Below are 57671 nucleotides of genomic sequence, written 5' to 3' on the forward strand. Positions count from 1 at the left end.
ATATCTATAACACGATGAGGCCGCACTTGAGCCTGGGGATGAGAACCCCCGAAGAGGTGCACAAAAAAGCGGCTGCCTAAGGCAGCCGCTACAATCAAAAACCGTCAACGTATTTTAGGACGGGACAGCGCTATCGCTGGAAAGAGCCACTGTTCGAAAATTTGTGCTCACAGCACAAATTTCTACGAGCCGCATAGCGGCGAAGCCCGTAGGGTCAAAACAGCCTTCAGCTGTTTTGATTAATCCACTCCCCTAACCAAAGCCCACACTCTGAACAAGGTAGATATTTTTTGTCTGGCATGATCGCTGGAGAGAGCCACTGTTCGACCAATTTTGCCTACGGCAAAATTGGGACGCCTGCTTTCAAAAGGCGCCCGCAGGGCTGAAATAGCCTAAAGCTATTTCAGTCAATCCACTCCCCCAACCAAAGCCACAGCCTTAAATAGCTGAGCCTTTTTTATTTCAACAATACCGCCTCGGAGAGCACTTACTTAAACCATATATCTTCAATACTTTGTCATACCCACAGCACTCACTACGCTCATGGAGCAGCCCCTAACGTCAAAAGCCGATATCCATATTTATCAGCTGGATTCCGGCTCAGTGACCCACTAGTGTCCGGTTAAATTACTATTCCGGTCATGCCGGGCTCCGGCCCGGCATCCACGAAAACTGAAATATCCTAGCAATCCTCAGCATGTGATTAGAATGCTCTATCAAAATAGTTATTTTTTAAAAGCCTGCGTTAGATACATGCTCCGAATTTCGTAAGCCTATGGGTACCGGCTCAAGGCCGGCAGAGCCTACCCCGCGAGCATCGCGAGTGCTTTGGGCACGACAGCCTGAAAGTGAGTCATAAATCTAAGCGGCGTGCATTCTATTTCCTATTTATAACGTCAAATACATACCAATACGATTTTAACCGGACACTAGTGGGCTCAGTGACCAGAATGACTCATTAAGTAAACACCATTCAACTCCCCACCCTTTGAAAATATTGACAAAGCGCCACACTACGCGTAAATTTCGCGCCTCTACACAGAGCTAATATGTTCTGACTATCTGCCCAGATGGTGAAATTGGTAGACACGCCAGCTTCAGGTGCTGGTGCTCGCAAGGGCGTGGAGGTTCAAGTCCTCTTCTGGGCACCATATATTAAAAAAGCCGATCATTGTGATCGGCTTTTTTGCTTTTGCTAGCTTATTTTTGTTTAACAGCAATACGGTCGACACTAATCAAATACGTACGCCGCCACTGCCCCACACACCGTCATCACAAATAAAAACCACTTCAAAGTAGAAGGCTTAGCGCTAATCGCAAACTTAACGGCCACATGCGCACCTATCATGGTGCCCAGCGCCAACACTAAGCCTGGCGCCCACCAAATTAAGCCTTGGAAAATAAACACCAATAAAGCCATACCCGTAAACACGGCAACACATACCACTTTCAAAGCATTGGTACGCACCAAGTCATAGCGCAGGCTACCCGCCAAAGCAGTAATTAAAATAAAACCAACACCGGCTTGTACAAAGCCGCCATAAAAGCCTGCCACGGTTAGCCACCACCAAGATGAAGGCGTCGCTTTGACTTTATTAGGGATTGTGCCTACAGGCGGTGAGATTACACTGGGCCTAAACAGCATGATCAAAGTCATGCTAATCATGGCGGTAAATAATAACGGTTTGAGAATTTCAGAGGGCGCATAGGCGGCAGCAATAGCACCTAAGCAACCACCCAGTATGGTGGGTACTAAGATAGGCCCTATGTCGTCGGTGGGCAGCTTTTTATGTTTTTTAAAACCCAGTAGAGCAACAATGTTTTGTAGAAAAACTCCCACCCTGTTGGTGGCATTCGCCACCTCGGGAGGCATACCCATAATCATTAGCGCTGGCAAAGTTAGGTTGGTACCGCCACCGGCCAGGGTATTTATCACCCCTGCTACTATGCCAGTGGCTATAAGAATAAGTGCATGTAGTAAACTAAAGTCCACCTTACCCCCAGCTCAAAATTTTGCTGTTACAATTTAACGCCTAGGTTTTTTGTTATCAGGCTTTTTCGCTTCAGTTCTTTTTACGGCTTGGCGCTTGATACGTTTTTTCCTATCGAATTTTTTCTGGCTAAGATCGCCCTGTTTTTCAGCATAGGGGTTTTCGCTAGATTTGAACTCTATGCGTATAGGGGTGCCCACTAAATCCAGCTGCCGGCGAAAGGTTTTTTCTAAATAACGCTGGTAGCTGGCAGGCACCTTGGCAGTTTGATTACCGTGAATAACAATAATCGGCGGATTAAAACCACCGGCATGGGCATAACGTAGTTTTATACGACGGCCATTGACCATAGGTGGCGCATGGTCGTAAACCGCTGCTTCTAATATTTGCGTGAGCTTATTGGTTTGTAACTTATTCGTAGAAGATCTATAGGCATTATCTATAGACTCATACAAATGCCCTACACCGGTGCCATGTAAGGCCGAAATAAAGTGTATTTCGGCAAAGTCTATAAACTGTAAGCGCCTGTCCAGCTCTGACTTAATACGATTTTTTTGGTCAGCATCAAGGCCATCCCATTTATTAATCGCCACAACCAAAGCTCGGCCTGCATCTATGCTGTGGCCTAGCAGGTGTAAATCCTGGTCAACTATGCCTTCGTGAGCATCTAATACCAGTATCACCACATTGGTGTCATCTATGGCTTTTAAAGCCTTAACAATAGAGAATTTTTCTACGGTTTCTTTAACATTTTTACGACGGCGCACACCGGCAGTATCGATTAAAGTGTAGTTAACCCCTTCGCGCTCATAGTCTATGTAAATGCTATCGCGGGTGGTGCCGGGGTGATCGTATACCACTACCCTCTCTTCGCCCAACATACGGTTAACCAAAGTAGACTTACCGACATTGGGGCGGCCCACTACGGCGATTTTTACACCGCGATCTTCATCTTCAGGCTCGGCCTCTTCTTCAGTTTGTGGAAAAAGCTCAAACACATCTTCCAAAAGCTGACGCACGCCCTTGCCATGGGTGGCGGTGGTAGGGTGAATTTTTTTAACCCCTAGGCTATAGAAATCAGCCATGGCCACATCGGGGTTCACACCATCAATTTTATTAGCCACATAAAAAACCGGCTTAGATATTTGCCGTAAATGATTAGCTAACAATTGATCGGAAGCGGTTAAGCCTGCGCGCGAATCCAGCATAAATAAAACCGCATCGGCCTCATCTATAGCCTGCATGGACTGGCCAGCCATCTCGGCATCTAAGCCCTCTTCATCGCCGGTAATACCGCCGGTATCTATAACTATAAAATGGCGGCTATCAAATTTAGCCTCACCATATTTTCTATCGCGAGTTAAACCGGGGAAGTTTGCTACCAAGGCATCACGCGTTTTAGTTAAACGATTAAATAATGTGGACTTACCCACATTTGGACGCCCAACTAAAGCGATTACAGGAACCATCTATTTTATTCCAACTAAGAGGAGAAAAAGCCTTTAGACTTTTTAACCAGACGATAGGCCGCAAGGGTACCGTCATTACTATAAACATAAAGCACATCGTTATGCACAATTAAGCGTGAGCGCAGGCCGTCGGAATCGACCTTTTCTCTAGCCACTAGGTGACCATCTAATTGTGAAAAGGCATGCAAATAACCTTCAAAATCACCCACTATAACGAAGTTACTTAGGGTTGCTGGCCCTGTTAACTGACGCCTAGCGAGCACGCTTTGCTCCCAACGTACGCCTTGGCCATTATTGGCAAAAGCGATAATGCTACCTTCTTGGTTAGCCACGTACACATTATTAAAGCCATAACCCATGCTGACATAGCTGGAGGCCTCACGTGACCATTTACGGCTGCCACTGGCTGGGTCTATGGCGGTAATCGCTCCCTGATAACTAACAGCGTATAAAGTACCGTCCTCCAGCAACAAGTCGCCATCAATATCAACGATGCGCTCTATCTCAGAGTTACCTGTACTGGCCGCTATACGTGCATCCCACAATACCGAACCGTTTTCAGCATTAAAGGCCACGACTTTGCCGTTGGCAAAACCCGCTGCTACTACGCCGCGCATATACAAAGGTGTACTAGTGCCGCGCAAAGTTAATACCGGCATAGTATTACGATAAGACCATACCCGCGCGCCAGTTTGTGCATTAAGCGCTAGCAGTTGATCATCCAAAGTTTGCACAAATACCAGTTGGCCATCGCCCGCTGGCGCGGCTAACACTTCGGCCTGCACATTTACTTTCCAAAGTTGCTTGCCATTTTTTTTGTTTAAGGCGATTACATCACCGGTTAAGGTACCGATAAAAACCGCATCGCCTACTATGCTAATAGCGCCGCTGACCTCTGCATCTACATCCACATCCCACAGCGAGTCGCCGTCTTTTAAATTAAAAGCTTCGACTTCACCATCAGCAGAGGCAACCACTATCATTTTGCCATCATGGGCAGGTCTTAGGCGATTATATAACTTGCCTTGGCCATCACCCACCGATTGGCTCCACAGCCGATCAAATTCCATTTCCTCTTTAAAATCGATTAACTCGGCAGGGCCTAACTCGTCTTCATCATCAAAAGAGCTACAGGCCGAAACCACTAATACACTAAATAGTAAAAGGAATTTTAATACTGCTTGCTGCATCATTTAGCTATACCCCTTCAGCAACTTTCAACTGCTGAATTTTTAGCTCTAGTAAATTGTTAGCACTGGCATTGGCTGTTGCAGTGGCTAAGGTTTTAGCTTGTAGGTAGGCATCTCTGGCAGCGGAGACATCACCTTGCGCCAGATAAATATCACCTTTTAGCTCTGTATATAAAGGTTTATAAGCTGATGCAGGTTGCGCCAACTCAGCCAAGGCCAAATCATATTTTTCGCTAGCTAACAACACTTTGGCTAAACGCAAATGCGCCTGCGCTTTAACTTCTTCTACCGGCGACTGGCTAAGCACCCAGCGCAACTCGGCTTCAGCATCGGTTAACTTACCGGCTTTAACGGCCAATTGTGCCTTATAAAGCGCTGCAAATTGCGCATAGGCAGTAGCTGAGTAATCATTCTTTAATATATCAGCCAAGTAATTAGCGCTAGCTATTTGCTCGTCATTTAATGGCGCTTGGTCTTTGGCCACTACATTTAATAAATTTTGGTAGGCAGCCGATGCGGCATAGTTAGTTTCTTGCTGCTGTTTTTGCCAACCCTGCCAGCCAAATACCGCGGCTAAGGCTAAGGCTATACCGGTAACGGTTGACTTGCCGTTTTCTTTCCACCATTTTTTTATGGCTTCAATTTGTTCTTCATCGCTTTGATAATCTGTGCTCATGGTTCTATACGTCCAATTTTATTCACAATTAAATTTTTAAGATAATTCAGCTGCCAGCTCGCTTGACAATAAAGCCGAAACCGCAGACTGCGCCAGTGTTTGTTGCTCTTTTTCAGCACGCAACCATTTAATATTCACTAGCCCCTGCTCGGCCTCGTCATCACCTAATACTAAGGCTATAGCCGCTCCGCTTTTATCGGCTTTTTTAAACTGGCTTTTAAAACTGCCACCACCACAATGGGTAATCAGTTTTAAATTGGGTAACTCGCTACGTAATTGTTCAGCCAGGGCTACTGCAGCCAATTTAGCTTTATCGCCGGCCACTACCACATATACATCGGGTCCAGCAGTTATGCTAGTGGGGATATTATCAGTCGCTTCTGATAGCAAACATAAGCGCTCTACCCCCATGGCAAATCCTATACCGGGCACAGGCTTACCACCTAATTGCTCAACCAAACCATCATAACGACCACCCGCACAAACCGTACCTTGGGCCCCTAGCTTATCGGTTACCCATTCAAACACAGTTTTATTGTAATAATCTAAACCCCGTACTAAACGCGGGTTGATGCGATAAGAGATGCCCGCCGCATCCAATAGGCCCGTTAACTCAGCAAAGTCTTGTTTGGACTGCTCGTCCAAATAGTCAGTTAATGAAGGCGCATCATTCAACAAGGCCTGAGTGCTTGCAGACTTACTATCTAAAATACGCAGTGGATTAGTGCCTAAACGCTTTACGCTATCTTCATCTAACTGGTCAACGCGAGCACTTAGGTAAGCCACTAAGGCCTCTTTGTAAGCAGCCCTGGCCTCTAGACTACCTATGCTGTTGAGCTCTAAAGTTAGCGCATCGCTAACACCTAATTGCTGCCATAAGCGCGCGGTTAAAATAATCATTTCAGCGTCTATATCGGCGCTGGCCATGCCAAAGCTCTCTACCCCAATTTGGTGGAACTGGCGCAGGCGACCTTTTTGGGGTTTTTCATAGCGAAACATAGGGCCGGCATACCACAGGCGCTGCACTTGTTGATTATCTAACAAGCCGTGCTGCAAACAGGCGCGCACACAGCAAGCAGTGCCCTCTGGGCGCAAGGTGATGCTTTCATCATTGCGGTCAGCAAAGGTATACATTTCTTTTTCGACTATATCCGTCACTTCACCAATAGAGCGTTTAAATAGCTCTGTTTGCTCGACGATAGGAAAACGTATTTCTTGATAACCATAACGGCCCAGCACATTGGCTACCGTTTGCTCTAAGTATTGCCACAGCGCCGATTCACTGGGTAGTAAATCGTTCATGCCGCGTATCGATTGAATTTTTTTTGCCAACTGTCTGTAACCTGTAAGAATTTGCGAAATTATTGCTTTGCGATTAAGTCTTTTTCGGCCTGCTCTTTTTTAGCGACCTTTGCACGTATCATGTCTTCTAAGTGATCGACTAGATTATCTTTTTCAATCTTGTGATCTTTTTTACCATCCACATAAATCAAATGCTTAGGTGTACCACCAGTTAAACCTATCTCGGCTTCTTTAGCTTCACCGGGGCCATTCACTATGCAACCTATCACCGCCACATCTAAAGGCGTGGTGACATCTTCTAGGCGGCTTTCCAATTCATTCATGGTAGCCACCACATCAAAGTTTTGCCGCGAACAGCTGGGGCAGGCAATAAAGTTAATGCCTTTGGTACGCAGTTTTAAACTTTTTAAAATTTCATAGCCCACTTTAATTTCTTCTACCGGATCGGCCGCTAAAGAAATACGAATGGTATCGCCTATGCCGTCCATTAACAGCATACCCAGGCCCACTGCAGATTTCACCGTGCCGCCGCGTAAGCCACCGGCTTCGGTAATACCTAGATGTAAGGGCTGCTCTATTTGCGCAGCAATTTTTCTATAGGCCGCAACCGCCATAAAGACATCGGAGGCTTTTACGCTGAGTTTAAAATCTTGAAAATCTAATTTATCGAGTATGTCTATATGGCGCATGGCCGACTCTACCAATGCGTCGGGGGTGGGCTCACCATATTTGCGCTGCAGCTCTTTTTCTAAAGAGCCCGCGTTAACGCCTATACGTATTGGGATATTTTTATCGCGGGCCGCATCTACTACTGCACGCACCTTGGCATCATTACCAATATTACCGGGGTTTATCCGTAGGCAATCAACACCATATTCAGCCACTTTTAGGGCGATTTTATAATCAAAGTGTATATCGGCCACTAAGGGTACGTTAACCTGCTCGCGTATTTTCTTAAACGCTTCGGCGGCTTCCATGCTAGGTACAGATACCCGCACGATATCGGCACAGGCATCTTCCAAGGCTTTAATCTGCCCTACCGTAGCAGCCACATCACAGGTATCTGTGTTGGTCATGCTTTGCACTGATATAGGCGCATCGCCACCTACGGCCACGTCACCTACGTAAATTTTTCTAGACTTGCGCCTAACTATGGGCGATTCAAATTTCATCGCTATGACCTACCTACCACTAAACGCGCAGCTTGCGTGCGCGTATTTGTATTAATTTCTACCGCCTCACCGTTGTAGCGCAAGGCTACGGCGGGTGCATAACCCAGTATGATATTAAACGGCGCGGCACCTTCAACAAGCACTTGATCACCCTTGCGCTTTAAGTCAGCGACTAGGGTTTTACCCTCGGCGTCTTTAATTTCTACCCAGCACTCAGCGCTAAAATTTAGCTCTAGCTGATGCTCTGGTAGCACACTAACTGCTTCGGCAATAATAGAGTCTACATCCAGCTCGGCGGCTATAGCTGGTTCGGCCTCGGCCGTTAATAAAGGTTCAACGGCTACAACCGGGTTTTCTGCAGCGCTGTTCACAGGCGCCAATGCTGCATCGCTAGCCTCGTTCGGTTGCACCTGGGCATTGGCGTTTAAGCCGGCATCTTCTATTTCGGCTAGTGGTGTTGCTGCTGGCGCATTATCGCTAGCGGCTTGCTCGCGATTGTCTAGCCACAAACCCACAATTACCACTAGCACCGCCACAATACCCAAGTAACGTTTTTTACAGGGCAGGTGTACCGGTTTGGGACGATTAATAATAGGTGCTGCACGCTCTACAAAATGCTCTTGCTGATACTGGGCTAACAAGGCTTGAGTATCCACCCCCAACAACTGAGCATAGTTACGCAGATAAGAGCGTATAAAAACATCGGCTTTAAAGCAGGAAAAATTCTCTTGCTCTAAGGCTTCTATTTGATAAGCCATGATGCGTAGGCTATCGGCCGCAGCACTGGTGCTTAAGCCTTTCTTCTCGCGCGCCTTGCGCAACTGCTCACCTATAGATTCACGCACTAACTCGTCAATCATACCGCTCACTTCTTGATTAACTTCCATGTAAAAACTCTTGTTTATAATCTAAATATTGTTGTGAGCGCGGGTATAAGTTTTTTAAAGCCAAACCATAACTGGATATGGCATGCTTATCGTCAAACTGCTTGGCTAAACGCGCGCCTAGTAACAACGCAGTAGCCGATTTCGATTTAACCTTGCTGCCATAGCTGTCGTAATAACGCTGCGATAGCGCAAACTGCCCTAGGCGATAATAAACATCAGCCATTTGTAAAATAAGTGCAGGGTGATGTCTGTCGCTCATTAAATAAGCGGTGCGAAAACTTTGCTCGGCATCTTCGTAGCGCATCATGGAGTAGTAACAGCGCCCCAAATTAATAAAGGCCGTTTGACGGCGCTCATACAAAGTATCCTTTACTACCACTTCTAACTGCTCAGCGGCTTCGCTATAACGCTGTAAGGTGTATAAAAACGAAGCGTAGTTCAACCTGGCCCGTGATAGTGATCGATCCAAGTCTATGGCTTCTTTAAAATGTTTTTCAGCGCGTTCGAATTCACCGGTATTTTGGAATACCAGAGCCAGTGCCTCATGCACTTCCGCCGAGTCTTCGTCCAGCTCTAGGGCATTTTTTAAATGTCTCTTCGCCAGCTCCCATTTGCGCTCTGAGATATAACGCTTGGCGAGTTGAATACTGTACTCCAGTGCTTTTTTATCATCCGTTTTTTCGGTAAACATGCCGGTTTCGGTGGTAACACAACCCACTAGCAACAATGCCAAAAGCGTATGCGTGATAACACTGCGAATAATGACTAAGGTTTTATTATTATCTGTATTCATAGTATTTTTTGCTTAATTAATAATTCTGACCGGCGCTTCTTCATTGGCTAAACTCGCCTTGTAGCGTTCGCTACGTTTGGTGCGATCGGCCACCTGCCCCACTAGTTGCCCACAGGCGGCGTCTATATCATCGCCGCGGGTAGTTCTAACTGTAGTCACAAAACCGGCATCAGTCATTACTTGCCAAAAACGCTGTATGGCGTTTTTGCTAGGACGCTGATAATCCGACTGCGGAAACGGGTTAAAGGGAATTAAATTCACCTTACAGGGGAAATCTTTTAATACTATGGCCAGTTCTTTGGCCTGTTCCACGCTGTCGTTAATGCCAGCCATTAGAGTGTACTCTATAGTCACCACCCTATGGGTATCAGTTTGCTTGGCTATATATCGACGGCAGGCGTCCAATAAAGTTTCAATATTGTATTTGCGATTAATGGGCACTAGCTCATTGCGCAATTCATCATTGGGGGCGTGCAATGAAATGGCCAGTGAAGCGGTACAAACATCACCCAGCTTATCCAGCGCAGGCACTACCCCTGAGGTACTTAGGGTCACGCGGCGCTTAGAAATGCCGTAACCCAAGTCATCCATCATTAAATTAACAGCAGCCACTACATTATCGAAGTTAAGCAGCGGCTCGCCCATGCCCATCATCACCACATTGGTGACTACGCGTTTTTCGGTAGAGGGAAAGGCATCGTAAGATTTTATTGCCAACCAGACCTGGCCTATGATTTCAGCGGCGGTTAAATCGCGCTGAAAGCCCTGTTTGCCGGTGGAGCAAAAGCTGCAATCCAGGCTGCAACCTACCTGTGATGAAACGCAGAGGGTAGCTCTGTCGCCATCGGGAATTAATACAGTCTCAACTAAACCGCCACCCTCAACGCGTATGGCCCATTTACGGGTACCGTCTTTAGAGTCGGCTTGCGTGACTATTTCGGGGGGGCGTACTTCCGCGCAGGCTTTTAAGCGTTCGCGGAAGACTTTGCTGATATCGGTCATGGCATCAAAATCATTGATGCCACGGTGGTGTATCCACTTCATCATTTGCTGGGCGCGAAAAGGCTTTTCGCCCATGGATAACAAAAACTCTGTCATCTGCGCACGGGATAAGCCCAGCAAATTAATCTTGGCCTGCTCAGGCTCAGCACCCGCTTTGGCACTAGCATCGACAACTACAGGCGTTACAGATTCAGACATGGTTACACCACTCAATATTAGCTAAACCGGCTTAAGCGCGGTCGCAAATGTCGCTAGCTGCGAAGAAGTAAGCAATTTCGCGTGCTGCTGATTCAGGCGCATCAGAACCGTGTACGGCGTTAGCGTCTATAGATTCAGCGAAGTCAGCGCGTATAGTGCCCGCTTCTGCTTCTTGAGGGTTAGTAGCACCCATCAACTCACGGTTTTTTAATACTGCATTTTCGCCTTCTAACACTTGCACCATTACGGGGCCAGAAGTCATAAATTCGATTAAAGCGGGGAAGAAAGGACGACCTTTATGCTCGGCGTAAAAGCCTTCTGCTTGCTCGCGGCTTAAACGCAACATTTTTGATGCAACCACTTTTAAGCCATTCTTTTCAAAACGGCTGTATATTTCACCAATGACGTTTTTAGCTACGGCGTCTGGTTTTACGATAGAGAAAGTACGTTCTAGTGCCATTAAGGCCTCCCAAATATTCAATAAGAACAATCAATAATAAAGCTGTGGGCCAGCATCCGGCCGGGCCCAATAATAAAGCCCGCAGATTATACGCGGATTTGCCAGTGATTAGTATGCAAAGCCCGCTATAAATAGGGCTTAAATAGGAAAAAGCAGCCACCAGAGCGACTGCCATCAAGACCAACGCCTATGCGGCTACTGTCGCCTTGGCTATCGCTTGAATTTTGGCCACGATAGCTCTTAAACCGTTGCCTCTAGTGGGGCTTAAGTGGCGCTCTAAATCCAACTTTTGGAAATAGCTATCCACGTCAAAAGCTACTATGTCTTCGGGGCTTTTACCCGAATAGGCCGCCATCACCACTGCCAGCAGGCCACGCACAATATGGGCGTCGCTATCGACCACAAAATGCAGTACATCGTCCTGCAAATCCACATCTATCCACACGCTGCTTTGGCAACCCTTGACCAGACGCTCGGGGGTACGCAGGCTCTCATCCATAGCCGGCAGGGCCTTGCCTAAATCGATGATGTACTTGTAGCGCTCTTCCCAATCATCGAAGAATTCCAAGTCCTCTAAAATTTCATCTGTACTGGGCAAAGCCATAACTACACTCTTACATTGACATTTAGCGCCTAGCATAAGCGCTTGTTATTACAGGGGTTTTCAGGTTACTAGAAAAACATACCGGTTTCTAGCTGGGCCTCTTCCGACATCATTTCTTTGGACCAGGGCGGATCAAACACCAGCTCCACATTGACGGTTTTCACATTAGGCACGATGGCGACGCGATATTCCACATCCCCCACCAATACCGGCCCCATGCCACAACCGGGGGCGGTTAGGGTCATTTGTATATCGACTCGGCCTGCCTCTTGATCAATGCTCACGCCGTAGACCAAGCCCAATGACAGCAGGCTCACGGGTATCTCAGGGTCAAAAATACTGTCCAACGCCTGCCACACATAATCTTCGTTAATCAGGCCAGAGCCATCGTCTTCAAAGTGCAACTGCTCGGGCTCATAGCCTATGGCTGAGGCATCAGTGCCATCTATGCGCAGCATATTGCCCTGCCAGGTTACTGTGTAATTACCACCTAGGGTTTGGTTAATGGTAACAAACTGGCCGCCGGGGATAATCACCTTGTCACCAGAAGGCACACGTCGCGCGGGGCAATCGTGCTTGGTGACTGTCATGTTTTGTTGCATAGGGCTATAACCTGAACTTGAACCTGAAAACGCTTACTCGCTAACGCTAAAGCTTTCGCCGCAGCCACACTCGGCAACAACATTGGGATTGTTAAACTTAACCACCTGATTGACCCCCTCGGTTACTAGGTCTATCTCAGTGCCACGCAATAAGGCTAGTGCCTTGCCATCTACCGCCAAGGTAATCGCATCCGCAGGGGTTAATATCTCATCCCCTTCTTGTGGTCCGTCCACCAAGTCCAATACATAGGCGTAACCGGTACAACCACTGGTTTTGGTGCTTAAACGGATAATCTTGTCGCCAGCTTGGGCTATTTTTTGGCCAAAGTGCTGGGCCGCAGCGGCTGTCATCGTCACCGCCTGCGCATTGGGATCAAAACTCGCTACTGTCATTTCATCTCTCCACTCACCTTTTTTTATTAGGCGAGCATCATTTTAACCTTGCTTAAACCGGCGAACAGGGCGTCCACTTCAGCCAAGGTGTTGTATATAGAAAACGAAGCCCTAGCTGTACCCGGCACACCTAAGCGCCCCATTAAAGGCTCGGCGCAGTGATGGCCGGTGCGTATGGCTATGCCCTGCCTATCCAGTAAAAACCCTATGTCTGCCGGGTGCCCGGCATCCATTACAAAGCTGAGCACACCCATTTTCTGCTGAGCGCTACCCACTATGCGTAAACCTTCAAAAGCTTCGGCCTGCTCGGTGGCACTGGCTAGCAGGGCCGCCTCGTGTGCGGCCAGTGCGGCCATATCTAAAGCCATAAACCAGCGTATTGCCTCACCGGTAGCAATCACCCCGGCTATATGGGGTGTGCCAGCCTCTAGGCGATAGGGCAATACATTCCACTGCGCGTCCTGGTAGCTGACCGAGCTAATCATCTCGCCGCCCACCTGCCATACTGGCCAGCTCGCTAATAGCTCCTGCCTGCCCCACAACACGCCCACCCCAGTGGGGCCAAAAAGCTTATGAGCGGAGAAAGCGTAAAAATCGCAGCCTAACTCCTGCACATTAACCGGGCCGTGCGCTATACCCTGGGCACCATCTACCAACACCAAGGCATTAACTGCCTTGGCCTTAGCGATTAGACTTTTAATCGGGTTTAAGGTGCCCAAAGCATTAGACACCTGCGGAAAGGCGACAAACTTGGTATTGCTATTAAGCAACTGCTCGTAGGCATCCAGCATTAACTCACCGGCGTCATTAATGGGCGCGATTTTTAAGCTCGCCCCTGCCCGCTTACAAGCCTGCTGCCAAGTAATTAGATTGGCGTGGTGCTCCATCTCGGTCACCAACACTTCATCACCGGGCTTAAGCATTTGCCCTAAACCATTGGCGACGATATTGATGGCTTCGGTGGTGCCCCCCGTCCAGATAACTTCTTCCCGCGCGTTGGCCTGTAAAAACTCGGCCACGGTATCGCGTGCGCCCTCGTATAAACGGGTAGCCTCATCGGCCAAGCGGTGAGCGCCACGGTGCACATTAGAGTTACAAGTGCTGTAGTAATTAACTATGGCGTCTATGACACACTGCGGCTTTTGCGTGGTGGCGGCATTATCTAAATAAACCAGCGGCTGACCATCAATTTGTCGCGACAAAATAGGAAACTGCTCACGTATGGCATTTACATCAAAACTCATCATCGCGGCCTGTTTAGTTTACTTCCATTTTGGCAAAGCGCTGGCGCAATTGCGGGCGCAACCATTCTGCCAATGCAGCATTGGGCATTTGATCAACCAATTCATTAATAAAACCAAAGTTGAGCATCACCTGCGCCTGCGCGCGATCAACACCGCGCGACTGCATATAGTACAGGGCTTTTTTATCTATCTCGGCAATGGTGGCACCGTGAGCACAGCGCACATCATCGGCGTAAATTTCTAGCTCGGGCTTGGTGTTAATCACAGCTTTGTTAGACATTAACAAATTGCGATTATTTAATTCTGCCAAGGTTTTTTGCGCATCGCGGTGTATATGTATACGGCCATTAAACACGGCTGTTGCACTATCACCCACTATGCCACGCACGTTTTCTTCGGTAGTGCCGTGGGGCTGAGCGTGTTCTATGGTGCTGTGCAAATCAAATAACTCTTCGCCATCCAATAAGTAAATAGCATTGAGTTTGGCAAAGGCGTGCTCGCCACCGTGAGTTACATCTACATCCAACCGCGACAGGCTGCTACCAAAACCAACCAAAGTGCTGTTGAGCTGTGAACGGTTAGCCAACTGAAAATGGCTACCCCCTACACTCATGGCCTTATCGGTTTGCAGGGCAAATCGGTAGTGCTCTAGGCTGGCGTCGTCGGCTATATCATATTCAGCAAAGGCGGTGTTAAAACTATAGGCATCGCCTATGGTTTGCTCTACCACGGTTAGCGAGGCTTGTTGCGCCACACGCACCAGCACCCGGTTATGCGCTTCGGCATTTTCGCTAAGTTGATTAACAATGCGCACCGGCGCCGTAATCTTCGCACTCGCTGCTACATCTATAATCACACCCTCGGTGGCTAAGGCATCGTTAACCAAACCAAATAAATGGCGGCTGGGCTTGATGGCCGCAAAGGCCTGCAAAGCCCAAGTTTTATCAGCCTCACTCACGTCTGCTAGCTGGGTAATGTGTAAGCCTTGTGGCAAGTTCGCAGTGGATTGCTCGGCAGCAAAACGACCATTAATAAAAACCAAGTCTATAGATTCTAAGCCAGCAATTGCCGTTACCGCCGCCTCGACATCAGCCGGTGCTGCAAACTGGGCGTTTTCCACCGCTCTTAAAGGGGTGTACTTCCACGCCTCGGTTTTACGATTAGGCCATTTGGCATCACGCAACAAAGCCAGTGACTGTTCACGCTTGGGGCTAAGCCAGTCATCAACAGACTGGGCTCGGCTCAATACTGTATTTAACCACTCACTCATACTTGTAAACCTTCGGCATCATCTTCTGGCTGTTTGTTTAACCAAGCATAACCCTGCTCTTCCAGCTCTAAAGCTAAAGAAGCATCGCCACTTTTCACAATTTTGCCGTCGGATAATACGTGTACAAAATCAGGCTTAATATAATCCAGTAAGCGCTGATAGTGAGTTACTACTATAAAACCGCGGTCGGGTGAGCGTAAGCTGTTCACCCCTTTGGCTACCACTTGCAGGGCATCTATATCCAAGCCTGAGTCAGACTCATCCAAGATGCATAACTTGGGCTGTAGCAATAACATTTGTAAAATTTCGTTGCGTTTTTTCTCGCCGCCGGAGAAACCTTCATTCACGCCGCGCTTTAAAAACTCTATAGGCAGGTTTACTTGTTTGCTGGCTTCTCTGGCCATTTTTAAAAACTCGGCTGAGCTTAGCGCCTCTTCACCACGGGCTTCACGCTGCGCATCCACAGCTGCCTTTAAAAATTCCAAGTTGCTTACACCGGGAATTTCCACGGGGTACTGAAAGGCTAAAAACAAACCGGCTTTGGCGCGCTCTTCTATATCCATATCCAACAGGTCAGCGCCCTGTAAGCTGGCACTACCGTCTTGTACGCTATAACCTTCACGGCCAGACAGCACATAACCCAAGGTACTTTTACCGGCACCGTTAGGTCCCATAATGGCATGAACTTCGCCAGGCTTAACCTCAAGGTTTAAGCCTTTAAGAATTTGCTTTTCTTCAACACTGGCATGTAAATTTTTAATTGATAACATTGTCATTCCTAAATCTGTAATAAGCGGCTTAACCCACCGAACCTTCAAGGCTAATCTCTAATAACTTGCCCGCCTCTACAGCGAACTCCATAGGCAATTCTTTAAATACTTCTTTGCAAAAACCATTAACTATCATGGACACCGCTTTCTCGGCATCTAGGCCGCGCTGCTGGCATAAAAACATTTGATCATCACTCACCTTAGAGGTGGTCGCCTCATGCTCTACGATGGCGGTGGGATTGCGGCTTTCCACATAGGGAAAGGTGTGCGCGCCGCACTTATCACCAATTAACAGCGAGTCACACTGGGTAAAATTACGCGCGCCTTCTGCACCGGGGTTCATGCGCACTAAACCGCGGTAACTATTGTTACTGCGCCCCGCCGAAATACCTTTAGAGATAATGGTGGACTTAGTATTTTTACCCAGATGTATCATCTTGGTACCTGTATCGGCTTGCTGCATGCCGCGGGTTAAGGCCACTGAGTAAAACTCACCTACGCTATTATCGCCGCGTAAAATACAGCTGGGGTATTTCCAGGTTACTGCCGAACCGGTCTCTACTTGAGTCCAAGAAATTTTGGCATTTTTATGGCAAACTCCGCGCTTGGTTACAAAGTTATAAATACCACCCTTGCCCTCTTCATCACCGGGGTACCAGTTTTGCACGGTAGAGTATTTGATTTCGGCATCGTCTAAGCAAACCAACTCCACCACCGCGGCGTGCAATTGATTTTCATCGCGCTGCGGCGCAGTACAACCCTCTAGGTAACTTACATGGCTACCTTCATCGGCAATAATCAAGGTACGCTCAAACTGACCGGTGTTCATTTCGTTAATGCGGAAGTAGGTCGATAACTCCATGGGGCAGCGTGTGCCTTTGGGTATGTACACAAAAGAACCGTCAGTAAATACAGCGCAGTTTAAGGCGGCAAAGTAATTATCTTTTTGCGGCACCACACTGCCTAAGTATTTTTTAACCAGCTCGGGGTATTCCTGTATGGCTTCAGAGATGGGGCAAAAGATAACGCCCGACTCGGCCAGTTTTTCGCGAAAGGTGGTGATTACAGAAACCGAATCATAAACCACATCCACCGCCACACCGGCCAGCATTTGCTGCTCTAATAAAGGTATGCCTAATTTCTCGTAGGTAGCCAGCAACTCTGGATCCACATCATCCAAAGACTTGGGCCTATCGGCCAAGCTTTTAGGGGCGGAGTAGTAGGAGATAGCCTGAAAATCTATCTTGGGATATTGCACATGCGCCCAGTCTGGCTCTTCCATTTCCAACCAACTGGCATAGGCTTTTAGACGCCACTCTAGCATCCACTCGGGCTCTTTTTTCATCGCCGAGATACGACGAATCACATCCTCGTTTAAACCCGGTGCAAAGGTTTCTGACTCTATGTCGGAAACAAAACCCGCTTCGTATTCGCGCGCTAACGCTCTGTTAATTTCTTCAGTCATAATACTTCTCTATAGCTCTAGGCCGCTAGTAAGCTGCCAACCACTTGCCGAATATGGGCAATGGCTCGCTCTATATCGTCGCTGCGGGTATAACGCCCCACCGACAAACGCAATGAGCTATGTGCATCTGCATCACTTAAGCCCATTGCCGCTAATACATAAGATGGTTCCATAGAGGCCGAGGTACAGGCCGAGCCAGAGGAAACCGCTAATTCGCGCAGGGATAGCAATAATGTTTCGCCATCCACCCCCGCAAAACACACATTTAAATGGCTGGGGCTAACCTGCTCAGCACTGCCATTGCGACGCACGCCGGGCAAATCACTAATGCCCTGCCACAGCTGGTCACGCAATTGCGCTAGCTGCTGCTGATCATCGCTAAGACGCTGCTTGGCAATTTTAGCCGCCTCGCCCATGCCCACTAATTGATGGGTAGCCAATGTGCCCGAGCGCAAGCCGCGCTCATGGCCACCGCCGTGAATAATGGGGGCAACCGCACCCTGCTGCAGCGCACGCTTCACATATAAAGCGCCCACACCCTTGGGGCCATAAAATTTATGAGCCGACAAACTCAGCATATCTGCGCCCAAGCTGGCGATACTAATATCCAGCTTACCCGCCGACTGCGCCGCATCTACATGCAGCAGCACCTCGGCGGCACGGCAAACGCCCGCTATTGCCGCAATGGGGTTAATAACCCCGGTTTCATTGTTCACATGCATCAGGCTGACTAAGCGTGTATCCGGCCTTAAGGCCTGCTGTACTTGTTGCGGATCTATATAGCCTTGGGCATTGGGTGTTAGCCAACTGACCGCCACGCCTTTTGATTCCAGCCATTTAACCGGATCGATTACGGCTTTGTGCTCTATTACCGAGCTAATAATATGGCCGCTATAAACCCCGCCTTCACTCGCGGCTTCAAACACCCCCTTAATGGCGAGATTATTTGATTCAGTGGCGCCGCTGGTCCAGACAATTTCACGGGCATCCACGGCCAATAAATCGGCCACATGACGCCTGGCGATCTCTACCTGCTCCTCGGCCTTCCAGCCATAAACATGGGAACGCGAGGCAGGGTTGGCAAAGATGCCATCCATAGTTAAGCAGCGGCTCATGGCCTCGGCGACTTGTTCGTCTACCGGCGAGCTCGCGGCGTAATCTAGGTAAATCGGGGCACTCATGCTTATACCGCACTGGCTTCAATAAGATCTAGGGCCTGCAGGTCATCTTGACGCTTAGCCACAGCCACCACATCCTGCCTAGCCACTAAATCGGCCAAGCTAATGCCACTTAAAAATTGATGTATTTGCTTGCTGAGGTCGCACCACAGGTGGTGGGTAAGGCAAATTTGGCCATCTTGGCAATTGCCCTCACCACCACAACTGGTGGCATCTATAGATTCGTTAACGGCATCAATGATTTGCGCTACGACAATTTGCGCCGCCTCAGCCCCTAAACGATAGCCGCCACCGGGGCCACGCACACTTTGCACCAGTTCATTGCGACGCAGCTTGGCGAACAATTGCTCTAAATAAGACAGCGATATCTCTTGCCTGGCAGAGATATCAGCCAGACTCACCGGCCCCTGCTTAGCATGCAAAGCAAGATCCAGCATCGCTGTAACGGCATAACGCCCTTTGGTAGTTAATCGCATATTATGGCCCGCCGACCGCCTTTAAGATTGCCGCCAGTATGCAATAACCCAGTAAAACAGTCAACTATAAGACCTAGTAATACAGTAGGATATTGGCCGAACGAGGAAGTAGAACAAGAACTGACAACAAGAGAAGTGGTATAGCCCATGGCGATACGCGGCCGCGATTGTAACGCAAAGCCGCCATAAACCCTAGCCCTAGTCCTTATTTTCCTGCTGGGCGCCACCGGCTTTATCAACCCAGCGCTGGGCCGAGGTTAAAATGCCGCGCATCATGTTAATTTCCAGCTCATCCATACGGGTGCGGGTAAACAAGCGGCGCAGGCGCGTCATTAACTGCTTGGGCGCAGATGGCTTTAAAAAGCCCATATTGCGCAGAGTAGACTCTAGGTGCACAAAAAAGCGCTCCATATCTTCAGACTTAGACAGCGGCGCATCCCACTCCTTCATAGGATCTGGCGATAACAGCTGGTTTTGCTGCTGCTCGTTAGCGCCCAAGTGCGCCATACGCATCTCGTAACATAAAACCTGCACGGCCATGGCCAAATTTAAAGAGCTGTATTCTTCGTTAGTGGGTATATGTACATGCAGATTGCAGCACTGCAGCTCATCATTGGTCAGCCCCCTGTCCTCACGGCCAAACACTATCGCCACCGGATGCTGGCTTAACTCCGGGTAAGCCTGCTCAGCACAGGCTCTGGGATTTAACAGCGGCCAAGGTATGCGCCTGCCTCTGGCACTGGTACCCACCACCAAACCACAATCGGCTATAGCTTCTTCTAAGGTACTGGTAATCACCGCGTCATTTAACACATCCTGTGCGCTCACCGCCCTATAATAGGCGACCTCGTCAGGGTAGTTTTTAGGCTCCACTAAATACAATTTAGACAAACCCATGTTTTTCATCGCTCTGGCCACCGCACCTATATTGCCGGGGTGCGTGGTATTGACCAGCACAATGCGAATATTATCTAGCGGAGACGGGGTATTTACTGGCGTGTCGGTCACGAGTTTACCTACTGTATTAAAATGAATAATGACGATTAAATAAAACGGCGCGCAGTTTAGCAGATACCCGGGCCTTAGACGTAGCCCATAGGACATAAATAGGGCAATTACTTTGGCAAAGCGCCAAAGTACTCTGCTATAATCCGCCGCCTATTACCCCGCTCTTTTACATTTCAGGATAAGTCCATGCAACCGATGACCACTATCGCCCTTCGTGCCGCCCGTAAAGCAGGCGAAATTATTGCCCGCGCGTGCGAAAATCTCGACACCATTGATATTGAGTCCAAAGGCAACAATGACTTTGTTACTGAGGTTGATAAGGCCGCCGAGCGCGAAATACGCTACGGCCTAAGCAAAGCTTATCCCGACCACGCCATACTAGGCGAAGAAGGCGGCCTAATCGGCAGCCCCGATGCCGACTATCAGTGGGTAGTAGACCCACTGGATGGCACCACCAACTTTATCCGCGGCATACCCCACTTCGCCATCTCTATAGCCTGTTTTTACAAAGGCCAAATTGAGCATGCGGTAATCCTAGACCCTATACGCCGCGAAGAATTTATCGCCAGCCGCGGCCGCGGTGCCCAACTCAATGGCCGCCGCATACGCGTTAGCAAGCGCACCACCCTAGAAGGCGCTTTAATCGGCACAGGCATACCCTACAAATCACGCAGCGAACAACACATTCCCGAATATATGGCCAGCCTGGAGGCAGTGACTCGCCAAACAGCAGGCATACGCCGCGGTGGTGCAGCCGCATTAGACCTGGCCTATGTAGCCGCTGGCCGCTTAGATGGTTTTTGGGAGATAGGTTTAAACAAGTGGGATATAGCCGCAGGCATTTTATTAATTCGAGAGGCAGGCGGTTTAGTCAGCGACTTCAAAGGCGGCAACGACTATTTAGAAAGCGGCAATATCGTAACCGGCAACCCCAAAACTTTTAAGGCGCTATTGCAAACCGTACAGCCACATTTAAAGCAAACCGCCAAGTAGGCAATCCGCTCTCGCCTAATCACTTAGCCCCCCTTCTACAGGGGGCTAAATCCACACCCCGCGCTATTTTGACTATCGATGTTTAACTGCGAAACGGTTTGCTAGTAAACAGCTGGCGCTCCATCACTCGCTGTAAATCGGCTCGCCGTATAGGCTTAACCAAGAAGTCATTCATACCTACCTCTACACAACGCGTGCGCACCGATGAGTCACTATTGGCAGTTACTGCCACTATGGGCATAAAGTGATTGCGGCGCCGTATCCAGCGAGTGGCAGTAATACCATCCATCACCGGCATTTGTATATCCATTAAAATAATATCGAAGTGAGCCTCATCTATGACCTTTAAGGCTTCTTGACCAGATTCCACTATGCTTGCCTCAGCCCCCATGAGACTCAACAGGCTTTGTAAAATTTGCGCGTTTACCACATTGTCTTCAACAATTAACACTCTCGCCTTTTCTATGCCCCCCGTATTAGCAGGCACTGCCACTTGTGAAACGACTTCTACCGGCAGGGTAATGGCCACTATGGTGCCCACACCAACCTCAGACTGTATATTCAAGTCCGACCCTAACACGGTGGATAAGCGGTAACACACAGTTAAACCTATACCCAAGCCCTCAGAGCTTCTTTCTAAACCTCGACTCACTTGCACAAAATCGTTAAACATAATGCGCTGCTGATCTTGAGTCATGCCGCAGCCAGTATCGGTTAACTCTACCACTAGGCTACTGTCTTCCTCATCCCATTGCACAGACAAAGTAATTCTACCGTGCTCAGTATATTTACAGGCGTTTTCCAAAACCGTGCGCAACATATGCTCAAATAAATAAGCATCGCTAACACAACTAACCGGCACAGACTCACTGCAGTGATAATCAAAGGCCACTCCTGGATTAAGTAAACCCTTGGTATTGTCACATAGCGAGCTCAGCAAAGGACGGATTTCAAAAGGTCTTTCAGTAGGCTCCAAATCATCATTATCGGTTTCAGCCAATAACACTAAATTATCCACCTGCATACGCAAGCGCGCAGCGCCGTAGCTCATGTATTCCAGCAGATCCTTGCGACCTCTATCATTATCAATTTCATCCCACTGCTCTACCGAAGAAATAATGGAATACAAAGGCGTTCTTAATTCATGGCTGACCATGCGTAAAAAATCGGACTTACGCTGATTCTCCTCCTCCGAAATTGTTAAAGCTTGCTGTAACTTGACATTGGCCTCTTTCTCCTTCGCCATGGCCCAACTTTCAGTTTCAACCATCTTACTCAAGGCTGCTTCTTTATCAGACCTCAGTAAGTTAATGCGGTCAGCCAAGGCCAAAGCCAGTAGCAGCATATCAAGGGTTTGAGCAATCAAGGTTATCAGATACTGGTTGCTGTATTGCGTACCGGACACAAACATAGGTAAAGACGAAGCCACTACCCCTATAGCCAATACCGCAAAGGCCAACACAAAGAAACGCGCAGGTTTATATCCCTCCATTAAGCGTTTAGTACCAATAATAAGCGCGCCTAACAACCACACCGAGCTGGTCGCCCCATACAGCAACATATACTCGCCCATAGAAAACAAAGGCATGGCAGCCGCCATAAGCAATGCAAAGCCCACAAAGCCATAAAAATATTTGACTAAACGCGGGTTACTGGCTGCTAAATTTAAAAAATGAATTACATATAAGGTATTGCAAGCGACAGTAAGGAAGAAGGGAGTAATCAAAAACCAATAGCTTTTCCACGAAAACCAGTCTGCCAGTGCATTAAAGGCCGCCAACCAAGAGACTATGCTAAGCAGCAGATAACCGGAATAATAGAGATTACTCCTATCCCTAATCCATACCCCTAAGAAAAGGTTATAGCAGGCTAATATCAGTATTGCGCCAAAGCAAGCAAACACAATAAAGTTTTTTATAGCAAACTGCCGATAAAACTCACTATAGGGCTTTAGCTCTAGCCTGGGCTCGTAGGTATAGTAACGGCTTTGCATATAGACCAGTACTTCAAACGCCTGGCCAGGCTCAACCATAAAATCAACTGCGTAGCTCAAGCCGTGCTTAAAATCATGCAGGTAGCCGCTAGTATATTGCTGCACCTCACCGTTTTGGTAGACATAGACAACAACACTATCGATGATGGAGTTAGAGGGATCTAATACCCAGTTATTAAGCTGGCTTTGATTAATAAATTTTTTATAAAACCAGTAACCGCCACCATTCACCCTATCAATAGCTGTCGCAGGCTTTAACTGTTTAATAAACGCTGCCGGTTCCGCAGGGGCCACTCTAACGCTTTGGCTTAATGTTTGATCACCAGTCTCATAAAACAGCCCAGCGTCAAGCAGTGAGACTATGGAATCATCTGTTAACAGCTCTGCGCTCTCAGCCCACGCCGCCCATCCGAATAGCAGGCCAACACACACAATCAATCGATGAAACATCTACACCCCAGCCATTAAATTTTTATCATTGTTTTGAGTCAACAGTATAAGCCAGCCAGACCATAAGGCCAATTATGACAAAGCATTCTAAGCCGCGCTAATTTTCGACTGGCGCAGCCCTAAATCCATGCCTAACCTAAATAACAGTTAAACCCACATAAATAAAATTTGTTAGTTCAGAGTGAAAAGGATAACGACTCATGGAACAACCTAATGCCCCCTCTTTTATTTATCGCGGTGGAGATATGCTGGACCACCCTCCCTTTCAACAGCAAAACACCAAAATGTATGGCTTTTTTATAGAAGGCCAAATCGATGCCCTACAGCAATGCATAGACAGAGACCTCAATGCTGCCGCCGCTGGCCAGTATAATTTTAAACCCCTGTCTAATTTTGTGATGCTCACCTTCGCCAATATACAAAAATGCTACTCCTCCTCATCACAGGATATAGGCAAAGGCTGGGGCGTAGAAAACGATGTTTGTTTCTGGGTGCCTGTGGGTAATATAGTCAGCAAAGATGGCAAAGAATATTTAAATGACTTTTATTGGTATACCCCTTATATCTGGGTTAACAACCCTATAGCCATGGTCAATGGCCGCGATATATATGGCTATCCAAAAACCATCGCCGAAATCAACCTACCCCCTCACAATGCTCCAGATTATTTTAGTGCAGCAGTTAATAGCTTTAAGCAGTACTCCCGCGAAACCGAATCGGAATGGAACCAAGCTCTTAGCATTAAAAACCTAACCCCAGGCGAAACACCGGTAGAGAAATGGGATGATTTCGTTGATGCCATGAAGGGCATATTCGAATTAGCCGATGGCGCACACCTATACCGCCCCGATTTAAACGGCTACCAGGAAATCCTACACGACCTGACCCAGCCGCAACTGGCACAAATATTCCTCAGGCAATTACCCGAGGGTGATGGCCAAAAAGCCGCTTACCAGGCGCTGGTAGAGGCACCGGCCATAGTCAACAGCTTTAGCGCCGGCGGCCTATTACTGGGGGACTACGAGGTTACTATTAACAATATTGATAGTATCCCTCTAGCCCGCGACTTAGGCATTAAAACTGGCGCGCAAACCTCGGCGTTTAACTTTTGGGTAGACTTTGGCTTTACCGTGCCTGCCGCTAAAACCTTAGTCAACAATAGCCATATAGCCGCCAAACAAAAAATTGCCATACTGGGCGGCGGCGTCGCCTCCTGCACTGCCGCAATGGCTTTAACTAATCAGCCGGGCTGGCAAGATAAATACGATATCACCCTCTACCAAAAAGGCTGGCGCATAGGCGGCAAAGGTGCCAGTGGTCGCAACAGTGCCATGGGCGAACGTATAGAAGAGCACGGCCTGCATATATGGTTTGGCTTTTATAGAAACGCCTTTGAGTACATACAGCAGGCCTATGCCGAGCTAGACCGCCCAGAAGGCAGCACCTTACGTACTTGGCAAGACGCCTTTAAGCCCCATAACTTTGTCGTACACATGGAGCATTTTAATGATATATGGACGCCTTGGTGCTTAGACTTCCCCACCACGCCCGGCAACCCCGGCGTAGGCACGGAGTCGGTCACCGTATGGAAGCTGATACGCACTATCTATGCCTATATACACGAATGGCTAGGCGATATACGCGGCGAGATAAAACAAGCCGAAAGCCTGGAAAAAGCCCGCAACAAAACAACCCCCAAATCCCTAAAAGCCAGGCTGCTATCCTTAGATGACTGGATAGAAGATGAAATCAAAGAAGCCCGCGATGATATAGAAAGCGTGGTTAGCGGCTTGCATAATTTTATCGAATCTTTGCCTGAAGACATCTCCGCCCAAAAAATATCCGAGCGCTCATTGCTCAAACACATATTGGAAGAAATTAAAGAATGGATAGAAGAAGAAGCCCGCGAATACTTGGACAATAACGCCAATATACGCCATTTATTTATAGGCATAGATCTAGGCATAACTATTATCGCAGGCATGATACGCGATGATGTCATACACGAAGGCTATGATGTAATTAACCATTTAGATTTTCGCGAATGGCTGCGCCGCAATGGCGCCAATGAAACCTACACCGTGCAATCCACCACCGTGCGCGCCCTTTACGATTTAATTTTCGCCTTTGAAGATGGCGACATACACAAAGCCAATGTCGAAGCGGGAACAATGCTAAGAGGCTTGCTGCGTATAGGCCTGTGTTATAACGGTAGCGTTATGTGGAAAATGCAGGCTGGCATGGGCGACACTATTTTCACGCCCTATTACCAGCTATTAAAACAGCGAGGTGTCAAATTTAAATTTTTCCACGAAGTGGATGAATTGATTTTAGACCCCAACGACCCCAGCACCGTGCAGCAAATACGCCTCAACCGGCAAGTCGATTTAGTAGACGGCGAACAGGGCTATCACCCCTTGGTCAATGTTAAAAGCATAGGCTGCTGGCCCAGTGCACCGCTATACCAACAAATCGTGCCCGAACAAGCGCAACTACTACAAGACAACAACATAGACTTAGAAAGTTTCTGGAGCGAGTGGCCCAGGGTGTACCAACAACACTATGGCAAACCACTGCCACAAACCCTGCTAGAAAAAGGCAAAGATTTCGACCTAGTCATACACGGCATGTCCATAGGTGGCATGCCCTACAATTGCCAGCAGCTATTGCAACACAGCCCCAAGCTGGCCAATTGCCATAAAAATGTCAAAACCGTAGTCACCCAAGCCTACCAGCTATGGACCAACCCCAGCCTGCCTGAACTAGGCTGGGAGCATTACTCCGACACCGGCGAGCAACCGGTAATGACCTCTTGGACCGAGCCGGTAGATACCTGGGCCGCCATGAACCAGTTATTAGGCAAAGAGGATTGGGGAGACTTGCAGCTAAACCCCAAAAATGTAGCCTATTATTGCGGCGTACAAAATATTACTGAGATCCCCGCCAGAGATGATTATGAGTTTCCACAACGCTGTAAAGACAAAGTGCAGCATAACTGCCTGCAACAAATGAAACACGAGCTTTACAGCCTATGGCCTAATGCAGGCACTGCTGACAGTTTTGACTGGCAGGTACTCACCTCCCCCAATCAACTGCAGGGCGAGCAACGCTTTCAAGATCAATATTGGCGCTCTAACATCAACCCTTCCGAGCGCTATGTGCAATCCTTGGTGGATAGCAGCAAACATCGCATAGAGACTAAAATTGACGACTTTAGCAATATCTACTTTACCGGCGACTGGATTAAAACCGGCTTAAATGCGGGCTGTGTTGAAGCCGCCACCATGGCGGGCTTGCAAACCTCTAGGGCCATATGCGGCCACCCCAAAATTATAAAAGGAGAGTTCGACTTCGGCGATTCAGACTTATAATCGCCTTTAAATTACGCCATAATCAACGCCTAGGTCGTTTCCATCTACCTAGGCATTGATTATAAACCCTCTCACAATTAGATAATACATGAGCAGCGAAACCACAAAAGAAAAACTCTATAGCATTATCTTTGGCACCGAAACGCTAGCCGGCCGTATTTTTGACCTAATACTGATTGGCCTTATTCTAATTAGCGTACTCTGCGTCATGTTAGATTCCTTCAGCCTCTACCACGAAGAGTACTCTACCTTACTGTTTAGCATAGAGTGGTTTTTCACCATTATTTTCACCATAGAATATTTGACTAGGCTGTATTGCTCACCCAACCCCAAAGCTTACGCCAGCAGTTTTTATGGCATAGTAGATTTACTGGCAGTAATACCCACCTATTTATCGCTAATCTTTGCCTCAACCAACTTTTTAATTGTTGTTAGGCTGCTACGTTTATTGCGCATTTTCAGAATATTAAAGCTGTTTAATTACATGAACGAAGCCCATGTATTAATGCGTTCAATTCTTATGGCGAGAAGAAAGATTTATATCTTCTTATACTCTATCAGCATTGCCGTTACGCTCTATGGTTCACTGATGTATGTAGTGGAAGGACCGGAATACGGCTTTGACAATATTCCAAAAAGCATATACTGGGCCATAGTAACGGTCACCACAGTAGGCTACGGCGACATCACCCCGCACACCTTAGCCGGCCAGATTATCGCCTCACTCGCCATGCTAACGGGCTACGCGATTTTAGCAGTGCCCACAGGCATACTAAGCGCCGAATTAATCAATGAAATGAAAAAAGAGCGTGCGGTATACGCCTGCCGTAACTGCGAGCGCGCCGGTCACGAAAAAGATGCGGAATACTGCAAATTTTGTGGCACCGAACTATGGTTTGCAAAAAAAGAAGATGATTAAACAATTAGCTATAAAGGTCAGCGGCCAAGGCTTACTCGCGATTACCCCCTTAGTAGAACAGCAGTTAAGCCAAACAGCGCTTAAAGAGGGCCTGTGTACCTTATTTATACAACACACTTCGGCCAGCTTATTAATACAGGAAAACTACGACCCCAGTGCCCAGCATGATTTAGAAAATTGGTTAAATCGTTTAGTACCCGAAAACGACCCACTCTATACTCATGTTTTAGAGGGGCCCGATGATATGCCCGCCCATATTAAAACAGCACTCACCGCCACCAGTATTGCTATACCTATTATCGACGGCAAACTTGCCCTAGGTACCTGGCAGGGTATTTATTTATGGGAACACAGGCACTACAGCGGCCAACGCTTGGTGATTATGCACGTAGGCCCTTAGGCCTGTGCCAGCACAGCCAGTTGGCACCAGCCCATTTTCTATCGCTGGGTGAGCAATCCAGCTCAACCCACTACTCAGCCCTTATTGTGTTCGCGCCTAGCCAGACTAGCGGTTTTCTATACGATTAAAGTCCAGCAGCCCCGAGGCCACAGGCTCGCTGCGTTTATAATAATGGTGTAGCCAATCGCTGTAAGACCAAAACTGCGATGAGGTTCTGCGTATACCGTAGTGGTCAAGTAATTTACGATAAGCCTGCTCACTATCAATAGCCTTTAACTCGGCAACAAAATCAGCCATTTTTTGCTCTGGCACATGCACAAAGGTATTGGGGTAAGCCCCCACCACACCGTTAATCACAGTAACGGTTTGCTCCTTAGGTATCAGCGTGGACTTCTCGCGTAATAGTGTCAGCACATTACTGCGCGCACGATTGCTAAGCAAGGTGTACAGTTCATCACCGCCCTGCATACCTGCCTTGCCAACTCGTATCAACAACACTTCAGGCAAATAACTAATAGCCTCGCCATTAAACTCCGCCAAGGTTTGCAAGGAGTGCTGCATAGAGCCCGCTGCCGCCATAGTGACTGGCCGATTAATACTGTCTTCTGGCAATAGTTTGCCCCCTATGCGCTGCTGTAATAATTCAAATAACTCAGCCTTAGGGTTAGCACTTTTATAAGCTATACCCAGTTCGTTATCATTACCGCTAGCCAAACTGTCAATATACTTTTTCACGCTCTCCTCTTCATCTCTATACCAAAATTCCAGCTCTTGCTTGGCACTGGCTGATGGTAATAAATTGAGAAAATTACGTTCCCCCTCCATGCGTAAAAAATCCATATACAAACGGGTCAATAACTGGTGGCCCGTATTGCCATAAACATCAAAGCCAGAAACCAGCAAATAATGGATGCGCTCTAATAATGGGTAATCAATTAACCAGGCGGTTTTAGGTTGTTTTCCTAACAAACCTTTTTTTACCGTAGCACTATCAAAATGCCTAAACACGGTTAGGGCTAAATTGTCATTATCGCCATCACCATCCCAAATAAAATCCAATTCTAGTTTTTTACCCTTGGAGAAATATAACTTCTTTAAGCTTTCTTTTTCTTTTAAATATTCACTCTCACTTTTAGAGTAAGCCAGCCAATTCAACAGCGACAGGGTTTGGCTACTTTTTTCAGCAGGTAAATTCAGCGTATCTGACTCTTTAGTAATAAAGCGTTCCACTTTATGCATAAGATTTTCGTCAGGATCAACAAACAACACCCAAAAATGATCATCAATAACATTTAAAGCAATTTGGCCACGACACACTGGCCCTTTAATAAAACCATTGATGGTGAAAGCGGCCTCTTCCAGCATAAATTGATAACGTGATTTAACAGGCAGTTGCGCAAAGCTAATAAAAGGGTTGGCTGATTTTTTCCGCTCGTAGGATGGCAGCTCATTCACCGCATAATCGGCCTTAATAAACCACTGATGCCAGCGCAACATGCGCCCTGAATCCAAGCTGTAAGGCATGTGTTCTTTAGCGGTGATGGTGCTATTTACTCTTTGCAAGCGATAATAAAACACCTCTACACCAGGATCATCATAGGGCCTGCGCGTGGAGATCACCCGTATAGGCTCACCGCTAGGGGTATAAGAACGCACTAAGCGAAAAAACTCACCGGCAGGCAAATCGGGAAAATACAGATGAGCAATAAACAAATGCTCATAAATATACCTGGCACTCAGTTTATGCTTGTTGCTGGGGCCATTTAAAAAACCTTCCCACAAGGCCAGTTTATTTTGATACTCAGGGCCTAGGGCGCCTCTTTCGCGCACTGCCGCGCCCTGCTCCAACCATTGCTTAACCGTATTAAATTCCTGGCTATTTAAACCTGGCAAGCCATAAGGCATACCCCACAGTGGATAATCCTTTTCAAAACTGTCCAGCTCTTCAATTTTGGGGCATTGTTGGTCGCGATTTAAAGCAAAATCAAACTCTGAGCCCAATTGTGTCACTTTCGGCAAGGGCTGGTGCTGCTTCATTGCCAGCAGCCTATACATAACACTGCCGTCTAAATTATTTTGCGGCGTTTGTAGTCGCTCATTTAATACCGGATAAAACCCTTTATTGCGCCACTGCTGGGTATTTTCGGCATCGATAAATAAGCGGCTGACATTACTGGCCAATAGGCGTTTGCCGTCGTAGACCTTGGCCTTAGTCGCCCCCCTATCTATACCCTCAAAGCTAGATAACTTTAACTGGCAGGGCGCGTCATAGCAGCCGTGGCACACCACGCAGCGATTATCTAATATCGGTTTTACATCGCGTCGGTATTCCATCAGCTCGGCCGAGTGATTGTGCTCGCTCAACATACGTTCGCGCACCTGCGGCTCGCCAAATTGCAAGTCCAACTGGTGGCTGGCGTATACCGCACAGCCTGTTAAGACCAATAACAACGCCGCTGTAAAACTTTTTTTCATTATCGCTTTCACTTTTTATTTATAAAAAAACCAGCACAAGTGCTGGTTTTTAATCAAAACTAGAACTTATTGTTAGCTAGCTCGCTGCCCTGCTATATGTAATGCCGCCACTCTATAGGCTTCTGCCAGGGTGGGAAAATTAAAAATATTTTCCACAAAGCCATCGACCTCCATATTCGATAACAGCGCCATCTGCCCTATATGAATGAGTTCGGTAGCGCCCTCACCCACTATCGCCACCCCTAATAATTTTTTGCCTTTGGGGCAGGCAATTAATTTTAACAAGCCGTCTTGCACGCCAGAAATTTGGCCGCGGGCTATCTCCTCAAAACGAGCATAGCCAACAATAACATCGCCATAGCTGTCACGAGCCTGTTGCTCGTTCATGCCTACGGTAGATAATTCAGGTATGGCATAAATGCCCGACGGTATCATGTCGGTCATTTCACCTAAATCTATGCCCAAGGCCCCCAGGCAAGCTCTGCGCCCTTGCTCCATAGAGGCCGAAGCCAATGAAGGTGGCCCTATCACATCACCGGCGGCATAAATATTATCCACCGCGGTTTTACAATGTTTATCGACGGGGATAATACCACGTTCATTCAATGATAATCCGGCATTCTCTATACACAGCCCTTCTACATTGGCCACCCTACCGGCGGCAGACAGTAGCTTTTCACTGCGTACTATGCGCCCGCCCTCTAGCTCGGTTATCACCTGTGACACCCCATCCCAATACACTCTATTGACTTTTACATTAGGAATAAACTGAGCACCACTGGCCTCGAAGGCATGAACAAAGCGATCGGTTAAGTCAGCATCTAAAAAACCCAAGGGCCTGGGGTAGCGATCTATCATAGTCACCCTTACTCCCAGGCTGGCAAAGATAGAGGCATATTCACTGGCAATTACGCCGCCCCCTAGTACCGTTAAAGTTTGCGGCAAGTACATCATAGACAGTATAGAGTCACTGTCGTAGATGTATTCGTGATCCACTTCTATATTGTCTACATGCCGGGGTATGGAGCCGGTGGCAATCACAAAGTAATCAGCCTTAAAAGTTTGCTGTTGGCCACCGGGCATATCGACTTTTAGGGTTTTATTGTCTACAAAGCTGGCGCGACCATGCACCCGTTCGATTTTGTTACGAGCGATTTGCTTATGTATATAGTCGTCGTGAGCTTTGATTACCGAATGCATATTGTCGATTAAAGCGGCCATTTCGGTATCTGGGCGTAGCGAAAACGAAAAAATCTCAGCATGGCCACGCAAATGAGCGATACGCAGGGCGTTTTCGCGCAGAGTTTTACTGGGTATAGTGCCTCTATGTACACAGGCCCCACCTAGTACTTTATCCCCTTCTATCATCGCCACTCGTTTACCGGCCTTAGCTGCTTGCACGGCTGCTTTTTGGCCAGCAGGGCCACTGCCCACTACTATAATGTCGTATTGTTGTTCGCTACTCACAGCTTTAAGGCCTCTATGGTGTTATTAATATCGTCCAGTTTTTCCAGCAATTGCTCTACATCACTGACATACAGGTTCATAACTACCACATAGGGATCGCTAGCCAAAACCTTTGCGTCGTACTCGCCTTGCTCTAAAGCCACTTGTGCAAATACTCTGGCCGCCCTAATGGCATCAATCACATCCTGAGCTTTAGATTGCGCTTGCTCACTATCAATATTGGCTATGGTCTCAGCCACCGCTGCCGGTAATTGCCAGCGCTCTGCCAGTATCACCCCTACCTGCTTCTGATAGCGATCAATCAAACGCTGCGCACTAGCCCTATCCACCTCAAGTTGTAACTCTTGGGCGCACTCCAACGCCGCCTGCAATACCGCGGGCTTGCCAATCTGAAACAATAAGCCCGATAAAAAAGTAGACTCCACATTTTTACGGGCTTTACGCGCGATCTCTTTAGCCCATACTGCCGTCGATAACGACGCTAGCCACAGCTCTTTTATCAAAGGTTCAAAACCAGGCGCCGCAAATAACTTAGGCCCCATGGTGGCAGCCATAGCTATTTCCGCAATATTTTGCATACCCAATCGGGCTATGGCCTGCTGTAGCGAGGTCATTTTAGCGCTGGGGCTATAGGCAGCAGAATTGGCTATGCGCATAACATGGCCCGCCAAGGCTTGGTCGCTTTGGATTAAACGCGACAGCGCCGCGGCATCAGAATTAACATCATTAACTAGGCTTAAAACATGAGTGGTAACCTGGGGTAACATGGGCAGTGATAGCGCCTGAACGGCTATCTTCTGCTCCAACAGAGGGCTTACACTACTATAAACATCATCTTGCATTATCTTTTCACCTTATAGTCGGGCTGTGCTGCCGGCCTTAGGCCTAGCACTTATTATTTTGCCCACTGCAGCTTTATTTATTAGTATTCAACAGCTTAGATCATATTTACAAAATCACCGTCTAAAAGCTTAGGTTTTACACTAGCCTTTCGCCAGTTGTTGCCTAACACTAGCGGATTTATCATACCAGCGCCCTTAAACAGCTAGATATTGACTATGATCAAACAACTAAAATGGCTTATGGCCATGCTGGGCGGCCAACAGCCCAATGCCAGTACCCTCAGCCATTACCAGCGCTTGCAGCAACTCTGCGATAGCCATCAGAGCATTACTATACGGTTGAAGTATCACCCTATAGATTATCAAAGCCTGATATTACATATAGACCAAGAGCATCATGAGCTGTTAATTGATGATTTATTCCCCGCGCTGGATAAGCCCTTAACCGCCAACACCACCCTGCAGCTAATAAGCAACAGCGCGGGCCAGCAGCTGAACTTTTACACGCGGGTGATTCGCCGTTGCCGCAACGGCAGTGATAGCAGTTATTTATTAGAGTTGCCCAAAGAGTTGGGGCATAATCACAACCGCAGCAGCTATCGTGTTTATGTCGATAATGAACGTGGCCTGCGCATACGCTTAAACGATGTAGAGCCAACATTAAAATCAGTCAGAATATCTAACCTTTCAAGCAATGGTATCAAGTTATATTTTAGCGACAACGTCCAAAACCACTTAAAAAATATTCGCTACTTAGACGATGTGGTGATTATTTTGCCCAACGACTACAGCATAGATTGCCGGATTCAAATATTAAATAACTACCTAATACAAGGCGGCCACCCCCATAGCGTAATAGGTGGCAAGCTGATTATTAAGCAACCATTACACAAAAATAAGCTACAACAATATCTGGCTAGCGTACAACGCCAACAACGAAAAAGAGAGAACCGTGACAGTTAAAAATATTATCCTGGGGCTTATCACCCTGCTCAGCACCAGCCTTGGCTACAGCGAGCAACAAGCTAATGAAAACACTATTAATAACAGCGCAGTGATACTGCTATACCATCATGTAGCTGACGATACTCCCGCTATTACCAGCGTGAGCCCACAGCAGTTTGAACAGCAACTGGATTATTTACAGGCCAATGATTTTAAAGTATGGCCACTGCCGCAGTTAATGACTCACTACCGCCAAGGCCTTAGCATCCCCGATAAAGTCGTGGCGATTACTTTTGATGATGCTTATGAATCGGTATACAGCCAAGCCTATCCTAGACTCAAACAACGCGGCATGCCCTTTACTATTTTCGTCACCACCGACTCAGTAGATAAACAGTTTAATAAACAGCTGAACTGGCAAGCCTTATTAGAGATGAGCCGCAACGGTGCCACTATTGCCAACCATACCGTTAACCACCCCCATATGCTTTACCGTTTTGAGGGCGAAAACGATAAGCAGTGGCAACAACGTATGCAGCAAGAAATCGACGGCGCACAGCAGCGCATCGCCGAGCAAATAGGCAGCCAACATAAGCTCTTTGCCTACCCCTACGGCGAACATAATCAAAGCTTAAAAGAACAGCTAGCGCAAATGGGCTACCTGGCTTTTGGCCAGCAATCGGGTGCCTTAGGTCCTTATAGCCACGCCCAAAGCATCCCCCGTTACCCCATAGCCGGTGATTACAGCAAACTGGATGATTTTATTCTTAAAATACACACCAAAGCGATGCCTGCCATAGAGCTTAGCAGTAGCGCAACGCCGCTTAGTGCCAAACAATCAAAACCCACAGTGACATTGGAATTTAAGCAGGCTATACACAAACCGTTTTTTCAATGCTACGGCCCTGGTGGCAAGCTGCCACTGCAGTGGCAAGCTAATACTGTAACAATTACTGCGGCTGTTGATATTCCTGCCGGACGCTCGCGTTATAACTGCACCCTACCCGCCGGGGATAATCGTTATTATTGGTATTCCAAGCCGTGGGTGCGTTTAAAAGATGACGGCACTTGGATTTTAGATTAAGGGTTTAGCGCTGCTTCCACTTTTGGCTGATCGTATTGGCTTAACCGGTTAATTCTAATCATTTGCCGCAGCTCTTTAATATACTCCTCACCCCTAGTGGAATAACTGAGCAAACCTTCAGCTAAAACAGAACCTGATAAGGGCGCATTTTTAGCGCGTAAATCCGCACGTATCTCTCGCAGCTCTATATAAGCGCTGTAGGCATTGAGGTTATGCATATAGCTCACCACGGAGTCCATAGGGCTGGCAAAACTAGCCACCTCGTAGGTTTCACCCTCAGGCCTGCCTGTGGGCACTATGCCGCAGCCTACCGAAAAGCACCATTGCCCGTATAAGTTATTACCCTGTAGCGCAAAACGCGAGGTGCCCCAGGCTGATTCATTGGCTGATTGCGCCAGCGCCAAAGAAGGCGGTATTTTATCCACTCGTATTAATAGCTGCTCTATTATTTTTAGCGGCTGATAACCCTTACTCTCGACATTGTATTTTTTTGCCCACTTTAGTAACCATTTTTTGTCGCTGGCGACTAATTTATTGCCCTGCTGTAAGCTCGCTTGCAGCTCTAAAATACGTGCCCGGCGCCGCATTATCCTATCGTTTTCCAGTTCTATCATAGGCAGCATAAACGCAAAAAAAGCCGCCTTTTTTTTCCGTACTGACTTGTACTGCTTAAAATCAGGCAAGGTATTGACTAAAGCGGCGGCGCGCTCATCTAATTGATCAGTGGCATCAAAGGGTTCAGGCTCAGGATAATAAATATATAAAACCACCATCAAAGCCACAAACAGTAGCAGCAAGGGCAACATCACTTTTTGCATCACATAACGAACTAACATAAACCAACCTTTAGCGGTGTATCACTATTAAGCTTTTGCGCGAGGGCCGGATGCTACTGAAATAGCCGCTGCATCGCAATCTTGACTTTGCGGTGAAAATTACTGGGCTAACTGCTCTAATAACAGTTCACGTTGACGCCAGTCGGGGAAAATACTGGCCAAATATTGGTAAAAACGGCGGCTGTGGTTCATCTCCAGCATATGACAAAGCTCGTGTACCACCACATAGTCTATGCAAGCCTGCGGGTATTTCATTAGCTCTACATTAAGAGTAATTACCCCCGCACTGGAGCAGCTGCCCCAGCGACGTTTCATCACCCTTAGCTTTAATTGCGGCATGGCCTTGTTGATAGGTAACTGAGGAAAATAAAACTGCAAGCGCTGTAAAAAATATACTTTGCCCTGCGCCCTATACCACTCGGTTAAACAGTTTTTAATATGAGCTTGATCCTGCGGCAGCGTGGCCGCCACCTTAAAGTGACCGTCTTGCAGGCTCACACAGTTGCGGGCTGCCGCTTTAATTTGCAAAGGGTAGCGCTCACCTAAATAAGGTTGCAGCTCGCCGTGAGTAAAACCAGGTTTGTTCGCCAAAGCTTGACGACGCTGTTGCTGCTGTTTCAGTACCCAGTCGCGGCGTTCGCTAACAAAGCGCTCTATCTCGCGTTTGGCCAACCATTTGGGCACGCGCACTTCTACACTGGCGTCTTCCAACACATGCAGAGCCATGGTTTTACGCGCCTGCCGTTTTACGCTGAATTCAAAAGACACGCTTACAGAGCCTCAGCATAATCATTAATCACCGACACAAACTCGGCCCCGTATTTTTCCAGTTTATTCTCACCTACGCCGTGTATGGCCAACATTTCAGGCAGCGACATGGGCATGACTTCAATCATCTCGCGCAGGGTTTTATTGCCAAACACCACATAGGGCGGCACATTGTTTTCATCGGCTATACGCTTGCGACAATCCCGCAAGGCGTTCCACAAAGCTTCATGCTCTATAGGCACTTCTGTTTTACTGGGCTGACGTTTGCTGCTACTGATTTTTAATTCTTCTTTACGTAATTGCAGAGCCTGTTCGCCTTTTAAAATCGGACGGCACTGCTCGGTTAATTGCAGCGCGCTATAACCCTCTACATCTACCCGCAATAAGCCCCGCACGACTAATTGGCGTATGACCGAGCGCCACTGCGGCTCGGAAATATCCTTACCTATGCCAAAAGTGCTGAGTTGCTGGTGGCCATGCTGCAAAACTTTGTCGCTTTCCTTGCCCTGCAACACATCCAAAATATGGCCTACCCCAAAGCGTTGGCCGGTGCGATAAATGGCTGATAGCACCTTTTGTGCCGCCACACTGGCATCCCAGGTTTCGGGAGGGATCTGGCAGTTATCACAGTTGCCACAATGTTCTGAAGCTTCATCATTAAAATAATTCAACAACACTTTGCGACGACAGCTGGTGACCTCACACAGCCCTAACATGGCATCCAGCTTATGGCGCTCTACCCGTTTAAACTGCTCGGCCCCTTCCGATTGTGCCAGCATTTGCTGCAGGCGCACTACGTCTTGCAAGCCGTAAACCATCCAGGCTTCAGAATCACCACCATCGCGACCCGCCCTACCGGTTTCTTGATAGTAGGCCTCTATGCTTTTGGGTAAATCCAAGTGGGCAACAAAGCGTACATCGGGTTTATCTATACCCATACCAAAGGCAATAGTGGCGACGATGATCACGCCCTCTTCCCGTAAAAAACGATTTTGATGGCTTTCACGCAGCTGTGCCGGTAAGCCTGCATGGTAGGGCAACGCATTATAGCCCTGCTTAGTCAGCCACTCGGCGGTGTCCTCCACTTTGCGACGCGACAGGCAATAAACAATGCCCGCCTCGCCTTGGCGATTTTTTAAAAAGGCCAGCAATTGTTTACGTGCATTGCTTTTAACTGCAATGGCATAGCGTATGTTGGGGCGGTCGAAACCACCGACAAACTGCTGGGCTTGCTGCAGCGACAGCCTGTGAATAATTTCTTGCCGGGTGCGCACATCGGCAGTGGCGGTTAAAGCTACCCGCGGCACCTGCGGAAAATAATCGTGCAATAAGCTTAGGGATAAATAGTCAGAGCGGAAATCATGGCCCCACTGCGAAACACAGTGAGCCTCGTCTATAGCAAATAATGCCAGCTGGCATTGCGACAGTAATTGCAGAGTGCGCTCTTGTATCAAACGCTCAGGGGCGATGTAGAGTAAATCCAGTTGCTGATCGCGCAGCTGTTGCTCTACATGATTTTGCTCGGCAATAGAGAGCGTAGAGTTTAAATAGGCCGCCGAAACACCCAGCTGGCGCATAGCATTAACCTGATCTTGCATCAGGGCAATCAAGGGCGAAATCACTATGCCCACTCCCGGCCGCAAGATGGAAGGCAGTTGATAACAGAGTGATTTCCCCGCCCCAGTAGGCATTAACACCAAGGCATCGCCGCCAGCCACTAAGGTGTTTATTACCGCCTCTTGATCGCCACGAAAACTATCGTAGCCATAGAGTTGCTGTAGTAGTGCTTGCGGGGTTTGGGTGTGGGGCGTTGTTATCATGGCGCAATTATACACAGCTCATGGGTTTTCGTTGTGGTTAGTGTTGGCTTTTCATTACAATAGGCTTTTTGCCAGCAATACAGGCCAGCTTATGTCCAACTCCGCCCTTAGCACCGAACAAATTTTAGCCATAGACAAAGCCCATATCTGGCACCCCTATGCCTCCATGACCGATGCACCGCCCAGTTACCCTGTGGTGTCGGCCAAAGGTGTGCGCCTAAAGCTGGCTGACGGCCGCGAGTTAATAGACGGCATGTCATCTTGGTGGGCCGCCATACACGGTTACAACCATCCGGTGCTAAACCAAGCCGCCAAGACTCAACTGGATGATATGTCCCATGTCATGTTTGGCGGTATTACCCACCCCCCCGCCGCCAAATTGGCCAAACTGCTAGTGGATATTACTCCTGCGCCGCTGTCTAAAGTGTTTATTAGTGACTCAGGTTCTGTGGCGGTAGAAGTCGCTATTAAGATGGCTTTGCAATATTGGTACTCCATAGGCCGCAAAGAGAAAAATCAATTATTAACCGTGCGCAATGGCTACCACGGCGACACCTTTGGCGCCATGGCGGTATGTGACCCCACCACGGGTATGCATCATATTTTTCAAGATGTATTGCCTCAGCACCATTTTGTCGCCCAGCCTCAATGCCGCTTTGATGAAAGCTTTGAAGAGCAACATATAGCCGACATGAAAGCCGCGCTAGAGCAGCATCATCAACAACTGGCAGCGGTGATTATAGAGCCCATAGTGCAAGGCGCCGGCGGTATGCATTTTTACTCCCCCGCTTACCTAACACGGCTGCGCCAGCTGTGCGATGAATACGATGTGCTGTTAATACTGGATGAAATTGCCACCGGCTTTGGCCGCACCGGTAAATTATTTGCCTGCGAGCACGCCAATATCAGCCCCGATATTATGTGCCTAGGCAAAGCCATTACCGGTGGCTATTTGAGTCTAGCGGCCACCCTATGCACCGAAAAAATCAGCACGGGTATTAGCCAGGGCGAAGCCGGCTGCTTTATGCACGGCCCTACCTTTATGGGCAACCCGCTGGCCACGGCAGTAGCCTGCGCCAGCATAGAGCTACTACTATCTCAGCCTTGGCAACGGGTAGTCGCTAATATAGAGCAGCAATTGCAACAGGGCTTAAAACCCGCGCAAGATTTAGCGCAGGTCGCGGAAGTACGCGTACTGGGAGCGATAGGGGTAATAGAAATGAAAGAGGCCGTGAATATGGCCACTATACAAAAACAATTGGTAGACGAGGGGGTATGGATTAGACCCTTTGGCAAACTGGTTTATACCATGCCGCCCTTTATTATTAGCGATGAAGACCTGGCAACGCTATGCGCTAAAATTGTCAAAGTCCTCAGCCTGCAATAAGGCTGCTTTTAGCAGGTCTTATAGCCATAAAAAAACCGAGGTATTAACTCGGTTTTTTTATGGTTTAAGCTTCTTTTTGGTTACCAATTTCAGCTTGACCGTGTATGCGCTCATATATTTCTTCGCGGTGGACTTCAACATCGCGTGGGGCATCTATACCTATACGAATTTGATTGCCCTTGCTGGCTAATACAGTCACTGTGACATCATCACCGATTTTCAGTGACTCACCGACTCTTCTAGTTAAAATCAACATAGTTACAACTCCTAAAGGTAATATCCCTGGTAGTTCCATCAACTAACTATGCGCTATCGTATAGCATCAAAGGTGCTACATCAATGACGACTTATACCTATACACCTAATTAAAGTTCCTGATGCTCAATAATTCAAGGAGGCTGCCGATATCTGGTCTACACTTATTCCCGAATAAGCCCCCACATAACTTAATTTAGATAATTTGGAATAACATTGAATAAGAATTATACGAAAACAATAGGCTTACTAGGTTTTGGTAGTTTGTTCATATTAGCCAATCCTAGCTTAGCGAATAGCCCCACACCCTCCCATCCACAGGCCTTAGAAGAAGTGTTAGTCACGGCCTTAAGGCGCGAGCAAGCACTATCCAAAGTGCCCTTGGCGGTTAACGTGCTGAGCGCAGACTTAATCCAACGCTCCAGCCTGCAAACCCTTAGCGAAATCTCGGCGCTGGTACCCAACCTGCAGGTGGCACAACCCAATGGCGAAGTACTACCGCTGTTCTCCATACGCGGCATTAGCATGGCGGATTACAGCACTAACCAATCCAGCCCCGTGGGTATCTATCAAGACGGGGTTTATCTCAGCAGCAATTTCATGCACGGCCTAGCCATGTTTGACTTGCAACGGGTGGAAGTCTTAAAAGGGCCACAGGGGACCTTATACGGCCGCAATACCACGGCTGGGGCCATCAACCTACTGAGCAATAGCCCAGACTTTACTGCCGATGGCTACGCCTCATTAAGCCTAGGTAATTACAATGCCCACGAATTTAACGGTGCCTATGAGACGCCCTTGATAGAGAATAAGCTGGCCGCACGCTTAGCCACCAATATTGCTCGCACCGATGGCTATAGCGAAAATCATACCCCAGGCCTAGATGACCTCAACCAAGTTGACCGTCAATCTTATAGATTAAGCCTGCGCTATCAGGCCAACGACAACGTAGAAGCCATACTCAAACTTAACAGCAGCCGCAGCGACACCAACGCCCCCGCGGTAATACCTGAAGCCACCATAGCCACGGCAGCAGGCAATATAGATGTACTCAGTGCCACCCTAGGGCTGTTTAGCCAACCTTTTTATGTACGCCCCAGTGGCTTTGACGGCCACGATGCCAATAATGGCAAAAATGGCAAAATGGCTATAGCGGTAGACGGTGCCAGCTTGGCACTTAACTGGCAGCTGGACAGCGTTAACCTAAACTCCACCACCGCTTACTACGATAGCAGCTATGATTTGCGCGCCGATAGCGATGGCACCCCCCAACAGTTACTGGAGCTGGACTACCTCACCGACAGCCGCCAGTTCAGCCAGGAATTTAGCATTAGCAGCCTAGAGACCGCACCGCTAGGCTATATTGCCGGGGTTTACTACCACCAAGACAGCGTAGACACCCACGTCACCTTTGATTACTTCCACAGTCTGGAGGCTGTATTACCCGGCTACGCCCCTCCCAACACTGGCTTTACCCAAGAGCAGCGCTACGAGCAAGACAGGCACTCACTAGCCATCTACGGCCAGCTAGACTACCAGCTTAGCGATGCGCTCACCCTCACCGCTGGCCTGCGCTATACCCGCGACCGCAATAAGCAATACAACGTTAACACTTCCATTGGCAATTACGCTGGAGTCCCCTTGGAGGGTTTAATCCCCCTAACATTCCCCTATGAGCCCAATGCGGCATACCCCAGCCAACGCATTAATGATGAAGAGTGGACCGGCACCAGCAAGCTGGCCTACCAGCTCAGCGATGAGCACATGCTCTACGGCTCTTACAGCCGCGGTTATCGCGGTAGCGCTTTTAACGGCGCCGCGGTGAATGACGCCAGCGAGTTGGCCCCGGTAGACCCGGAGTATGTCAACGCCTATGAAATTGGTGCCAAGGGGCAATGGTTAAACGGCCAGCTGCAATACCGCTCGGCACTGTTTTACTACGACTATCGCGGCCTGCAATTTATTAATATAGTCGGCACCCGCCAGTTGCTGGAAAGTGCCGACAGAGCCAGCGTTAAAGGCTTGGATTTAGAGCTAAACGCCCAAATCACCGAACAACTCAGCCTGCAAGCGGGGCTGGGCTTGATAGACTCGGAATTTAAAAAAGGCATCAATCTAGATGCGGGTGGCCAAAGTTGGGATCTATCGGGTAATGCGTTAGCCAATGCCCCCGATATCAATGCCAATCTCTCTGCCAATTACCAGTGGCCAATTAAACAAGGGCAATTGGACTTTTACCTCAATTATCAATTTATTGATGACCAATGGTTTACCGCCTTTAACGACAGCGCGGGCTACGACAGTATAGGCCAAAGCAACTACAGCCTGGTCGACGGCCGTATTAGCTTTACGCCCAGCAGCAACAGCAATATCAAGCTTGCCCTATGGGGTAAAAACCTAACGGATCAAGAGTACAAGGTCTACGCCATTAACCTCAGTGAAGCCTTTGGTTATAACTACACCATTAGGGGCGCACCACGCACCTACGGTATAGAGTTAAGCTATAACTTTTAAGATTAGCTCAACTAAACACTCGCTACAGGGAAGTAGCTCCCGCTCTCTTCTCTCCCAGTTTTCTTCTCACCCACCAGCCATTATTTCAAGCCTAGCGCGCAAGCTATTTGATTTTATTATCAAGTTTTTTGGCAGCCATAAAAAAAGCGCTAGCCATAACAACTAACGCTTTTTTTAGTCTGGCTTGTTTAGCCAAAAAGCAAGACTAATTACTCAGCTGCTTCTTCGCCAGCTTCTTCAGCAGGCGCTTCTTCTACAGGAGCAGGCGCAGCTTCAGTTAGCTTGATTAAGCCTTCAGCTAAAAGAATTTTTACTTTCTCTTCACCGTTGATCGCTTTTTTATCGGCACCGATTACTGCATAACGCTCGTCGTTACGCTGCTTAATGGTGTACTCAGACGTCTTCTTTACTGTTTTCATGGTTCATCCTTTCTACAGTGGTTAAGGTCAGGCACTATGCCCAGCCAGTTTAAAAATTAAGGGAGCTCATCAACCTCACCGCCTTCTTTTTGAGGTGGGATTAAATCTTCTTTAGTAAGATCCATAGCAAGCAGCACATTGGCAGCCACATAAATCGATGAATAGGTACCAACAAACACACCAATTAGCAAAGCCATAGCAAAACCGTGTATTAACTCACCGCCAAAAACAAACAAGGCAATTAATACCAACAAGGTGGTTAAGGAGGTCACCAAGGTTCTTGCCAAGGTTTCGGTTAAAGATATGTTAATAATTTCTATAGGGCTGGCTTTACGCACCTTGCGAAAATTTTCACGGATGCGGTCAGACACCACGATAGTATCGTTAAGCGAGTAACCAATCACCGCTAATACCGCCGCCAATACCGTCAAATCGAAATCGACTTGTAAGATAGAAAATATACCCAAAGTAATAATCACATCGTGTATTAACGCGGATACCGCACCTACCGAAAATTTAAACTGAAAGCGCAACGCCACATAAAGCATCACCAAACCCAAAGCCATTAACATAGCTAGGCCGCCCTGCTCTTTTAGTTCATCACCGACTTGCGGGCCGACAAACTCGACACGACGCAGCTCTATCTCACTGCTGACATCTTGGCTTAGCGTCTGGATGATTTCATTACCTAGCTGATCACTATGGCCATGAGGCAAGCGCACCAACACATCGGTATCGGAGCCAAAGTTAACCACCACAGCACCTTTATAACCGGCATTTTCTAAGGTTTTGCGCACATTTTGCAAAGGCTCAGCGACGCTGTAGTTTACCTCTACCAAAGTACCGCCAGTAAAATCTAAACCAAAGTTTAAGCCCTTGATTGCCAGCGAGCCTATAGACAGCAGCAGTAATATTAGAGAAATACCGGCAGCAATTTTTCGCTGCCCCATAAAATTAATTATTTTTTGTTCTGACATAATATAACCGTTATTTCCGTGCTAAATAGAAAGCTTACCGACTTTACGGCCGCCATAAATTAAATTAACCAACGCTCTAGAACCAACGATGGCAGTGAACATTGAGGTGATAATACCCAGCGATAAAGTCACAGCAAAACCACGCACAGGGCCGGTACCTACGGCATAAAGTATTACCGCTACTAATAAGGTAGTGAGGTTGGCATCCATAATGGCAACAAAGGCACGCTCATAGCCGGAGTTAATCGCCTGCTGCGGCGACATGCGATTATTAAGCTCTTCTTTTATACGGGCAAAAATCAACACATTGGCATCTACTGCCATACCTACGGTTAATACCACACCCGCAATGCCCGGCAGGGTTAAGGTAGCCGACATTAGCGACATCATAGCCACTAGCAATACCATATTGACCGCCAAGCCAACCACCGCTATCACACCAAAGACGCGGTAATACAAAATCATAAAGGCGGCGACCAAGGTCAAACCAATTTGTACCGACATTAAGCCCAGTTGAATATTCTCGGCACCTAATGACGGCCCTACGGTACGCTCTTCCACAAAATCCATGGGTGCAGCCAAGGCTCCGGCGCGCAGCAACAAGGCTAGCTCGGCCGCTTCGGCGGGGTTATCTAAACCGGTAATACGAAAGCGCACCCCCAAGGCCGATTGTATGGTGGCCAAGCTGATAATGCGCTTTTCATCATAGGGTATACGCACCGCCACTTCTTCACCGGCCTCGTTGATTTCATAACGAGTACGGCTTTTGCGCTCTATAAATAACACCCCTAAACGACGTTTAATATTATTGCGGGTAACGCGGTGCATCATGCTGCCGCCTTCGCTATCCAGGGTGATGTTAACTTCGGGCTGGCTGGTTTGCGGATCAAAACCTGCGGCGGCGTTGGCCACACGCTCACCGGTAATCACTACGTTGCGCTCTAACCATGCAGTGCCACGGCGCTCATCGCGGTATTGGAATTCTTCGCGGGTAGCACTGCTGGCGCTAAGCTTGGCCTCTAAGCGAAATTCCAGGTTGGCGGTTTTACCTAATATGCGCTTGGCTTCCGCGGTATCTTGTACACCAGGTAATTCCACCACTATGCGGTTGCGACCCTGACGCTGTACCAAGGGTTCTGACACCCCCAACTCGTTAACACGGTTGCGTAAGGTCGTTAAGTTTTGGCCTACTGCGTAGTCCTCTATCTCTTTGATTTTGGCTTCTGAAATTGTCCAGCGTAATTGATAACCACTGTCGCCGCTTATATCTTCACGTACCAACTCGGGGTATTCGCTGCGTATTTTTTTGCTGGCTTGTTGGCGCAGCTCTTCGGTTTTAAATTTACCGCGAATAAAACCGCCCTGCTCATCCAGGCTGACAAAACCGCGTATTTTTTCTTCTCGCAGCTGGCGTTTAATGCCTGTGTTGTAAAACTCCATACGCTTGGCTAAGGCAGCCTGAGTATCCACCTCTAATAAAAAGTGCACGCCACCACTTAAATCCAAGCCCAGCTTCATGGGCTCTGCACCCCAGCTGCTCAACCAATCAGGGGTGGTTGAGGCTAGATTTAAGGCTACGATGTAACCATCACCCAGCGCGCGCTGTATCACGCTTTGGGCATGCAGTTGATCATCCCTATGCTGCAGGCGGATCAAGGCATTTTTTGCTTTATCGCCTATCTCCTCGCCAAAATATTCTATGCCGGCTTCCTGCAGTGCCTCGGTAACGCGGCTTAGGGCTTTGTCATCGATTAAGGTGGCGCTGCTCTCACCGGAAATTTGCACCGCCGGATCGGGGGTATAAAGATTAGGGGCGGCATAAAAGAAACCCACGCTGACAATAAACGCTATCAGCAGGTATTTCCAAACAGGAGTTTTATTAAGCATAGTTGTTCCATTATTAGCGCCGCCTTAATGGCAGCGCTCTAGGGTTGTTCTTGTTATTAAGGTCTTACGGTACTTGTTAAAGGCTGGACCTAGCCCACCCAAACCCGCGCATTGCGGAATAGACGCATCCAAGCGCCATCTTCATCCCACTCATCGGGCTGCCAAGAGTTTTGCACCGCGCGAAACACCCGCTCGGGGTGAGGCATCATAATGGTGACACGGCCATCGGCACTGGTCACCGCACTAATACCCTCAGGCGAGCCGTTGGGGTTAGCGGGGTAACGCTCGGTGACCTGCAGGTGGTTATCTATATAGCGCATACCTACATGACCAGTAGCCGCCAAGGCTTGCTGCTGCTTGGCACTGCCAAACTCAGCGCGGCCTTCACCGTGGGCAACCGCGACCGGCATATATGAGCCAGCCATGCCCTTGAGTAATATGGAGGGTGATTCTTGAATTTCAACCAGCGATACGCGGGCTTCAAATTGCTCGGAGTTATTGCGTACAAAACGTGGCCAATGGTCGGCACCGGGGATTAAGCTCTTAAGGTTAGACATCATCTGACAGCCATTACACACCCCTAAGCTAAAGGTGTCTTCGCGGTGGAAGAAGGCTTCAAATTGATCGCGGGCGCGCTTGTTAAACAAGATAGTCTTGGCCCAACCTTCACCAGCACCTAATACGTCACCGTAGGAGAAGCCACCACAGGCGGCTAGGCCTCTGAATTCGTCCAGTGTTACACGGCCCGATAATATATCGCTCATGTGTACGTCTACAGCAGCAAAGCCGGCCTTATCAAAAGCCGCCGCCATTTCCATTTGGCCGTTAACGCCCTGCTCGCGCAGTATCGCCACCTTGGGCTTGTTGCGCTTTTTCATAAACTTAGCGGCCACATTTTTATTGGGGTCGTAAGTTAGCTTGGTAGAGAGACCGGGATCATCTTCGGCGATTAAATCAAACTCTTGCTGCGCGCACTCGGGGTTGTCACGCAGCGCCTGTAGACGGTAGCTGACCTCTGACCACATTTGCTGATAGTGGCTGCGGGGATGGCTTAATAACACCGCCTCACCGCGCTTAATGGTGATTTGGTCATCGCTGCTGACCTCACCTATATGTTTAACCGCAGCGGCTATGCCTTGATCGGCAAAGGCCTTAATCACGCTCTTCAGGCTGCGGCGCTTAACTTGTAGTACCGCGCCTAACTCTTCGTTAAACAATACCGCCAGGTCTTGCTCGCCTAACTCGCTAATATCTATATTTACACCGCAGTGACCGGCAAAGGCCATTTCACAGAGGGTTGCAAACAGGCCGCCATCAGAGCGATCGTGATAGGCGATAGCCCACTCTTTATCCAGCACTTTTTGCATGGCATTGAAAAAGCCTTTTAAGTGCTCTGGGTTATCCACATCTGCTGGGGTATCGCCAATTTGGTTATACACTTGCGCTAAACAGCTGGCACCTAAGCGGTTTTTACCCATACCTAGGTCAATTAACAGTAGGTCGGTATTACCTTGGTCGGTGCGCAATTGTGGGGTAATCGATTTGCGCACATCGGTAACAGGGCTGAAGGCCGAGATCACCAACGACATAGGTGCCGTGACTGACTTAGTGTGGTTGCCCGCATCCCAAGTGGTCTGCATAGACATAGAGTCTTTGCCCACAGGTATGGTCAAGCCTAAGGCTGGGCACAACTCCATGCCTACCGCTTTTACGGTGTCATAAAGTTTTTCGTCTTCGCCAGGGTGGCCTGCGGCACACATCCAGTTGGCCGATAATTTAATATCGGTGATATCGGCTATCGCACTACAGGCAATATTGGTAAGCGCCTCACCTACCGCCATGCGGCCAGAGGCAGGGGCATTGATTAATGCCATAGGGGTGCGCTCACCCATGGCCATGGTTTCACCGGCATAGCTATCGTAGGAAACGGTAGTCACCGCACTATCGGCTACCGGCACCTGCCAGGGGCCTACCATTTGATCGCGGGCGACCATGCCGGTAATGCTGCGGTCACCTATGGTGATCAGGAAGTTTTTGCTGGCCACGGTAGGCAGCTTGAGTATGCGCTCGGCAGCTTCCTCTAGCTCTACAAAACGAGTGTTAAACTTCACCCCTTTAACTTTAATACGCGACAGTTTGCGGTGCATTTTAGGGGGTTTGCCAAACAATACCGACATGGGCAAATCGACGGGGTTGTTTTCGAAGTGGGTATCGCCCACCCGCAGGTGATGCTCATCGGTGGCCTCGCCCACTACCGCATATGGGCAGCGCTCGCGCTCACAGATTTGCTCAAAAGTGGCTAAGTCTTCTGGCTTCACCGCCATTACATAGCGCTCTTGCGACTCATTACACCAAATGGCTAAGGGCGACATGCCCGGCTCGTCGTTGGGCACCTTGCGCAATTCAAAGTTGCCACCACGGTTGCCGTCTTTTACTAGCTCGGGGAAAGCATTAGACAAACCACCGGCACCCACATCATGAATAAAGGCTATGGGGTTGTTTTCGCCCATGGCCCAGCAGCGGTCTATTACCTCTTGGCAGCGACGTTCCATTTCGGGGTTTTGGCGCTGTACTGAGGCAAAGTCTAAATCTTCGGTAGAGCTACCTGAAGCCATACTAGAAGCCGCGCCGCCACCTAAGCCTATTTGCATGGCGGGGCCACCTAAGGCAATCAGCTTACAGCCAGCATCGAATTCAGTTTTTATCACATGTTCGGCTTTAATATTGCCGTAACCACCGGCAATCATAATGGGCTTGTGATAGCCGCGGCGCTCTATGCCGGCGGGGCCATTGACGGTTTCTTCATAAGTACGGAAGTAGCCACATAAGTTGGGGCGACCAAACTCATTATTAAAGGCTGCGCCCCCTATGGGGCCTTCTATCATAATATCCAGCGCCGAAACTATGCGCTCGGGCTTGCCATAGTCCAGCTCCCAAGGCTGGTTAAAATCAGGGATATACAGGTTAGACACGGTAAAACCGGTGAGGCCCACCTTGGGCTTAGAGCCCTTACCTACCGCGCCCTCGTCGCGTATTTCACCGCCAGAGCCAGTACCGGCACCTGAAAAAGGCGCTATCGCCGTGGGGTGGTTATGGGTTTCCACCTTCATTAACAGGTGTATATCTTCGTGGTGATAATTGTAGGTATAGGTTTCAGGATCAGGGTAAAAACGCCCGGCCTTGCTGCCCACTACTACGGCGGCATTATCGGAATAGGCCGACAATACGTTCTCACCACCCAATTCATTGGTGTTTTTAATCATTTTAAACAGCGAGTGCGGCTGCTTCTTGTTATCTATGGTCCAACTGGCATTAAAAATTTTGTGGCGACAATGCTCTGAGTTGGCCTGGGCAAACATCATTAGCTCTACATCGCTGGGGTTGCGCTCTAAGCCTTTAAAACTTTCAACCAGGTAATCTATCTCATCATCAGCCAAAGCCAAGCCCAATTCTTGGTTGGCTTTAAGCAGCGCTTTGCGGCCACCTTTAAGCACATTAACCGTGGTCATAGGGCTGGGTTGCTCGTGCTCAAATAGCGCCTCAGCCTGTTCCAGCTTGGTATAAACCGCCTCTACCATGCGGTCGTGAATCAGTGACTTTAATAACTCGGCCTGTTCGGGTTTGAGGCTTTTTTTGCCCATCACCGTAAAGGCAATACCGCGCTCTATACGCTTCACGGCCTTAAGGCCACTGTTGTGCGCTATATCAGTAGCCTTACTAGACCAAGGAGAAATGGTGCCTGGGCGCGGCAACACTAAAAACAGCAAGCCTTCAGCCTCTTGTGCTTTAGCCTTGGGGCCATAGCTGAGTAGCTTTTCTAAAACCTTTTGTTTGGTTTTGGGTAATTCACCGTCTACGTCTGTAAAATGAACAAACTCTGCGTAAATACCTTCTAGGCCGGGAATAGACTTGGTTAGTTGAGCAACAAGCTTTTGGATACGAAACTCTGATAGTGCTGGGGCGCCACGATTTATCAGCATACTGAATTCATTCCTTCCTAAGGGGAGTATTAAAAAGCCCCCATTCTACTTGAATTCTTACAAAAGAGTTATGTTTCTGTAGGGCTAGAGGGCGCTAAAATCCGTCATTTATTAAAATAGCTATGCCGGCCCTAAAGCGCTGGCTATTTTTTCGCCAATGATAAGCAAATACAAGCCCAGTCCAGGCTGCTAAAATAAGCGCTATGCATTACTACCCAGTAACACTGACCCCACGACTACGCCAGCTGCTAAGCAGCCTGTGGCTAATGATGTTGTTAAGCGCCTGCGATTTCAGCAAGCTGGAGCCTGACAACAAAACCCATCTCAAAGTAGTCACTCGCAACGGCCTCACCACCTACTACCAAGATAAAAACGGCCCCACCGGCTTTGAGTATGAGCTAGTTAAACGCTACGCCGAATTTCAAAACCTAGAGTTGGAATTTGTCTCGGTGCACAGCCTGGATGATATTTTTACCGCGCTGCGGGAAAATCGCGCCGACTTAGCCGCCGCCGGATTAACCATCACCCCCCAACGGCAACAGCAGTGGCTATTTTCGCCCTCGTATTTAGATGTGCAGCAGTGGGTAATCTACAACCGCAAGACTCACCGCAAACCCAAGGCGCTAAGCGACCTTATAGGCAACCGTATGGTCATCATGACCAGTAGCAGCCATGGCGAAATTCTGCAGCAACTACAACTGCAGCACCCAGAATTAAGCTGGCACGAAGCACCTGATGCAGAAACCATAGATCTGCTAGACATGGTGGCCAACGGCGAAAGTGACTACACCGTTATCGACTCCAACGACTTTATCGCCAATCGCGGCTTTTACCCCAGCCTGCGTCCTGCCTTTGAAATTGGCGACCCTGGGCAGCTGGCTTGGGCATTACCTAAAAACGCCCACAGCGAACAGCAACTGCTCTCACTAGCAGCCTTTTTTAAAGAAATTACTGAAGACGGTACCTTACAACAATTACAAGAGCGTTTTTACAGCCACGCCGAAGAACAAGAACAAGTCAGCACCAATACCTTTGCCAAAGCGGTGGATAATAAACTGCCCCAGTACCGCGAACTAATAGAAAAAACCGCCCAGCAATACAATATAGATTGGCGCCTACTGGCCTCGATTAGCTATCAAGAATCTCACTGGAACCCTAGAGCGCGCTCACCCACTGGGGTGCGCGGCATGATGATGCTTACCCAAAGCACCGCCAAAGAAATGAACATAATTAACCGCCTGGACTTAGAGCAAAGCCTGCAGGGCGGCGCCGCTTATTTCAAAAAAATAAAACGCAAATTACCCAGTGCCGTCAAAGAACCCGACCGCACCTGGTTTGCCCTGGCTGCATACAATCTGGGGCTGGGCCACATAAAAGACGTGAGAAAAATTACCAAACAACAGGGAGGCGACCCCAATAAATGGGCCGACATTAAAACCCGCCTGCCATTACTACAAAAACGTAACTGGTATAGAAACACCAAATACGGCTACGCCCGCGGCCAGGAAGCCTTAACCTATGTGCAAAATATACGGCATTATTATAATTATTTGCAGTGGTCGGAACTCAGCCAAAATCGCACCCCACCACCCAAACAAATGGATCAATATTTACCAGAGAGTTTATTAGGGAGTTTTGATGCGTTATGAAAAAGTCTCTAGCTCCTAGTCTATAGTTTCATAGCCTATAGCTCCTAGCTTATAGTCGCTAGGGCTAGTCGTCACTCTGGTGTAAGCCGGAGCCCTGCTTTTACTAGCAGCTACCCTCTAGCGACTCCCTTCTTCTCTTCCCGCCGTTTTTTAAAAAACGTACTGAGCATAGCGCTACACTCTGCGGCTAACACCCCGCCCTGATAGGCCACTTTATGATTTAAGTGCTCGCCCTCAAACACACAGGGATTACTTTCCACCACCCCCGCTTTAGGTTCGGTGGCCCCATAAACCACGCGCGTCACCCGCGCATGCACTAAGGCTCCCGCACACATAGTGCAAGGTTCCAAAGTAACATACAGGGTAGTTTCGGGCAGGCGGTAATTGCCTAATACTGTGGCCGCATCCCGCACAGCCATCACCTCGGCATGGGCGGTAGGGTCGTTACTGCTAATCGGGCAGTTATAGCCTTGACCCAGCACTTTATCATCAGCCACCAAGATGGCTCCTACCGGCACTTCACCTTTGGCTGCCCCCTGCTCGGCTAAGAGCAGCGCTTTTGCCATCCAGTATTCGTCAGTCAACACCTGCCACCCACTCCCTATAAACACCCAGTACAAGAAGGCGGATAATAACAATCATAGCAGCATAAAAATAGATAAACGGCTTGATACAAGCCGCATTGAGCAGCGATAAAACCTTAGGAAATTGCCGCTAGGCGTGTAGCGGCAATAGAGACTGTTGTTGCAACATCAATTCAATCTGATCAGCCACCATGGGTTTGGCCACATAATAGCCCTGGATAAACTTGCAGCCTTCCCTGCGCAAAAAATCATACTGGCCAGCGGTTTCTACCCCCTCAGCCACCACAGCCACCTCCAGTTTAGCCGCCATGGCAATAATGGCTGAACATATAGCCATACAGTCTTTATCTTGCGGAATACCTTTGACAAATTCGCGGTCAATTTTCAGAAAATCGACTTTGTAATTTTTAAGATGCACAAGACTAGAGTAGCCAGTACCAAAGTCATCAAGCGCAACCTTAATACCCTGCTCCCGCAAACCAGACAATGACAACAACGCTTTTTTGGCATCTTTTATAATAGCCGTCTCGGTAATCTCCACCTCCAATGAGGCTGAACTTAATTGATGTGCATTTAACTCATGAACCACCATTGCAACCAAGTCATCCAAATAAAACTACCTGGCCGAGGCATTGATTGCAATACGAACTATGGGCAAACCACATGAAAGCCAGTGCTTGGCATCAGCACAAGCCTGACGTAAAACCCACTCACCCATGGGCAAAATAAAACCGGTTTTTTCTGCCAAGGGAATAAAATGGGCTGGGGAAACCAAACCTACCCCCTCACGATTCCAACGTATTAGGGCCTCAACACTGAGTATTTTACCCGTGGCCACCTCGATTTTTGGCTGATAATATAAAACAAATTCACCCCTGCCTAGCCCGGTGCGCATGGCATGATCCAACTCAAGCTGGTCCTCTAATCTTACCGCCATACTTGCATTATAAAACTGCACACCTTGACCGCCTTCGTTTTTAACTTTGCCCAGCGCAATATCGGCGTTGCGCAATAAACTACTGGCGTTTTTGCCATTACCTGGACACATAGCTACACCAAAGCTGTGGGTCATATATAACTTACAGCCTTGTATATCATAAGGCTTATCCAACACCTCAGCTAAGCCCTTAACGAAATTGCTTACCTGCTCGACATTATTTACATCGGCTAGCAAAACAACAAATTCATCGGCAGCCAATCTTGCAATTAGATCCTCAGCGGTCAAACAGCGTTTAAGTCGGGCAGCGATTTCTTTCAGCAACAAGTTACCTGCTTTATAGCCTAAACTGTCATTAACCGATTTAAACCTATCAACGTCTAAATAAATCAATGCCATAGCCTTATTAGCTTCGCCACTACGTAACAACTTCGACAAACTCTTAACAAAACTAAACCTATTAGGCAATGAAGTTAAATCGTCATGATTGGCTATATGATTTAACTTTTCCTCCGCAGCCTTGTGTTGTAGCCTACTCTTAGCATCTGCCAGCTCTCTTTGCACTGCAGGAATTAAGCGCTTAAAATTCCCTTTCATAATGTAGTCCTGCGCGCCTATCCTCATAGCCTCTGCGGCAAGCTCTTCACCTATAGTTCCAGAAACAAAAATAAAAGGCGTCTGCCTATCTACCCCCCTAACAATTGCAAGAGCCTCTGTACCGATCATATCCGGCATGGAGTAATCACAAAAAACAATATCCCACTGATATTTCAACGCTTCCTTCAAACTCTCTTTAGTTTCAACAACCGTATATTTTGTAGAAAAATTCCCACGCGACAACTCATTAACTAACAACAAACAATCATCTTCAGAGTCTTCAATTAACAAGGCACGTATCTCGACCTTATCGTTGCTCATAACATACTCCCTTATATAACTCACACCGTATTCACTGGCTCATTTAGCAACAACCAATACATACCTAAATGACTAACAGCCTGCACAAATTCATTAAAATCCACTGGCTTTCTAACATAGCTATTGGCACCCAATTTATATCCACTCACCAAATCCTGTTCCTCTTTTGATGAAGTAACAATCACTACTGGAAGATACTTAGTAGTGTCATTAGCTCGAATTTCTTGCAGCACTTCCAAGCCATCTTTTTTAGGCAGCTTGAGATCCAATAATATTACCGCTGGCAATACCGTTTTAACCCCCTGGTAACTGCCGGTTGCAAATAAATAGTCCAAGGCCTCAACGCCATCACTAGCCACAACAATCTCATTATTCAGCTTGCTTTTTCTAAACGCTCGCAAGGCTAACTGCTGATCGTCTGGATTATCTTCAACTAACAATATTGGATTGTTGTTCATTAAAATCACTCCCTAGATTATCAACCGGATTACTGGCACTGCTATCACCAGAGACAGTAAAATAAAAAACCGTCCCCTCGCCCACTTTCGACTCAGCCCATATATCGCCACCGTGGCGACTCACTATCCTTTTAACAGTGGCCAAGCCCACACCAGTCCCGGGATAGTCATCAGAAGAGTGTAAGCGCTGGAAAGCACCGAAAAGCTTACCCGCATAAGCCATATCAAAACCAGCACCATTATCCTGGACAAAAAATGCCGCTTTCCCCTCTTTTTGCCGCAACCCAAACTCTATGTGGGTCTTGTCTTTTTTACTGGAATACTTCCACGCATTATGCAGTAAATTATGCAAGGCTATACGCATCATTTGCCTATCGCATGTTGCACTAAGATCGGAAGTTATCTGTATATCAGCGTCGCGTTCAGGATTATCTTCTTGCAACTCTGTAAATAACTCTTCTACCAGCTCACTTAAATTGACATTTTCGAATTTAAAGGAGGTCCGACTAACCCTGGATAAGTTCAGCATATCGTCTATCAAAATACCCATACGCTGCGCAGCCAAACGAATTCTATCTAAGTAATCGGCACCCATTTCATCAAAGCTGTCTTGATAGTCCTCTAATAATGCTTGGCTAAAACCGTCTATGGCTCTTAACGGCGTACGAAGATCGTGTGACACTGAATAACTAAATGACTCTAACTCTTTATTGATGGTCTCTAACTGCAGTGTTCTATCCTTAACTCTTTTTTCAAGCTCCACATTGAGACGCAAAACTTTAGACTCAGATTCACGCAAAGCCTTTTCAGCTAATTTTCGCTCTTTAACCTCTTGGCTCATTTTTCTATTGGCATCCAATAGTTTCTTGCTGCTTTTTTCTATTTCTGCCAGCATGGAATTAAACGCTTCAACTAATCCGCCAACCTCATCATCGCTCACCTTAGTTGCTCTCAAGGAGTAATCTCGCTCCTGCATAACCTTACGCGCCAAACCGGCAACCTTTAAAATAGGATTGGTAACCGTATCCTGTAACCAGAGTGAAAGCAGGAAAGCAATAAAAACAGCTAAAATAGCACCAATTAAGGTAAAACTAAGATTAAGTAAAAGCTTGTCAAATAACTTATAGTCCGCCTGCAAATAAATCGTACCCAGTATTTCATCATTTGCCACTATCCGCTTAAATACAAGGATGGCATCACCCTCGACTTTAATACCTTCAGAATCAGGCAAAGCTGGCAAGCTATCTTTACTAATATCTGAGCGAGTATAATGGGCAAACAATCCTCCACGTTCATTATAAATTGCCACGGCTTGGATATAATCCCGGTCATCTGAGTAAGATAAATATTCATTTGCAGAGTCACTATCATCAAACTGCAATGCGGGCGTATTCACTCTGGCAAGCATTGAGGCCTGAGCCAGCATTTCATTGCTGTAGTTTTCATGATAATGCGATAAATCTTTATACAATTTAACGCCTGAAGAAATAACTAAGGCAATGATAGTAGTAGCCATAATAGCCACCATAAGCTTAGTACGTATAGAGTGTATACTCATATTTAGTCACTCGTTGATACCTTGCGTGCCACAGACAATAGCTGAGCCCCTAGTTTTAGCCCTGACTTTTCCGCATAGTGTTTTTCTATATCAAATCTCACACGATCATTTTCTATAACGAAATTAATCATCCCGACTCGCTTGCCATTAGTAATTTCAGTAACTGTTAACACTGGTTTTTCTAGTAACAGGGTTAACACTTGATGAACCTGCATAAATTTTTCACCAGCAACATAAATGACGTGCATTCCCTCTAGTTCAGACACCGAAGAGAAACTATAAACTTCAACATTTCTACCGGCGACTATACGATCATAAACAACGTGCTGTAGTTCATGGGCCATAACATCATCGTTTATCACCGCAATTTTCAGCGGCGATTGAGCATCAGGGAAAACAGTTACTGGCCAACGTATATAATTGCAGAACTTATATAGAAAAGCTGCCTTAACACGAGCTTCAGTTGCCACCTCTTGCGACCAACTTAAACTACAGATAAAACAGAGCAGTAAAACCTTAGCGGATGTAACTGCTGTATATCTCTTCACTGCTGCCACCTTATCGACAGATAAACGCTACGTTCTACTTCGGTACGCAAGGGGCTGGTACCAAACTCTGGGTGCTGGCCATCAAAAAGATTTCGCCCTGTTAAGGCTAGCTCTATATCTCGCCGCCACTGCCAAGCTATGCGTGCATCCACCGCCACATAAGCAGGCACCTCGGGCTGAGGTAAAGCGCCTACCCTACGCACGGTTATATCTAGCTGCTTATCATCAGCTATATCCCACTGTGAGCGTAGCTTCCACTGATGCGAAGGATCATTGCCCTCACTCTCACCATTATTAAGATCGGCGCTGCTAGACTTTAAATTAAAACGCTGCTGCTGAATTAACAGCCCAGCATTTAATTGCCAGCTATCACTTAAGCGCCAACTACCCCAGGTTTCTATACCTTGTGAAACACCTGTCAAACCATTAGCCAGAGTAAAGGCCCCCATGCTGTTAGGTTCCACAGTACGCAAATCATCGTACTCAGCGTAGAAAGCGGTTATCGACCAATTCACAGCCTGTAACGATTGCCTATAACCTAGTTCATAAACCTGCGCGGTCTCAGACTCAAAACCATCACCACCCGCTATTAAATAAGGCTCTAGTCCTGGCGAATAAAAATCGCTATCTATACGCGAAGGCGTACGCACTGCTCGAGAAACAGCCCCCCATAGCAATTGTTTGTTATCAATATACCAAGCCAATCTGGCGGCAGGCATAAATTCCGTTCCCGAATAGTCATTGCGCTCTACCCGTGCATCTAGGGTGAGTAGTAGTTTCTCACTTAACTTAATTTCGTCCTGCACAAACAATGAGTACCAACTCAAGTTTTTTGTGGCCGGTAAAAAAGCTAATACTGGAGTATTATTGATGCTGTCTTTTGCTTCGCGATAATCCATTCCCCACTGCACACTGTGTGCTGGCAGCGGCTGAAAGTGATAACGAAAATCTATAGAGTAGCTACGCAAATGTTCGGCAAAAATTCCTGGATAATCTCTAGAGGTATAATCGTAATAGGCACTAACAGCCACCCCTTCATTAACACCCAGCTCACGCCGCCAGTGCAGCAGTAGATTGGCACCAGCAG

Annotated in this window: 46 protein-coding genes, 1 tRNA gene and 1 pseudogene (1 of these 48 running past the window's edge); 10 read left to right on the top strand and 38 right to left on the bottom strand. The window is 47.8% G+C overall.

The features are described from left to right. The first annotated feature begins 1064 nt into the window (after window positions 1–1064). A tRNA-Leu gene (locus NO559_RS15365) sits at window positions 1065–1151 on the top strand. An 80-nt stretch (window positions 1152–1231) separates the two neighbouring features. Here the strand turns inward: NO559_RS15365 and NO559_RS15370 are convergent. From NO559_RS15370 to trmJ, 20 genes are all read right to left on the bottom strand, one after another. Further along, window positions 1232–1993: a sulfite exporter TauE/SafE family protein gene (locus tag NO559_RS15370; protein WP_258332764.1), complete on the bottom strand. Its 762-nt coding sequence runs from the start codon at window positions 1991–1993 to the stop codon at window positions 1232–1234. A 33-nt stretch (window positions 1994–2026) separates the two neighbouring features. Beyond that, a complete protein-coding gene (der, locus tag NO559_RS15375) occupies window positions 2027–3460 on the bottom strand; it encodes a ribosome biogenesis GTPase Der (protein WP_258332765.1) in 1434 nt (477 codons plus the stop codon). A 14-nt stretch (window positions 3461–3474) separates the two neighbouring features. Next, window positions 3475–4653 (bottom strand): outer membrane protein assembly factor BamB, encoded by a 1179-nt coding sequence (gene bamB / locus NO559_RS15380; protein ID WP_258332766.1) that lies wholly within the window; start codon window positions 4651–4653, stop codon window positions 3475–3477. Between the two features lie 4 nt (window positions 4654–4657). Then, a complete protein-coding gene (locus tag NO559_RS15385; protein ID WP_258332767.1) occupies window positions 4658–5326 on the bottom strand; it encodes a tetratricopeptide repeat protein in 669 nt (222 codons plus the stop codon). 36 nt (window positions 5327–5362) lie between these two features. After that, on the bottom strand, window positions 5363–6658 hold the full coding sequence (hisS, locus tag NO559_RS15390; protein ID WP_258332768.1) for a histidine--tRNA ligase: 1296 nt from the start codon (window positions 6656–6658) through the stop codon (window positions 5363–5365). A 29-nt stretch (window positions 6659–6687) separates the two neighbouring features. Next, window positions 6688–7800, bottom strand: coding sequence for a flavodoxin-dependent (E)-4-hydroxy-3-methylbut-2-enyl-diphosphate synthase (gene ispG, locus NO559_RS15395; protein ID WP_258332769.1), 1113 nt, complete (start codon window positions 7798–7800; stop codon window positions 6688–6690). Between the two features lie 2 nt (window positions 7801–7802). Then, window positions 7803–8687, bottom strand: coding sequence for a RodZ domain-containing protein (locus tag NO559_RS15400; RefSeq protein WP_258332770.1), 885 nt, complete (start codon window positions 8685–8687; stop codon window positions 7803–7805). After that, window positions 8677–9480 (bottom strand): type IV pilus biogenesis/stability protein PilW, encoded by an 804-nt coding sequence (pilW, locus tag NO559_RS15405; RefSeq protein WP_258332771.1) that lies wholly within the window; start codon window positions 9478–9480, stop codon window positions 8677–8679. The genes NO559_RS15400 and pilW overlap by 11 nt, the downstream gene beginning before the upstream one ends. Before the next feature lie 12 nt (window positions 9481–9492). Then, window positions 9493–10680: a 23S rRNA (adenine(2503)-C(2))-methyltransferase RlmN gene (gene rlmN, locus NO559_RS15410; protein ID WP_258332772.1), complete on the bottom strand. Its 1188-nt coding sequence runs from the start codon at window positions 10678–10680 to the stop codon at window positions 9493–9495. A 31-nt stretch (window positions 10681–10711) separates the two neighbouring features. Next, complete coding sequence (gene ndk, locus NO559_RS15415; protein ID WP_258332773.1) at window positions 10712–11140, bottom strand: nucleoside-diphosphate kinase; 429 nt, start codon at window positions 11138–11140, stop codon at window positions 10712–10714. 187 nt (window positions 11141–11327) lie between these two features. Beyond that, window positions 11328–11744: a SufE family protein gene (locus tag NO559_RS15420; protein ID WP_258332774.1), complete on the bottom strand. Its 417-nt coding sequence runs from the start codon at window positions 11742–11744 to the stop codon at window positions 11328–11330. Between the two features lie 68 nt (window positions 11745–11812). Then, window positions 11813–12346, bottom strand: a complete 534-nt coding sequence (sufT, locus tag NO559_RS15425) for a putative Fe-S cluster assembly protein SufT (RefSeq protein WP_258332775.1) — start codon at window positions 12344–12346, stop codon at window positions 11813–11815. Window positions 12347–12379: 33 nt separating this feature from the next. Next, window positions 12380–12739: an iron-sulfur cluster assembly accessory protein gene (locus NO559_RS15430; RefSeq protein WP_258332777.1), complete on the bottom strand. Its 360-nt coding sequence runs from the start codon at window positions 12737–12739 to the stop codon at window positions 12380–12382. A 26-nt stretch (window positions 12740–12765) separates the two neighbouring features. Next, window positions 12766–13983 (bottom strand): aminotransferase class V-fold PLP-dependent enzyme, encoded by a 1218-nt coding sequence (locus NO559_RS15435; RefSeq protein ID WP_258332778.1) that lies wholly within the window; start codon window positions 13981–13983, stop codon window positions 12766–12768. A gap of 13 nt (window positions 13984–13996) precedes the next feature. Beyond that, complete coding sequence (gene sufD, locus NO559_RS15440) at window positions 13997–15253, bottom strand: Fe-S cluster assembly protein SufD (RefSeq protein ID WP_258332779.1); 1257 nt, start codon at window positions 15251–15253, stop codon at window positions 13997–13999. Further along, window positions 15250–16023, bottom strand: coding sequence for a Fe-S cluster assembly ATPase SufC (gene sufC, locus NO559_RS15445; protein WP_309149084.1), 774 nt, complete (start codon window positions 16021–16023; stop codon window positions 15250–15252). Before sufC ends, sufD begins: the two co-directional genes overlap by 4 nt. Window positions 16024–16051: 28 nt before the next feature. Continuing rightward, complete coding sequence (gene sufB, locus NO559_RS15450) at window positions 16052–17488, bottom strand: Fe-S cluster assembly protein SufB (protein ID WP_258332781.1); 1437 nt, start codon at window positions 17486–17488, stop codon at window positions 16052–16054. Between the two features lie 17 nt (window positions 17489–17505). Beyond that, a complete protein-coding gene (locus NO559_RS15455) occupies window positions 17506–18669 on the bottom strand; it encodes an aminotransferase class V-fold PLP-dependent enzyme (RefSeq protein WP_258332782.1) in 1164 nt (387 codons plus the stop codon). Between the two features lie 2 nt (window positions 18670–18671). Continuing rightward, window positions 18672–19142 (bottom strand): Fe-S cluster assembly transcriptional regulator IscR, encoded by a 471-nt coding sequence (gene iscR / locus NO559_RS15460; RefSeq protein ID WP_258332783.1) that lies wholly within the window; start codon window positions 19140–19142, stop codon window positions 18672–18674. 198 nt (window positions 19143–19340) lie between these two features. Continuing rightward, on the bottom strand, window positions 19341–20150 hold the full coding sequence (gene trmJ, locus NO559_RS15465; protein ID WP_258332784.1) for a tRNA (cytosine(32)/uridine(32)-2'-O)-methyltransferase TrmJ: 810 nt from the start codon (window positions 20148–20150) through the stop codon (window positions 19341–19343). Between the two features lie 186 nt (window positions 20151–20336). Between trmJ and NO559_RS15470 the strand changes: the two genes are divergently transcribed. Beyond that, window positions 20337–21143 (top strand): inositol monophosphatase family protein, encoded by an 807-nt coding sequence (locus NO559_RS15470; RefSeq protein ID WP_258332785.1) that lies wholly within the window; start codon window positions 20337–20339, stop codon window positions 21141–21143. 82 nt (window positions 21144–21225) lie between these two features. Here NO559_RS15470 and NO559_RS15475 read toward each other — a convergent pair whose 3' ends face one another. Next, window positions 21226–23586 carry a 7TM diverse intracellular signaling domain-containing protein gene (locus NO559_RS15475; protein ID WP_258332786.1) on the bottom strand — a complete coding sequence of 787 codons (2361 nt, stop codon included), beginning with the start codon at window positions 23584–23586 and terminating at the stop codon, window positions 21226–21228. Between the two features lie 200 nt (window positions 23587–23786). Here NO559_RS15475 and NO559_RS15480 point away from each other — a divergent pair, with 200 nt between their 5' ends. From NO559_RS15480 to NO559_RS15490, 3 genes are all read left to right on the top strand, one after another. Next, a complete protein-coding gene (locus tag NO559_RS15480; protein ID WP_258332787.1) occupies window positions 23787–26957 on the top strand; it encodes an NAD(P)-binding protein in 3171 nt (1056 codons plus the stop codon). An 88-nt stretch (window positions 26958–27045) separates the two neighbouring features. Then, window positions 27046–27876 (top strand): ion transporter, encoded by an 831-nt coding sequence (locus tag NO559_RS15485; RefSeq protein WP_258332788.1) that lies wholly within the window; start codon window positions 27046–27048, stop codon window positions 27874–27876. After that, window positions 27869–28276, top strand: a complete 408-nt coding sequence (locus NO559_RS15490) for a secondary thiamine-phosphate synthase enzyme YjbQ (protein WP_258332789.1) — start codon at window positions 27869–27871, stop codon at window positions 28274–28276. Before NO559_RS15485 ends, NO559_RS15490 begins: the two co-directional genes overlap by 8 nt. 105 nt (window positions 28277–28381) lie before the next feature. Here NO559_RS15490 and NO559_RS15495 read toward each other — a convergent pair whose 3' ends face one another. From NO559_RS15495 to NO559_RS15505, 3 genes are all read right to left on the bottom strand, one after another. After that, entirely contained in the window at window positions 28382–30751 is a 2370-nt protein-coding gene (locus NO559_RS15495; protein WP_258332790.1) for a fatty acid cis/trans isomerase, read from the bottom strand. A gap of 72 nt (window positions 30752–30823) precedes the next feature. Next, window positions 30824–32218, bottom strand: coding sequence for a Si-specific NAD(P)(+) transhydrogenase (gene sthA / locus NO559_RS15500; RefSeq protein ID WP_258332791.1), 1395 nt, complete (start codon window positions 32216–32218; stop codon window positions 30824–30826). Then, complete coding sequence (locus tag NO559_RS15505) at window positions 32215–33060, bottom strand: HDOD domain-containing protein (protein ID WP_258332792.1); 846 nt, start codon at window positions 33058–33060, stop codon at window positions 32215–32217. The genes sthA and NO559_RS15505 overlap by 4 nt, the downstream gene beginning before the upstream one ends. A gap of 216 nt (window positions 33061–33276) precedes the next feature. On the opposite strand from NO559_RS15505, the gene NO559_RS15510 reads away from it, so the two are divergent. Next, the gene (locus NO559_RS15510; protein ID WP_258332793.1) at window positions 33277–34023 is read left to right on the top strand and encodes a flagellar brake protein; all 747 of its coding nucleotides are present in this window, start codon (window positions 33277–33279) and stop codon (window positions 34021–34023) included. Further along, entirely contained in the window at window positions 34013–35089 is a 1077-nt protein-coding gene (locus tag NO559_RS15515) for a polysaccharide deacetylase family protein (protein ID WP_258332794.1), read from the top strand. Before NO559_RS15510 ends, NO559_RS15515 begins: the two co-directional genes overlap by 11 nt. Here the strand turns inward: NO559_RS15515 and NO559_RS15520 are convergent. From NO559_RS15520 to recQ, 3 genes are all read right to left on the bottom strand, one after another. Further along, a complete protein-coding gene (locus tag NO559_RS15520) occupies window positions 35086–35925 on the bottom strand; it encodes a glucosaminidase domain-containing protein (RefSeq protein ID WP_258332795.1) in 840 nt (279 codons plus the stop codon). The two genes, NO559_RS15515 and NO559_RS15520, sit on opposite strands and share 4 nt — an antisense overlap. Window positions 35926–36024: 99 nt before the next feature. Beyond that, entirely contained in the window at window positions 36025–36693 is a 669-nt protein-coding gene (locus tag NO559_RS15525) for a M48 family metallopeptidase (protein ID WP_258332796.1), read from the bottom strand. A gap of 2 nt (window positions 36694–36695) precedes the next feature. After that, a complete protein-coding gene (recQ, locus tag NO559_RS15530) occupies window positions 36696–38513 on the bottom strand; it encodes a DNA helicase RecQ (RefSeq protein ID WP_258332797.1) in 1818 nt (605 codons plus the stop codon). Window positions 38514–38604: 91 nt separating this feature from the next. Between recQ and bioA the strand changes: the two genes are divergently transcribed. After that, window positions 38605–39900 carry an adenosylmethionine--8-amino-7-oxononanoate transaminase gene (bioA, locus tag NO559_RS15535; protein WP_258332798.1) on the top strand — a complete coding sequence of 432 codons (1296 nt, stop codon included), beginning with the start codon at window positions 38605–38607 and terminating at the stop codon, window positions 39898–39900. Between the two features lie 64 nt (window positions 39901–39964). Here the strand turns inward: bioA and csrA are convergent, their stop codons facing one another. Then, window positions 39965–40156 carry a carbon storage regulator CsrA gene (gene csrA / locus NO559_RS15540; RefSeq protein WP_258332799.1) on the bottom strand — a complete coding sequence of 64 codons (192 nt, stop codon included), beginning with the start codon at window positions 40154–40156 and terminating at the stop codon, window positions 39965–39967. Between the two features lie 263 nt (window positions 40157–40419). Between csrA and NO559_RS15545 the strand changes: the two genes are divergently transcribed. Continuing rightward, window positions 40420–42669 carry a TonB-dependent receptor gene (locus tag NO559_RS15545; protein WP_258332800.1) on the top strand — a complete coding sequence of 750 codons (2250 nt, stop codon included), beginning with the start codon at window positions 40420–40422 and terminating at the stop codon, window positions 42667–42669. Window positions 42670–42878: 209 nt separating this feature from the next. On the opposite strand, the gene NO559_RS15550 is transcribed toward NO559_RS15545, so the two are convergent. The 4 genes from NO559_RS15550 to purL all read right to left on the bottom strand — a co-directional run bounded on the left by NO559_RS15550 (window position 42879) and on the right by purL (window position 49932). After that, on the bottom strand, window positions 42879–43088 hold the full coding sequence (locus NO559_RS15550; RefSeq protein WP_258332801.1) for a hypothetical protein: 210 nt from the start codon (window positions 43086–43088) through the stop codon (window positions 42879–42881). A gap of 56 nt (window positions 43089–43144) precedes the next feature. Beyond that, a complete protein-coding gene (gene secF, locus NO559_RS15555; RefSeq protein ID WP_258332802.1) occupies window positions 43145–44065 on the bottom strand; it encodes a protein translocase subunit SecF in 921 nt (306 codons plus the stop codon). Window positions 44066–44086: 21 nt separating this feature from the next. Next, complete coding sequence (gene secD / locus NO559_RS15560) at window positions 44087–45952, bottom strand: protein translocase subunit SecD (RefSeq protein WP_258332803.1); 1866 nt, start codon at window positions 45950–45952, stop codon at window positions 44087–44089. A gap of 89 nt (window positions 45953–46041) precedes the next feature. Further along, entirely contained in the window at window positions 46042–49932 is a 3891-nt protein-coding gene (gene purL, locus NO559_RS15565; protein ID WP_258332804.1) for a phosphoribosylformylglycinamidine synthase, read from the bottom strand. Between the two features lie 203 nt (window positions 49933–50135). Between purL and mltF the strand changes: the two genes are divergently transcribed. Next, window positions 50136–51581 (top strand): membrane-bound lytic murein transglycosylase MltF, encoded by a 1446-nt coding sequence (gene mltF / locus NO559_RS15570; protein ID WP_258332805.1) that lies wholly within the window; start codon window positions 50136–50138, stop codon window positions 51579–51581. Between the two features lie 110 nt (window positions 51582–51691). Here the strand turns inward: mltF and tadA are convergent, their stop codons facing one another. From tadA to NO559_RS15600, 6 genes and pseudogenes are all read right to left on the bottom strand, one after another. Beyond that, on the bottom strand, window positions 51692–52168 hold the full coding sequence (gene tadA / locus NO559_RS15575) for a tRNA adenosine(34) deaminase TadA (RefSeq protein WP_258332806.1): 477 nt from the start codon (window positions 52166–52168) through the stop codon (window positions 51692–51694). Between the two features lie 127 nt (window positions 52169–52295). Beyond that, window positions 52296–54020 (bottom strand): annotated as a pseudogene (locus tag NO559_RS15580) (EAL domain-containing protein). A gap of 20 nt (window positions 54021–54040) precedes the next feature. Next, the gene (locus NO559_RS15585) at window positions 54041–54478 is read right to left on the bottom strand and encodes a response regulator (protein WP_258332807.1); all 438 of its coding nucleotides are present in this window, start codon (window positions 54476–54478) and stop codon (window positions 54041–54043) included. After that, window positions 54450–55994, bottom strand: coding sequence for an ATP-binding protein (locus tag NO559_RS15590; protein WP_258332809.1), 1545 nt, complete (start codon window positions 55992–55994; stop codon window positions 54450–54452). The genes NO559_RS15585 and NO559_RS15590 overlap by 29 nt, the downstream gene beginning before the upstream one ends. A 44-nt stretch (window positions 55995–56038) precedes the next feature. Next, window positions 56039–56584, bottom strand: a complete 546-nt coding sequence (locus NO559_RS15595) for a YfiR family protein (RefSeq protein WP_258332810.1) — start codon at window positions 56582–56584, stop codon at window positions 56039–56041. Then, window positions 56581–57671, bottom strand: the 3' portion of a protein-coding gene (locus NO559_RS15600; RefSeq protein ID WP_258332820.1) for a TonB-dependent siderophore receptor. Its footprint extends 766 nt past the window's final position; 1091 of the gene's 1857 nt are visible here — the last part of the coding sequence; the start codon falls outside the window, past its right edge — the gene reads right to left on this strand; it ends in the stop codon at window positions 56581–56583. Before NO559_RS15600 ends, NO559_RS15595 begins: the two co-directional genes overlap by 4 nt.

It is taken from the genome of Dasania sp. GY-MA-18 (assembly GCF_024734385.1).
Classification (GTDB): Bacteria; Pseudomonadota; Gammaproteobacteria; order Pseudomonadales; family Dasaniaceae; genus Dasania; species Dasania phycosphaerae.

Coding starts and splice junctions, on each gene's coding strand:
- recQ (WP_258332797.1), bottom strand. CDS start 38,513: ATGATAACAACGCCCCACACCCAAACCCCGCAAGCACTACTACAGCAA.
- rlmN (WP_258332772.1), bottom strand. CDS start 10,680: ATGTCTGAATCTGTAACGCCTGTAGTTGTCGATGCTAGTGCCAAAGCG.
- pilW (WP_258332771.1), bottom strand. CDS start 9,480: ATGAATACAGATAATAATAAAACCTTAGTCATTATTCGCAGTGTTATC.
- NO559_RS15520 (WP_258332795.1), bottom strand. CDS start 35,925: ATGTTAGTTCGTTATGTGATGCAAAAAGTGATGTTGCCCTTGCTGCTA.
- sufC (WP_309149084.1), bottom strand. CDS start 16,023: ATGTTATCAATTAAAAATTTACATGCCAGTGTTGAAGAAAAGCAAATT.
- NO559_RS15420 (WP_258332774.1), bottom strand. CDS start 11,744: ATGGCTTTGCCCAGTACAGATGAAATTTTAGAGGACTTGGAATTCTTC.
- NO559_RS15585 (WP_258332807.1), bottom strand. CDS start 54,478: ATGAACAACAATCCAATATTGTTAGTTGAAGATAATCCAGACGATCAG.
- ndk (WP_258332773.1), bottom strand. CDS start 11,140: ATGGCACTAGAACGTACTTTCTCTATCGTAAAACCAGACGCCGTAGCT.
- NO559_RS15550 (WP_258332801.1), bottom strand. CDS start 43,088: ATGAAAACAGTAAAGAAGACGTCTGAGTACACCATTAAGCAGCGTAAC.
- NO559_RS15435 (WP_258332778.1), bottom strand. CDS start 13,983: ATGAGTTTTGATGTAAATGCCATACGTGAGCAGTTTCCTATTTTGTCG.
- ispG (WP_258332769.1), bottom strand. CDS start 7,800: ATGAAATTTGAATCGCCCATAGTTAGGCGCAAGTCTAGAAAAATTTAC.
- der (WP_258332765.1), bottom strand. CDS start 3,460: ATGGTTCCTGTAATCGCTTTAGTTGGGCGTCCAAATGTGGGTAAGTCC.
- sufB (WP_258332781.1), bottom strand. CDS start 17,488: ATGACTGAAGAAATTAACAGAGCGTTAGCGCGCGAATACGAAGCGGGT.
- NO559_RS15480 (WP_258332787.1), top strand. CDS start 23,787: ATGGAACAACCTAATGCCCCCTCTTTTATTTATCGCGGTGGAGATATG.
- NO559_RS15490 (WP_258332789.1), top strand. CDS start 27,869: ATGATTAAACAATTAGCTATAAAGGTCAGCGGCCAAGGCTTACTCGCG.
- bioA (WP_258332798.1), top strand. CDS start 38,605: ATGTCCAACTCCGCCCTTAGCACCGAACAAATTTTAGCCATAGACAAA.
- mltF (WP_258332805.1), top strand. CDS start 50,136: ATGCATTACTACCCAGTAACACTGACCCCACGACTACGCCAGCTGCTA.
- iscR (WP_258332783.1), bottom strand. CDS start 19,142: ATGCGATTAACTACCAAAGGGCGTTATGCCGTTACAGCGATGCTGGAT.
- sufD (WP_258332779.1), bottom strand. CDS start 15,253: ATGAGTGAGTGGTTAAATACAGTATTGAGCCGAGCCCAGTCTGTTGAT.
- NO559_RS15455 (WP_258332782.1), bottom strand. CDS start 18,669: ATGAGTGCCCCGATTTACCTAGATTACGCCGCGAGCTCGCCGGTAGAC.
- bamB (WP_258332766.1), bottom strand. CDS start 4,653: ATGATGCAGCAAGCAGTATTAAAATTCCTTTTACTATTTAGTGTATTA.
- NO559_RS15475 (WP_258332786.1), bottom strand. CDS start 23,586: ATGTTTCATCGATTGATTGTGTGTGTTGGCCTGCTATTCGGATGGGCG.
- secF (WP_258332802.1), bottom strand. CDS start 44,065: ATGTCAGAACAAAAAATAATTAATTTTATGGGGCAGCGAAAAATTGCT.
- csrA (WP_258332799.1), bottom strand. CDS start 40,156: ATGTTGATTTTAACTAGAAGAGTCGGTGAGTCACTGAAAATCGGTGAT.
- NO559_RS15400 (WP_258332770.1), bottom strand. CDS start 8,687: ATGGAAGTTAATCAAGAAGTGAGCGGTATGATTGACGAGTTAGTGCGT.
- NO559_RS15430 (WP_258332777.1), bottom strand. CDS start 12,739: ATGACAGTAGCGAGTTTTGATCCCAATGCGCAGGCGGTGACGATGACA.
- NO559_RS15485 (WP_258332788.1), top strand. CDS start 27,046: ATGAGCAGCGAAACCACAAAAGAAAAACTCTATAGCATTATCTTTGGC.
- NO559_RS15495 (WP_258332790.1), bottom strand. CDS start 30,751: ATGAAAAAAAGTTTTACAGCGGCGTTGTTATTGGTCTTAACAGGCTGT.
- secD (WP_258332803.1), bottom strand. CDS start 45,952: ATGCTTAATAAAACTCCTGTTTGGAAATACCTGCTGATAGCGTTTATT.
- NO559_RS15470 (WP_258332785.1), top strand. CDS start 20,337: ATGCAACCGATGACCACTATCGCCCTTCGTGCCGCCCGTAAAGCAGGC.
- sufT (WP_258332775.1), bottom strand. CDS start 12,346: ATGCAACAAAACATGACAGTCACCAAGCACGATTGCCCCGCGCGACGT.
- purL (WP_258332804.1), bottom strand. CDS start 49,932: ATGCTGATAAATCGTGGCGCCCCAGCACTATCAGAGTTTCGTATCCAA.
- NO559_RS15385 (WP_258332767.1), bottom strand. CDS start 5,326: ATGAGCACAGATTATCAAAGCGATGAAGAACAAATTGAAGCCATAAAA.
- NO559_RS15510 (WP_258332793.1), top strand. CDS start 33,277: ATGATCAAACAACTAAAATGGCTTATGGCCATGCTGGGCGGCCAACAG.
- NO559_RS15505 (WP_258332792.1), bottom strand. CDS start 33,060: ATGCAAGATGATGTTTATAGTAGTGTAAGCCCTCTGTTGGAGCAGAAG.
- NO559_RS15590 (WP_258332809.1), bottom strand. CDS start 55,994: ATGGCTACTACTATCATTGCCTTAGTTATTTCTTCAGGCGTTAAATTG.